The 55,030-nt window shown below is 66.8% G+C and carries 62 protein-coding genes and 1 riboswitch (2 of these 63 running past the window's edge); of the genes, 41 read left to right on the plus strand and 21 right to left on the minus strand.

Annotated elements, in window-relative coordinates:
• The 4 genes in view from EH231_RS26515 to EH231_RS26530 are tightly spaced (at most 44 nt apart) and all read left to right on the plus strand, a layout consistent with a single transcriptional unit that may run on beyond the window.
• Positions 1–494, plus strand: the 3' portion of a protein-coding gene (locus tag EH231_RS26515; RefSeq protein WP_124713631.1) for an ABC transporter permease. It extends 394 nt beyond the left edge of the window; the window shows 494 of its 888 coding nt (coding positions 395–888); its start codon lies beyond the left edge, outside the window; the stop codon is at positions 492–494.
• Between the two features lie 44 nt (positions 495–538).
• Complete coding sequence (locus tag EH231_RS26520; protein ID WP_124713632.1) at positions 539–1,495, plus strand: ABC transporter ATP-binding protein; 957 nt, start codon at positions 539–541, stop codon at positions 1,493–1,495.
• Positions 1,485–2,537 (plus strand): ABC transporter ATP-binding protein, encoded by a 1,053-nt coding sequence (locus EH231_RS26525; protein ID WP_124713633.1) that lies wholly within the window; start codon positions 1,485–1,487, stop codon positions 2,535–2,537. Before EH231_RS26520 ends, EH231_RS26525 begins: the two co-directional genes overlap by 11 nt.
• Positions 2,534–3,793, plus strand: a complete 1,260-nt coding sequence (locus EH231_RS26530; protein WP_124713634.1) for a metal-dependent hydrolase family protein — start codon at positions 2,534–2,536, stop codon at positions 3,791–3,793. The genes EH231_RS26525 and EH231_RS26530 overlap by 4 nt, the downstream gene beginning before the upstream one ends.
• A gap of 52 nt (positions 3,794–3,845) precedes the next feature.
• On the opposite strand, the gene EH231_RS26535 is transcribed toward EH231_RS26530, so the two are convergent.
• The 4 genes from EH231_RS26535 to EH231_RS26550 all read right to left on the minus strand — a co-directional run bounded on the left by EH231_RS26535 (position 3,846) and on the right by EH231_RS26550 (position 7,254).
• Positions 3,846–5,240, minus strand: coding sequence for a PH domain-containing protein (locus EH231_RS26535; RefSeq protein ID WP_124714380.1), 1,395 nt, complete (start codon positions 5,238–5,240; stop codon positions 3,846–3,848).
• An 80-nt stretch (positions 5,241–5,320) separates the two neighbouring features.
• Positions 5,321–5,815, minus strand: coding sequence for a PH domain-containing protein (locus EH231_RS26540; RefSeq protein ID WP_164481032.1), 495 nt, complete (start codon positions 5,813–5,815; stop codon positions 5,321–5,323).
• Positions 5,812–6,807 carry an HAD family hydrolase gene (locus EH231_RS26545; protein WP_124713635.1) on the minus strand — a complete coding sequence of 332 codons (996 nt, stop codon included), beginning with the start codon at positions 6,805–6,807 and terminating at the stop codon, positions 5,812–5,814. The genes EH231_RS26540 and EH231_RS26545 overlap by 4 nt, the downstream gene beginning before the upstream one ends.
• Before the next feature lie 45 nt (positions 6,808–6,852).
• Entirely contained in the window at positions 6,853–7,254 is a 402-nt protein-coding gene (locus EH231_RS26550) for a MerR family transcriptional regulator (RefSeq protein ID WP_124713636.1), read from the minus strand.
• Positions 7,255–7,350: 96 nt separating this feature from the next.
• Between EH231_RS26550 and EH231_RS26555 the strand changes: the two genes are divergently transcribed.
• The 6 genes from EH231_RS26555 to EH231_RS26580 are packed head-to-tail and all read left to right on the plus strand — an operon-like array spanning position 7,351 to position 14,618.
• A complete protein-coding gene (locus EH231_RS26555; protein ID WP_090424286.1) occupies positions 7,351–8,646 on the plus strand; it encodes a flavin-containing monooxygenase in 1,296 nt (431 codons plus the stop codon).
• 31 nt (positions 8,647–8,677) lie between these two features.
• Positions 8,678–9,601, plus strand: a complete 924-nt coding sequence (locus tag EH231_RS26560; RefSeq protein ID WP_124713637.1) for an SDR family NAD(P)-dependent oxidoreductase — start codon at positions 8,678–8,680, stop codon at positions 9,599–9,601.
• Between the two features lie 2 nt (positions 9,602–9,603).
• Positions 9,604–10,791 carry a molybdopterin molybdotransferase MoeA gene (moeA, locus tag EH231_RS26565; RefSeq protein WP_124714381.1) on the plus strand — a complete coding sequence of 396 codons (1,188 nt, stop codon included), beginning with the start codon at positions 9,604–9,606 and terminating at the stop codon, positions 10,789–10,791.
• Between the two features lie 35 nt (positions 10,792–10,826).
• Entirely contained in the window at positions 10,827–11,525 is a 699-nt protein-coding gene (locus EH231_RS26570; RefSeq protein WP_044515572.1) for a phosphatidylserine decarboxylase, read from the plus strand.
• A complete protein-coding gene (gene pssA, locus EH231_RS26575; protein WP_234927408.1) occupies positions 11,522–12,403 on the plus strand; it encodes a CDP-diacylglycerol--serine O-phosphatidyltransferase in 882 nt (293 codons plus the stop codon). Before EH231_RS26570 ends, pssA begins: the two co-directional genes overlap by 4 nt.
• Before the next feature lies 1 nt (position 12,404).
• Positions 12,405–14,618: an AAA family ATPase gene (locus EH231_RS26580; RefSeq protein WP_090424282.1), complete on the plus strand. Its 2,214-nt coding sequence runs from the start codon at positions 12,405–12,407 to the stop codon at positions 14,616–14,618.
• Between the two features lie 18 nt (positions 14,619–14,636).
• On the opposite strand, the gene EH231_RS26585 is transcribed toward EH231_RS26580, so the two are convergent.
• Positions 14,637–15,089, minus strand: coding sequence for an SRPBCC family protein (locus tag EH231_RS26585; protein ID WP_090424281.1), 453 nt, complete (start codon positions 15,087–15,089; stop codon positions 14,637–14,639).
• Positions 15,090–15,136: 47 nt separating this feature from the next.
• Here EH231_RS26585 and EH231_RS26590 point away from each other — a divergent pair, with 47 nt between their 5' ends.
• The 3 genes from EH231_RS26590 to EH231_RS34460 all read left to right on the plus strand — a co-directional run bounded on the left by EH231_RS26590 (position 15,137) and on the right by EH231_RS34460 (position 17,093).
• The gene (locus EH231_RS26590) at positions 15,137–15,850 is read left to right on the plus strand and encodes a hypothetical protein (RefSeq protein ID WP_124713638.1); all 714 of its coding nucleotides are present in this window, start codon (positions 15,137–15,139) and stop codon (positions 15,848–15,850) included.
• A gap of 227 nt (positions 15,851–16,077) precedes the next feature.
• Positions 16,078–16,740 (plus strand): EspA/EspE family type VII secretion system effector, encoded by a 663-nt coding sequence (locus tag EH231_RS34455; protein WP_234927407.1) that lies wholly within the window; start codon positions 16,078–16,080, stop codon positions 16,738–16,740.
• Positions 16,741–16,784: 44 nt separating this feature from the next.
• On the plus strand, positions 16,785–17,093 hold the full coding sequence (locus tag EH231_RS34460) for an ESX-1 secretion-associated protein (RefSeq protein ID WP_234927406.1): 309 nt from the start codon (positions 16,785–16,787) through the stop codon (positions 17,091–17,093).
• 10 nt (positions 17,094–17,103) lie between these two features.
• On the opposite strand, the gene EH231_RS26600 is transcribed toward EH231_RS34460, so the two are convergent.
• Complete coding sequence (locus EH231_RS26600) at positions 17,104–17,685, minus strand: TetR/AcrR family transcriptional regulator (protein WP_090424279.1); 582 nt, start codon at positions 17,683–17,685, stop codon at positions 17,104–17,106.
• Between the two features lie 21 nt (positions 17,686–17,706).
• Here EH231_RS26600 and EH231_RS26605 point away from each other — a divergent pair, with 21 nt between their 5' ends.
• The 3 genes from EH231_RS26605 (at position 17,707) to EH231_RS26615 (ending at position 19,098) form a co-directional block, all read left to right on the plus strand.
• Complete coding sequence (locus EH231_RS26605; protein ID WP_090424278.1) at positions 17,707–18,096, plus strand: hypothetical protein; 390 nt, start codon at positions 17,707–17,709, stop codon at positions 18,094–18,096.
• Positions 18,093–18,587: a hypothetical protein gene (locus EH231_RS26610; RefSeq protein ID WP_090424277.1), complete on the plus strand. Its 495-nt coding sequence runs from the start codon at positions 18,093–18,095 to the stop codon at positions 18,585–18,587. Before EH231_RS26605 ends, EH231_RS26610 begins: the two co-directional genes overlap by 4 nt.
• A 61-nt stretch (positions 18,588–18,648) precedes the next feature.
• Entirely contained in the window at positions 18,649–19,098 is a 450-nt protein-coding gene (locus EH231_RS26615) for a DUF1707 domain-containing protein (RefSeq protein WP_090424276.1), read from the plus strand.
• On the opposite strand, the gene EH231_RS26620 is transcribed toward EH231_RS26615, so the two are convergent.
• Positions 19,065–19,712 carry a response regulator gene (locus EH231_RS26620; protein ID WP_090424275.1) on the minus strand — a complete coding sequence of 216 codons (648 nt, stop codon included), beginning with the start codon at positions 19,710–19,712 and terminating at the stop codon, positions 19,065–19,067. The genes EH231_RS26615 and EH231_RS26620 overlap by 34 nt on opposite strands.
• A 1-nt stretch (position 19,713) precedes the next feature.
• On the minus strand, positions 19,714–20,694 hold the full coding sequence (locus EH231_RS26625; RefSeq protein WP_090424274.1) for a sensor histidine kinase: 981 nt from the start codon (positions 20,692–20,694) through the stop codon (positions 19,714–19,716).
• 226 nt (positions 20,695–20,920) lie between these two features.
• On the opposite strand from EH231_RS26625, the gene EH231_RS26630 reads away from it, so the two are divergent.
• Both EH231_RS26630 and EH231_RS26635 read left to right on the plus strand, forming a co-directional pair.
• Positions 20,921–21,379 carry a CBS domain-containing protein gene (locus tag EH231_RS26630; protein WP_044519157.1) on the plus strand — a complete coding sequence of 153 codons (459 nt, stop codon included), beginning with the start codon at positions 20,921–20,923 and terminating at the stop codon, positions 21,377–21,379.
• 12 nt (positions 21,380–21,391) lie between these two features.
• Positions 21,392–22,708: an ArsB/NhaD family transporter gene (locus tag EH231_RS26635; protein ID WP_090424273.1), complete on the plus strand. Its 1,317-nt coding sequence runs from the start codon at positions 21,392–21,394 to the stop codon at positions 22,706–22,708.
• Positions 22,709–22,744: 36 nt separating this feature from the next.
• Here the strand turns inward: EH231_RS26635 and EH231_RS26640 are convergent, their stop codons facing one another.
• Positions 22,745–23,614: a type IV toxin-antitoxin system AbiEi family antitoxin gene (locus EH231_RS26640; protein ID WP_124713639.1), complete on the minus strand. Its 870-nt coding sequence runs from the start codon at positions 23,612–23,614 to the stop codon at positions 22,745–22,747.
• A 135-nt stretch (positions 23,615–23,749) separates the two neighbouring features.
• Entirely contained in the window at positions 23,750–25,174 is a 1,425-nt protein-coding gene (locus tag EH231_RS26645) for an FAD-dependent monooxygenase (protein ID WP_124713640.1), read from the minus strand.
• A 97-nt stretch (positions 25,175–25,271) separates the two neighbouring features.
• Between EH231_RS26645 and EH231_RS26650 the strand changes: the two genes are divergently transcribed.
• From EH231_RS26650 to EH231_RS26680, 7 genes are read left to right on the plus strand one after another with little or no spacing between them, the layout of a single operon-like run.
• Positions 25,272–28,124: a Na+/H+ antiporter subunit A gene (locus EH231_RS26650; RefSeq protein WP_090424271.1), complete on the plus strand. Its 2,853-nt coding sequence runs from the start codon at positions 25,272–25,274 to the stop codon at positions 28,122–28,124.
• On the plus strand, positions 28,121–28,579 hold the full coding sequence (locus EH231_RS26655; protein ID WP_090424270.1) for a Na(+)/H(+) antiporter subunit C: 459 nt from the start codon (positions 28,121–28,123) through the stop codon (positions 28,577–28,579). Before EH231_RS26650 ends, EH231_RS26655 begins: the two co-directional genes overlap by 4 nt.
• Entirely contained in the window at positions 28,576–30,174 is a 1,599-nt protein-coding gene (locus tag EH231_RS26660) for a Na+/H+ antiporter subunit D (protein ID WP_090424269.1), read from the plus strand. Before EH231_RS26655 ends, EH231_RS26660 begins: the two co-directional genes overlap by 4 nt.
• Positions 30,171–30,704 carry a Na+/H+ antiporter subunit E gene (locus tag EH231_RS26665; RefSeq protein ID WP_090424268.1) on the plus strand — a complete coding sequence of 178 codons (534 nt, stop codon included), beginning with the start codon at positions 30,171–30,173 and terminating at the stop codon, positions 30,702–30,704. Before EH231_RS26660 ends, EH231_RS26665 begins: the two co-directional genes overlap by 4 nt.
• Positions 30,705–30,735: 31 nt before the next feature.
• Entirely contained in the window at positions 30,736–31,020 is a 285-nt protein-coding gene (locus EH231_RS26670) for a monovalent cation/H+ antiporter complex subunit F (RefSeq protein ID WP_090424267.1), read from the plus strand.
• Positions 31,017–31,370 (plus strand): monovalent cation/H(+) antiporter subunit G, encoded by a 354-nt coding sequence (locus EH231_RS26675; RefSeq protein ID WP_090424266.1) that lies wholly within the window; start codon positions 31,017–31,019, stop codon positions 31,368–31,370. Before EH231_RS26670 ends, EH231_RS26675 begins: the two co-directional genes overlap by 4 nt.
• Positions 31,357–32,262: an SAM-dependent methyltransferase gene (locus EH231_RS26680; RefSeq protein ID WP_124713641.1), complete on the plus strand. Its 906-nt coding sequence runs from the start codon at positions 31,357–31,359 to the stop codon at positions 32,260–32,262. The genes EH231_RS26675 and EH231_RS26680 overlap by 14 nt, the downstream gene beginning before the upstream one ends.
• 49 nt (positions 32,263–32,311) lie before the next feature.
• Here the strand turns inward: EH231_RS26680 and EH231_RS26685 are convergent, their stop codons facing one another.
• On the minus strand, positions 32,312–32,938 hold the full coding sequence (locus EH231_RS26685; RefSeq protein ID WP_090424264.1) for an LON peptidase substrate-binding domain-containing protein: 627 nt from the start codon (positions 32,936–32,938) through the stop codon (positions 32,312–32,314).
• A 61-nt stretch (positions 32,939–32,999) separates the two neighbouring features.
• Here EH231_RS26685 and EH231_RS26690 point away from each other — a divergent pair, with 61 nt between their 5' ends.
• Positions 33,000–34,001, plus strand: coding sequence for an Lrp/AsnC family transcriptional regulator (locus EH231_RS26690; protein WP_124713642.1), 1,002 nt, complete (start codon positions 33,000–33,002; stop codon positions 33,999–34,001).
• Here the strand turns inward: EH231_RS26690 and EH231_RS26695 are convergent.
• From EH231_RS26695 to EH231_RS26715, 5 genes are read right to left on the minus strand one after another with little or no spacing between them, the layout of a single operon-like run.
• On the minus strand, positions 33,979–34,398 hold the full coding sequence (locus EH231_RS26695; protein WP_124713643.1) for a hypothetical protein: 420 nt from the start codon (positions 34,396–34,398) through the stop codon (positions 33,979–33,981). The genes EH231_RS26690 and EH231_RS26695 overlap by 23 nt on opposite strands.
• A gap of 11 nt (positions 34,399–34,409) precedes the next feature.
• Entirely contained in the window at positions 34,410–35,540 is a 1,131-nt protein-coding gene (locus EH231_RS26700) for a glutamate--cysteine ligase (RefSeq protein WP_124713644.1), read from the minus strand.
• Positions 35,521–36,228 carry a superoxide dismutase[Cu-Zn] gene (gene sodC, locus EH231_RS26705; protein ID WP_124713645.1) on the minus strand — a complete coding sequence of 236 codons (708 nt, stop codon included), beginning with the start codon at positions 36,226–36,228 and terminating at the stop codon, positions 35,521–35,523. Before sodC ends, EH231_RS26700 begins: the two co-directional genes overlap by 20 nt.
• A 10-nt stretch (positions 36,229–36,238) precedes the next feature.
• Complete coding sequence (locus tag EH231_RS26710) at positions 36,239–36,709, minus strand: LytR C-terminal domain-containing protein (RefSeq protein WP_084621825.1); 471 nt, start codon at positions 36,707–36,709, stop codon at positions 36,239–36,241.
• Positions 36,710–36,757: 48 nt separating this feature from the next.
• On the minus strand, positions 36,758–37,069 hold the full coding sequence (locus EH231_RS26715) for a nucleoid-associated protein NapA (RefSeq protein WP_124713646.1): 312 nt from the start codon (positions 37,067–37,069) through the stop codon (positions 36,758–36,760).
• A 138-nt stretch (positions 37,070–37,207) separates the two neighbouring features.
• Here EH231_RS26715 and EH231_RS26720 point away from each other — a divergent pair, with 138 nt between their 5' ends.
• Genes EH231_RS26720 through EH231_RS26730 form a run of 3 tightly spaced genes read left to right on the plus strand, consistent with a single transcriptional unit; the run spans position 37,208 to position 39,539 of the window.
• On the plus strand, positions 37,208–37,801 hold the full coding sequence (locus EH231_RS26720) for a peptide deformylase (protein ID WP_044515530.1): 594 nt from the start codon (positions 37,208–37,210) through the stop codon (positions 37,799–37,801).
• Positions 37,801–38,709 carry an N-acetylglutamate synthase, CG3035 family gene (locus EH231_RS26725; RefSeq protein ID WP_124713647.1) on the plus strand — a complete coding sequence of 303 codons (909 nt, stop codon included), beginning with the start codon at positions 37,801–37,803 and terminating at the stop codon, positions 38,707–38,709. Before EH231_RS26720 ends, EH231_RS26725 begins: the two co-directional genes overlap by 1 nt.
• A 17-nt stretch (positions 38,710–38,726) precedes the next feature.
• Complete coding sequence (locus tag EH231_RS26730) at positions 38,727–39,539, plus strand: exodeoxyribonuclease III (RefSeq protein WP_124713648.1); 813 nt, start codon at positions 38,727–38,729, stop codon at positions 39,537–39,539.
• A 9-nt stretch (positions 39,540–39,548) separates the two neighbouring features.
• Here EH231_RS26730 and EH231_RS26735 read toward each other — a convergent pair whose 3' ends face one another.
• The 4 genes from EH231_RS26735 to EH231_RS26755 are packed head-to-tail and all read right to left on the minus strand — an operon-like array spanning position 39,549 to position 43,647.
• A complete protein-coding gene (locus tag EH231_RS26735; protein WP_124713649.1) occupies positions 39,549–40,286 on the minus strand; it encodes an LOG family protein in 738 nt (245 codons plus the stop codon).
• Positions 40,283–40,924 carry a class I SAM-dependent methyltransferase gene (locus EH231_RS26740; protein ID WP_124713650.1) on the minus strand — a complete coding sequence of 214 codons (642 nt, stop codon included), beginning with the start codon at positions 40,922–40,924 and terminating at the stop codon, positions 40,283–40,285. Before EH231_RS26740 ends, EH231_RS26735 begins: the two co-directional genes overlap by 4 nt.
• Positions 40,925–40,966: 42 nt before the next feature.
• Positions 40,967–41,833 carry an LppU/SCO3897 family protein gene (locus tag EH231_RS34120; protein ID WP_206429613.1) on the minus strand — a complete coding sequence of 289 codons (867 nt, stop codon included), beginning with the start codon at positions 41,831–41,833 and terminating at the stop codon, positions 40,967–40,969.
• 50 nt (positions 41,834–41,883) lie between these two features.
• Positions 41,884–43,647: an MFS transporter gene (locus EH231_RS26755; RefSeq protein WP_124713653.1), complete on the minus strand. Its 1,764-nt coding sequence runs from the start codon at positions 43,645–43,647 to the stop codon at positions 41,884–41,886.
• Between the two features lie 154 nt (positions 43,648–43,801).
• A riboswitch (TPP riboswitch) is annotated at positions 43,802–43,911 on the plus strand.
• Here EH231_RS26755 and thiC point away from each other — a divergent pair.
• The 9 genes from thiC to EH231_RS26800 all read left to right on the plus strand — a co-directional run bounded on the left by thiC (position 43,903) and on the right by EH231_RS26800 (position 52,093).
• Entirely contained in the window at positions 43,903–45,543 is a 1,641-nt protein-coding gene (gene thiC, locus EH231_RS26760) for a phosphomethylpyrimidine synthase ThiC (protein ID WP_124713654.1), read from the plus strand. It overlaps the preceding riboswitch by 9 nt.
• The gene (thiD, locus tag EH231_RS26765) at positions 45,540–46,376 is read left to right on the plus strand and encodes a bifunctional hydroxymethylpyrimidine kinase/phosphomethylpyrimidine kinase (protein ID WP_124713655.1); all 837 of its coding nucleotides are present in this window, start codon (positions 45,540–45,542) and stop codon (positions 46,374–46,376) included. The genes thiC and thiD overlap by 4 nt, the downstream gene beginning before the upstream one ends.
• Positions 46,373–47,008: an alpha/beta hydrolase family protein gene (locus tag EH231_RS26770; protein WP_124713656.1), complete on the plus strand. Its 636-nt coding sequence runs from the start codon at positions 46,373–46,375 to the stop codon at positions 47,006–47,008. Before thiD ends, EH231_RS26770 begins: the two co-directional genes overlap by 4 nt.
• A complete protein-coding gene (locus EH231_RS26775) occupies positions 47,005–47,550 on the plus strand; it encodes a septum formation family protein (RefSeq protein ID WP_164481033.1) in 546 nt (181 codons plus the stop codon). The genes EH231_RS26770 and EH231_RS26775 overlap by 4 nt, the downstream gene beginning before the upstream one ends.
• 46 nt (positions 47,551–47,596) lie before the next feature.
• Positions 47,597–48,976, plus strand: coding sequence for a cytochrome P450 (locus EH231_RS26780; protein ID WP_124713657.1), 1,380 nt, complete (start codon positions 47,597–47,599; stop codon positions 48,974–48,976).
• Entirely contained in the window at positions 48,973–49,242 is a 270-nt protein-coding gene (locus EH231_RS26785; RefSeq protein WP_044515513.1) for a DUF3303 domain-containing protein, read from the plus strand. The genes EH231_RS26780 and EH231_RS26785 overlap by 4 nt, the downstream gene beginning before the upstream one ends.
• A 111-nt stretch (positions 49,243–49,353) precedes the next feature.
• The gene (locus EH231_RS26790) at positions 49,354–50,280 is read left to right on the plus strand and encodes a DUF5996 family protein (protein WP_124713658.1); all 927 of its coding nucleotides are present in this window, start codon (positions 49,354–49,356) and stop codon (positions 50,278–50,280) included.
• 42 nt (positions 50,281–50,322) lie between these two features.
• Positions 50,323–51,807 (plus strand): flavin-containing monooxygenase, encoded by a 1,485-nt coding sequence (locus EH231_RS26795; RefSeq protein ID WP_124713659.1) that lies wholly within the window; start codon positions 50,323–50,325, stop codon positions 51,805–51,807.
• A gap of 16 nt (positions 51,808–51,823) precedes the next feature.
• Entirely contained in the window at positions 51,824–52,093 is a 270-nt protein-coding gene (locus tag EH231_RS26800) for a DoxX-related protein (RefSeq protein WP_004571515.1), read from the plus strand.
• Here the strand turns inward: EH231_RS26800 and EH231_RS26805 are convergent.
• The gene (locus EH231_RS26805) at positions 52,060–53,307 is read right to left on the minus strand and encodes a TetR/AcrR family transcriptional regulator (RefSeq protein WP_090424248.1); all 1,248 of its coding nucleotides are present in this window, start codon (positions 53,305–53,307) and stop codon (positions 52,060–52,062) included. The genes EH231_RS26800 and EH231_RS26805 overlap by 34 nt on opposite strands.
• Positions 53,308–53,403: 96 nt before the next feature.
• Between EH231_RS26805 and EH231_RS26810 the strand changes: the two genes are divergently transcribed.
• The 3 genes in view from EH231_RS26810 to EH231_RS26820 are tightly spaced (at most 42 nt apart) and all read left to right on the plus strand, a layout consistent with a single transcriptional unit that may run on beyond the window.
• Positions 53,404–53,628, plus strand: coding sequence for a hypothetical protein (locus EH231_RS26810; protein WP_090424247.1), 225 nt, complete (start codon positions 53,404–53,406; stop codon positions 53,626–53,628).
• Between the two features lie 10 nt (positions 53,629–53,638).
• Positions 53,639–53,965 carry a hypothetical protein gene (locus EH231_RS26815; protein WP_090424246.1) on the plus strand — a complete coding sequence of 109 codons (327 nt, stop codon included), beginning with the start codon at positions 53,639–53,641 and terminating at the stop codon, positions 53,963–53,965.
• A gap of 42 nt (positions 53,966–54,007) precedes the next feature.
• Positions 54,008–55,030, plus strand: the 5' portion of a protein-coding gene (locus tag EH231_RS26820) for an HNH endonuclease signature motif containing protein (RefSeq protein ID WP_090424245.1). It continues 672 nt past the right edge of the window; the window shows 1,023 of its 1,695 coding nt (coding positions 1–1,023); its start codon is at positions 54,008–54,010; the stop codon falls past the right edge of the window.

The raw sequence follows: 55,030 nt of genomic DNA on the forward strand, positions 1-55,030 counted from the left end.
CCGAGATCGCTCTCTCGATCCCGCTGCTGCTGAGCGCGAGCGTGCTCCTGACTCTCGTGGGAAACGGCGGGCTGACCGCAGTAGTGATCGCGCTGACCCTCAGCGGCTGGCCCCCGGTTGCGCGGATCATGCGCGGGGCCGTCCTAGAGGTCCGTCATCGCGACTTCGTGCTGGCCGCACGTGCCACGGGTGGAACCCATCCCAGGATCCTCATTCAGCACGTTCTGCGAAACAGCCTGGCGCCCTGGTTCGTTGTCGTGACGACGAACCTCGGACTCTTCATCACCTACGAGTCGATCGTCTCGATGCTCGGTGTGGGTCTTCAACCACCGACAATCTCGTGGGGCCAGCTCATCTACGACGCCCAGAGTCGCTTCCTCGATGCTCCCCTGCCACTTCTCGCACCGGCCGGATTTCTCACCGCCGCCGTCTTCGCGTTCATCCTGATCGGCGACTCGCTACGCGACGCACTCGATCCCAAGGATGCGAAATGAACTCCAAATCGACGAGTACGCCTGTCGTTTCAACCGAACAGCGCATGAAATCGCAACCACCAGCCCTGGTACTCGAAGATCTGCGCGTGTCGCTGCGCAACGGCACTCCCCTCCTGCGAGGGGTGGATCTGGAGGTCAACGCCGGCGAGGGGCTTGCACTGCTCGGCGAATCCGGTTCGGGAAAGAGCCTCACCGCCCAGGCGGTCATGGGGCTTCTGCCCGCAACCTGCACGGTCGAAGGGCGCATCGAATCAGATGGCCTCGACCTGCGCAGCCTCACTCCACGTCAGATGCAGTCCGTGCGTGGCGCTCGGATCGGTCTCGTCTTCCAAGACTCACTGTCGGCGCTGAACCCGGTGCACCGTGTCGGTGCACAGATCGGTGAGGCACTTCGCATCCGGGAGGGACTATCCCGCGCACAAGCCAAAGACCGCGCGTTAGAACTCATGCGCCAAGTCCGCATCCCCGACGCCGAAGCCAGGTACCGAAGCTATCCGCACCAGTTCTCCGGCGGTATGCGCCAGCGGGTCGCCATCGCGATTGCACTGGCGCAGTCGCCGCGAATCCTGATCGCCGACGAGCCCACCACTGCCCTCGACCCGACGGTCCAATTGCAGATTCTGCACCTGTTGAAATCACTGCAGGAGCAACTCGGAATGGGCCTGATTCTCATCACCCACGACCTCAAAGCGGCGGCAGCAATCGCTGACCGGGTGGCCGTCATGTACGCCGGCCGCATCGTCGAGACCGGACCGACCAGGTCCCTGCTCGCGAGCCCACAGCACCCGTACACCGCAGCCTTGCTACGCGCAATCCCCAGCAGGAGCCGGCGTGCGGGTCAGCTGGACATCCTGCCGGGAGGGCCCCCCGAACTCACCGCCGGGCTCACTGGATGTCCGTTCAGATTCCGCTGCAGCGATGCGATCGAGATCTGCTCCACAACCGATCCCCGACTGACTCCACGAGCCTCGGAAGGAGCGTGTGCGTGCCATGTCGAGTGAAACCCTTCCCAAGCCGGCAACAGAGCTGATGCTGAAACTGCGGGCTGTCCGACGGCACTACAAGGTCGCCCGCGGGTTGGGTCGCCACCAACTGCTCCGCGCGGTCGACGGCGTCGATCTCGAAGTAGTGCGCGGCGAGACCCTCGGCCTGGTCGGCGAATCCGGCTGTGGCAAATCAACGTTGAGCCGGCTCATCGTCGGCCTCGACCGCCCCACCGAAGGTGAGATCCATCTCGGCAGTACAGAAGTCGGGCAGGCCGATAGGCGAACACGGCGGCAGCTGACGAAAACTGTCCAGATCGTCCTGCAGGATCCCTACACATCGCTCAATCCCCGGATGACCGTCGGCGCAATCATCGGCGAACCACTTGTCGTACACAAGCTCGGAGACAAGCAGTCGATCCATCGCCGAGTCTCGGAGATGCTTGACCTGGTGGGTCTTTCGGCCAAGGTCTCGAGCCGCTATCCACACGAGTTCTCGGGAGGCCAGCTTCAGCGAATCGGCATTGCACGCGCACTCGCGGTCAACCCGTCGGTACTCGTCTGCGACGAACCGGTATCGGCATTGGATGTCCTCGTCCAGGCCCAGATACTGAACCTACTAGCACTCGTGCGCGACGAACTCGATCTGACCTGTGTCTTCGTCGCCCACGACCTCGATGTCGTTCGTCAGATCAGTGACCGGATTGCGGTGATGTACCTCGGCAAGATCGTCGAGGAGGGTCACGTCGACACCGTTCTGACGGCACCTCAGCACCCCTACACCCAGGCGCTGCTCGGTTCGGTTCCGACCTTGGACACCGCCGGAGGCGGACTGCCGACCCCAACACTTATCGGCGACCCTCCGAGTCCGATCCAACCCCCATCAGGATGCTCGTTCCAGACGCGTTGCCCGGTGGCAGTCGGCGAATGTCGTTTCCGGGCACCGTCTCTCGATCTCGTCGACGGCCACGCTCACCGCGTTTCGTGTCACCTCACAACCAGCACATCTCGGCGCACGCCCACACACCCCCGGACCCATCAAAAGGAAGGTAAGGAATGAACACAGTAGAAACCGATACCCAATACGCGATACAGGCGAAGCGCGTTCTCGATCCCGAGCGGGACGGGTACTTGGAGGATGCCGTTGTCGTCGTGAGCGGCGGCAGGATCGAGTCGGTAGTCGACACTCCTCCGCCCGGTGCCGTGGTGGTCGATCTCGGCGATCGCACGCTACTTCCCGGTCTCATCGACTGCCACACACATATGCTGCTGCGGCCGGAGGACCAGGTGTGGCCTCCCGCAATACTTTTCAAAACCCAGGTGTACCGCATGATCGAAGGAGTAGCAGCAGCGGCACGCGCGCTCGAGATCGGCATTACCAGCCAGCGCGACACCGACAACGAGCAGGTCTGGCACGGGGATACGGCACTGCGCGACGCGATCGCCGCCGGTACCGTTCCCGGCCCTCGGATGTGGGTTGCCACCGACGCGATCTCCATCACCGGCGGAGACATGAGGATCGACGACAAGGTCAATCCGGAGCTCAATCTGCCCGATGTCGCGGCGATGGCCGACTCACGAGACGCCTACATCGGTGAGGTTCGCCGCCAGATCAAGATCGGTGCCGACTGGATCAAGATCTACTGCACGAGCACTCGCAAAGATGTCGAGCCAGAGACGATGGAGCCGCTGCATCAGTTCGATATCGAGGATGTTCGGGCAATCGTCAAGGAGGCGAAGCGATTCCGTCGTGACGTCGCTGCGCACGCTTACGGAGGACACGGGGCGCAGGCGGCCATTCACGGCGGCGTGCGCACACTCGAGCACGGTCCACTATTGCTTGAGGAAGACCTGCAGGCGATGCTCCAGGTCGGCACTTACTGGGTACCGACGATGCAAACGTATTACAAGCGCCAGAACACCGACTTCGAGAAGCGCTTCGTCAAGCGACACGAAGGCGCGTTCAAGCGAGGCCTGGAACTCGGTGTGCGGATCGCGTTCGGCACCGACATCGGGTCTTTCCCGCATGGAGAGCAACTCGACGAGTTCGACCTGATGGTCGAATACGGGATGACGCCATTGCAGGCGATTCAGTCTGCCACCACCGTGGCTGCCGAAGTCCTGCGTCAGGACGGCAAGATCGGCTGCCTGCGGGCCGGCGCACATGCGGACCTGATCGCTGTGGACGGAGATCCACTGCAGAACATCGCCGATCTGAAAGCGACGTGCTTCGTGATGAAGGAGGGGAAGGTCCACAGGGACGACGATCGGGTCACGGCCGACGTCAAGGACCTCGCCTGGGTTCCATCGCGCTAACAAAGTAGGGGGGTCGGCACTGGCACGAACTGTGGTGCCGGTGCCGACCCCATCACCTCTCAGCCCACGCGTTGTCGGCCACCCATGGTGAGGCGGCCACCGCCACCGACCATGCCTGTGCCGCCGGGATATCGACCACGGCATAGCGCTTCTCCCCCGCGGCGGTCGCCGCGATCAGGGTGGCCACCCCGGCGCGGCGCTGGAAGAACGTCTGCCGCACCGTCCATCCGATGATTCCGGCGGTGTCCAGGTGGTCGCGGCGGCGCTCGAGACTCCCGGCGCGGGCCACCAGCCAGCCGTCGCGCACCAGATGACCGAGGGACCGTGCCCGGTCCGCGGCCAGCACGGCGGCGCCCCCGGCCAACAGTGCCCACAGCACCCACATCCACACCGGCACCCCGGGCACCAGCATCACCACGCCCACGAGCACGGGCAGCGTCAGAGCACGAGTCCAGCGCCGCCGCACCGCCGCCGGTCCGTGGGCCACCAGCGTTGCCTGCGCGACACCGGGATTGTCGATCAGCTCGGCCAGCACCGCCGTGGCGGTGGAAGCAGGGCAGGGCGGCAGCAGGAGTGAGGCCTCCCCCTCTCCGCCGACGCCGGTCATCACCGCGTCGAGGCGCGCACCGCCGAAGGCCCGCACCAGCAGTGGCTCACGCAGGGTGCCGCCGCGCATCCGCCGCATGTCGTAGGTGTGCTCCCGCAGCCGCAGCAGGCCGTGCTGCAGGTGCAGCACGTCAGAATCTCTGCGCAGCACCAGATTCCCGTAGGTGAGCAACGACCTCAGCACGGAGAGCACCACCGAAAGCGTCAGGACCACCAGCGCACCGAGAACCACGCTGATCAGGACGCCGAGGCGTTCTGCGACCGCGATTCCGGACTGGGCCAGCTCTGAGTTCTGCAGCGCCGCACCCGCTCCGGCCTGGTAGACCACCCCCACCGCGGCCGCGATCATCGCCAGTCCGGTGAAACTCAGCGGGCTGTAGCTCAGCCACGAGGGCTGCCAGCGGGCCAGTTCCCGGCCCGCCGGTGCATCCTCGACGGGGACGGCGTCGGCCAGCAGGATCGCGCGCAGCCGGGGCACCTGCTGCGCCTCGACCGCATCGAGGGCAAACACGGTGTCGCCCTTGGCCTCCTGGCCGGTGCTGATCCGCAGCACGGTCAGCCCGAGCATCCGGTGCAGCAGCCGGGCATCGGTGGACACCGACCGGATCCGGTTGCGCGGCACCGACAGCACCTTGCGTTGCAACAGCCCGGTGCGCAGTTGTACCTCATCCGGTTCGATGCGGTAGCTGGTGGTGAACCAGCGCGCCAGGCCGACGGCGACGGTCAGCGCGATCGCCGCGATGGTCCAGCCGGAGTTGCCGGTCGCCGAGCCCAGCACCACCGCGCCGATCAACAGTGGAATCTGTTGCAGCACTTCATGGACAGGGTGGACCAGCAGCATGCGCGGGCTCAGCCGCTGCCATGGCGGCCCGATGGCCGGCTCGGCCGGCGGCGGCCCGATGGCCGGCTCAGCCGGCGGCGTCACGTGGCGTCCTGTTCACCGATCGCCGCGATATCGGTCAGCTGCGCCACCACCCGCTCGGCGACGTCGTCATCGAGGGCCACGATCCGAACGGCCCCGGCCGAGGACGCCGTCGTCACCGTCACGTTGGCCAGGCCGAACAGCCGGTCCAGTGGGCCTCGGTAGGTGTCCACGGTCTGAACCCGGGAGATCGGGGCGATGCGGCGCTCCTGCACCAGCCACCCCGTGCGGGTGTACACCGCGGGGGTGCCGGATCCGACGTTGATGTCCCAGCGGTGCACGCGGTAGCGCCAGATCGGGACCACCACGACGAACAGGACGGCGCCCAGCACCGTGATGATCGCGGCCGCGGCATGCAGCCAGAGCATCCGGGAGTCGAGGGCGAACCAGACCACCTGGATCAGTGCGAGCACCGCCCACGGGATGGCTGCGCTCAATGCCCACACCAATGGCGCCTTGCTGCTGGGCGGCTGGGCCGGATCGATCAATTTCACTGTGCGAACACCGTCTTCCAGTCGTTCTTCATGTCGACCACGGTCCACCCGTCGGGCCCGGCCTGCTGCAGTCCGGTGACCAGTTTTCCCGAGGACGGCGGGTTGGCGTCGTAGGCGTATTCGCGCTCGGCGTCGGTGTGGTGGACCAGCACCCCGAGGCTGGGGCGCGGGTTGTCGATCGTGGTGTACTCCAGCATCGCCTGGTCACCGTCGCTGTTGCCGACGGCGAGGATCGGTCGCCTGCCGATGAACTCATGGATGGCCGAGGGCTTACCGGCCTTGTCGTCGACGAAGACATAGTCCATGGTCTTGACGAGCACCGGCTTACCGTCCCTCAGTTCGTATTTCGTGGTGCCGGTGGAGCCGACCACCTGCTCGGGCGGGATGCCGTACACCCTCTGTGAAAACACCCGCATGAAATCCGCGCCGCCGCCGGACACGATGAAAGTACGGAACCCGTTGTCCCGCAGGTAGGACAGCAGCTGTTGTTGCGGTTCGTAGGTCAGTTGGTCGTAGGGCCGGTCGAACCGGGGATGTTTGGCGGTCGCCATCCAGTCGGTGACCCGCTGGTCGAACTCGTCGGTGGTCATCCCGGAGTGGGTGAGCGCCAGGACGCGCAGCAATCCTTCATGTCGGTCACCGGCAAGCAGCGTCGCCACATCGCCCTTCAGCGCCGCCTGCACCATGGGGTCGGCGGCCAGCGCAGGCTCGTGCGGTGCCCGGCGTTTGAGCTCGTCGACGACGAACGCCGCCTGGAACGGCAGCGGCGCCTCGGTCCAGAGCGTGCCGTCGTTGTCGAACACCGCGATGCGGTCCTCCGGCGCGACGAAATCGGGTGTGTCGGCGGTGGTGACCCGCTTGACGAACTCGGTGATCGAATTCTTCGCCGATGTGTCGTTCCACGCGGACAACGGATCTGCGGCACCGTCGTTCGACGAGCACCCGGTCATGCACAGCAACACGGTGAGCAGGACAGCCATCAGGTTGCGCATGGCTCCCAGACTGCTATGGCGTCGGGGTGCCGTCCAGCACCGGACCTATCGAGCCGGATACTCGTCCGTCATCTTCCGCAGGTACGGACAGTCCTCAGCGGGATTCTCGTCCGGGCAGGTCAGCAGGTGCTCAAGATGCGCCTTGGCTTCGGCCAGCCGATCTTGTTGCCGCTCAATCGCCCCGAGGCGGTCGAGCACGGCATCGCGCCAGTCATGGTTACCCGCGGTGAGAATGGTCTCGATCTCGTCGAGACTCAGGAGGCCGCGTTCCCGCCACACCTTGATCAGCCCGATCCGGTGGAGTTGCTCCGGGCCGTACAACCGCCAACTGGACCGGCGCTGGGCCGGATGGAGCAGGCCTCGTTTCTCCCAGTACCGCAGTGCCGATTCGGCCAGTCCGAACCGCCGCGCGGCCGCACCGATGCCGATGAAGTCGTCGTCACTCATGTCACCCACCGCATTCACGGCCTTGATCTAAAGCCGACTTGAAGTGCTCTTGTTAGGTCACCCTAACTAACTTGGCGCGGAAAGAAAGGCCCTCCCATGGGGAACGAATACATCGAGACCGTCATCGTCGGCGCCGGCCAGCAAGGCTGCGGAGTGGCCGGAGCGCTCCAGGAAATCGGGCGCGAGGCGATCGTGTTCGAGAAGGGCGAGGTGGGCCAACGGTGGGCGCACGAACGGTGGGACAGCCTGCTCGTCGGGAGCGGCAACCGGTCGATCCGGCTGCCCGGGTGGGATTACGACGGCGACGACCCGTTCGCTCTGCCGTCGGGACCGCAGGTAGCCGGCTATCTGCGGCGCTATGTGCGGGCCCGCAACCTCACCGTCCGTGAGCGCACGCCGGTGCAGGCAGTCGAGGGTCGGTTCGGTGGGTCCGACGACGACGTGCGGTTCAGGACCCGCCTGCACGACGGCGGGACGGTCGAATCGCGCAACCTCGTCGCGGCCGTCGGCGGCTACGCCCAACCGCGCAAGCCCATCCTGTCGTGCGACATCGATTCGACCATCCACCAAACCCATTCGTCCGACTACCGCAATCCCGGCTCGCTTCCGGGCGGGTCGGTCCTGGTGGTCGGTGCGGGCATCAGTGGTCAGCAGATCGCCGACGAACTGGTCGACGCCGGCCGACGGGTCTTCCTGTCCGTGGGACGGCACCGAGCATGGCCCCGGCACTACCGCGGCCGCACCATCCACGAATGGATGCACGTGTTCTCGCTGTACGACGACTTCGTCACCGCAGGCGCCGACCACCGCTCACGCCTCCCTGGATTGCCGGTGTGCGGCAACAGGCTTGGCACCGCCGAACTCAATCTCGGCACGTTGGCCGAAAAGGGCGTCGTACTGGTCGGGTCGGCCCGCGGGGCACGTGGAACCGTGCTGACACTGGAGGACAACGTCATCGACATCGCCGAGGAATCCGCACTCTCGTTGCGAGAGGTGATCAACAAGATCGACGCCGGACTGCGCGACCGCGGCTTCGTCGCCCCCGAGGCTGCGACGGCACCGGTCGTGAATCTCGATGTGATCGCGGGCTTCGATACGCGGCTCGACCTGGTTCGCCACAACATCTCAACCATCGTCTGGTGCACCGGATTCCGCCCTGACTACCGGATTCTGCCCGCACACGCGCTCGACGAGAACGGGGCGCCACTTCAAAAGGGCGGCATCCTGGGCGCACTCCCCGGCCTGTACTACGCGGGGCTGCCCGACGGGGACTCGCTGGCCCGGACAGGTCTGGCCGCTGTCGCGGACAACGGGCGGTACATCGCCGGCCAGATCCACATCGATCACGTGATGCGGTCGAGGCCCTCGACCTCGGTGATCGCAACAGTGTGAGGCACAACGGCACACCCGTAGAGTTCGAACCATGAGCGCCAATTCCAAGTGGACCGAGGCCGACGTTCCCGATCAGTCCGGCCGGATCGCGATCGTCACCGGCTCCAACACCGGTCTGGGCTACGAGACCGCCCGCGTGCTCGCCGCCAGGGGCGCGCACGTCGTCATCGCGGTACGCAACCTGGACAAGGGCCGTCAGGCCGTCGACCGGATCACCGCCGCCGTGCCGAAGGCAGACCTCAAGCTGCAACAGCTGGATGTGGGCTCGCTGGATTCGGTCCGTACCACTGCCGGCGAGCTCAAGGCCGCCTATCCCCGCATCGATCTGCTGATCAACAACGCCGGGGTGATGTACCCGCCCAAGCAGACCACCGTGGATGGTTTCGAGCTGCAGTTCGGCACCAACCACCTCGGGGCGTTCGCCCTGACCGGTCTGCTGCTGGATCACCTGCTCCCGGTCGACGGGTCACGCGTCGTCGCGGTCGCCAGCATCGCCCACGACATCCAGGCCGGCATCCACTTCGATGACCTGCAGTGGGAACGCAGCTACAACCGGGTCGCCGCGTACGGGCAGTCCAAGCTGTCGAACCTGCTGTTCACCTATGAGCTGCAGCGGCGTCTGGCAACCAAGAACGAGCCGACGATCGCGGTGGCGGCCCACCCCGGGATCTCGGACACCGAACTCACCCGGCACATCCCCGGCGCCGGGCTGCCGGGCGTCGGCAGGGTCACCGCCCTCCTCGTCAACAGCGCGGTGAAGGGCGCCCTGGCCACCTTGCGCGCCGCGACCGATCCCGGAGTTCGGGGCGGCCAGTACTACGGACCGGACGGATTCCGGGAACTGCGCGGCTACCCCAAGCTCGTGACCTCCAGCAAGCAGTCGCATGACGAGGAGCTGCAGCGCCGGCTATGGACGGTGTCCGAAGAGCTCACCGGCGTCACGTTCCCGGTGTGACGATGCGGACCGTCGAAGAACACCAGAAGATCGTCGCGGAGCTCATCAAAGCCCGTGCACCACAAGATGTTCCACTGAACGACGCGCTCGGCCTGGTGCTGGCCGCCGATGTCGTCGCCCCGCTGTCACTGCCCGGCTTCGACAACTCCGCGATGGACGGCTACGCCGTCGTCGCCGACGACGTCGGAGGCGCCACCGAGGACACCCCGGTGCGGTTGGCCGTCGCCGAGGACATCCCGGCGGGCCGCACCGACCCGCTGACGCTGCAACCCGGAACCGCGCACCGCATCATGACCGGGGCCCCGCTGCCGTCCGGCGCCACCGCGGTGGTCCCGGTCGAGGCCACCGACGGGGCGACCGACACGGTGACGATCCGCGCGGCCGCCCGGGGTGGCCAGCACATCCGCCGCGCCGGAGAGGACGTCACCGCAGGCACCACCGTGCTGCAGGCCGGTCAGGTGATCAGCCCGGCCGCCCTCGGGCTGGCCGCGGCACTGGGACTTGCCACACTGCCCGTGCTGCCGCCGCAGCGCGTGATGGTGATGTCCACCGGCACCGAACTCGTTGCCCCGGGCACCGAACTGCAGCCGGGCCAGATCTACGAGTCCAACGCGGTGATGCTGGCCGCGGCGGTCCGCGACGCCGGCGCGCAGGCGACCATCGCCCCGATGTCCGCCGACGACGTCGACGCGTTCCGCGCCGCGCTGGCCGCGCATGCCGTCGACGCAGACCTCATCATCACCACCGGCGGGGTCAGCGCAGGCGCATACGAAGTGGTCAAGGACTCCCTGTCGGATCAGGTGGAGTTCGTCAAGGTTGCGATGCAGCCCGGGATGCCGCAGGGGGCGGGGACGGTCGACGGTGTTCCCATCGTCACGCTGCCCGGCAATCCGGTCAGCGCACTGGTGTCGTTCGAGGTGTTCGTCCGCTCACCGCTGCGCGCCGCGATGGGCCTCGCTGAACCGGACCGGCCGCGGCGCACCGCGCAGCTGACCGAGGATCTGACCTCGCCGCGTGGAAAACGGCAGTTCCGGCGGGGTGTGCTGACCGGGGATTCGGTGAGCAGCTACGGTCCCCCGGCCTCGCATCATCTGCGCTGGCTCGCCTCGGCGAACTGTCTGCTGGAGATAGGCGAGGACATCACCGAACTTACGGCCGGGTCGACGGTTCCCGTCTGGGACCTGAGCTAGCGATTCCGACTCCACCCGCACGTAGAATCCTCCCGATGGCCAGACGCCCCGACCTCCAGTCCGGACCAGAACGCCTTGCGGCGCTGGTGCGATCCAGTGTTCCGCCGATGCATTCGGCGGGCCTACCGTTCGTCGGCGCCAGCCTCGCCGTCGCGGCCCTGGGCCGCAAGCACCGCTGGGTGCGCCGGGCCGGCCTGTTGGCCGCCGGGGCGAACGCGGCGTTCTTCCGGCACCCGCCCCGGGTGGCGCCGACGCGCCCCGGCGTGGTGGTCGCCCCCGCCGACGGGCTGGTGTGCCTGATCGAGGACGCCGTCCCGCCGGCCGAGCTGGGCTTGTCCGACACCCCGCGGCCGCGGATCAGCATCTTCCTGTCGGTTCTCGACGCACACGTGCAGCGGGCACCGATCGGCGGTGACGTGGTGGCCGTGCAACACCGCCCCGGACGTTTCCATTCGGCCGAGCTCGAAGCCGCGAGCGAGGACAACGAACGCAACAGCGTCGTCATCCGCACCCCCGAGGGCACCGAGGTGATCGCCGTACAGATCGCCGGGCTGATCGCGCGACGCATCGTGTGCAACGCGCACGTCGGCGACAAGCTCGACATCGGCGAGACCTACGGACTGATCCGGTTCGGCTCCCGACTCGACACCTATCTCCCTGCTGGTTCGAAACTGCTCGTCACCCGGGGCCAGCGGACGCTGGCCGGAGAAACCGTCCTGGCGGAGTTGCCATGATCAAACCCCGCATGCGACCCCCGTCATTGATCAAGGGACGCATGAAACCGCCGCCGTTCAGCGTGCGGATGCTGCCCAGTGCCATGACGGTGGCCGCCATCTGCCTTGGCTTGTCGGCGGTCAAGATGGCGCTCGACAACCGGCCCACCGAGTCGATGGCGTTCCTGGCGGTCGCGGCGATCCTCGACGCGCTCGACGGCCGGGTCGCGCGGATGCTCAATGCCACCTCCAAGATGGGCGAGGAGATCGACTCCCTGGCCGATGCGGTGAATTTCGGTGTCGCCCCGGCCCTCATCGTCTACGGCACCCTGCTGTCGCACTCGCGGGTCGGGTGGATCGTGGTGCTGCTCTACGCGGTGTGCATCGTGTTGCGGCTGGCCCGGTTCAACGCATTGCTCGACGTGGATCAACCCGCGTACGAGAAGGAGTACTTCGTCGGCATGCCCGCCCCTGCGGGTGCGCTGGGCGCCATCGGACCGCTCGCGGCCAAGATGCAGTTCGGCGACGGTTGGTGGACCAGCGAGTGGGCGGTGTCGATCTGGATGATCGGCGTCTCGCTGCTGGTAGTCAGCCGGATCCCGATGCGCAAGATCCACACCTTCGCGGTGCCGCCGAACATGGTGGCGCCCTTGCTCGCCCTGGTCGCGATCGGCGTGGCGGCGTCCGTGTTCTACGGGTACATCGTGATCATGGTCATCATCGTGGCCTACGTGATCCACATCCCGTTCGCGATACGCACCAAGAAGTGGGTGGCCAGCCACCCCGAGTCATGGGACGACAAGCCACAGCAGCGCCGTGCGACGCGGCGCGCGATTCGACGGGCGCAGCCGCACCGGCGGTCGATGGCCCGTCTGGGACTGCGGAAGCCGGGGCGCTGACATGTCGCAGCTCGAGGTCGACGAGGATCACGCGCTCGGGCATCTGCGCCTGACGGCCCGGCTGAACACCTCAGCCCTCGACTCACGTCGCGGAGTGGTCCGGCTGCATCCGGAGGCGATCGCCGCCCTCGGGCTGCGCGAGTGGGATGCGATCTCGTTGACCGGATCTCGTACCACCGCCGCTGTTGTCGGCGTTGCGCCGGGCGGCACCCCGACCGGAACCGCCCTGCTCGATGACGTCACGTTGTCCAACGCCGGGGTGCGGGAAACCGCGACCGTGATCGTGGCGCCGGTGACGGTGTACGGCGCCCGGGCGGTCACGGTGAGCGGGTCGAAGCTGGCGACCGATTCGATTTCGTCTGCGACGCTGCGCCAGGCACTGCTGGGCAAGGTCATGACGGTCGGCGACACCGTGTCGCTGCTCCCCCGCGACCTGGGGCCGGGCACCTCGACATCGGCGGCTACCGCCGCGCTGGCGTCGTCCGTGGGCATCACGTGGACCTCGGAGCTGCTGACGGTGACCGGAGTCGATCCGTCCGGGCCCGTGAGCATTCAACCGAATTCGGTGGTGTCGTGGGGATCGGGCCTCGAGCCGAGTACGTCGGATTCCACCGGTGCCCATACGATCAGCCCCGCACGCACCGAGCCGGCGGTCAGTTTCGACGATCTCAAGGGCTCCCATACCCAGGCCGGCAAGCTCACCGAATGGCTCAAGCTGTCGCTCGACGAACCTCAACTCCTCGAAACCCTGGGCGCCAAACCGAATCTCGGCGTCCTGGTGACCGGTCCCGCCGGCGTCGGCAAGGCCACCATGGTGCGGACGGTGTGCTCCGAACGGCGATTGGTGGAGCTCGACGGGCCGGAGGTGGGTGCGCTGGCCGCCGACGACCGGTTGAGCCGCGTGTCCGACGCGGTCGCCACGGTGCGCGACGGCGGCGGGGTGCTGCTGATCTCCGACGTCGACGCCCTGTTGCCGGCGACTGCCGCCGACCGGACCCCCGAACCCGTTGCGGCGCTGATCATCGCCGAACTTCGTGAGGCCGTGGCCACCCGCGGCGTGGCGTTCGTCGCCACCTCTGCCGTGCCCGTCGGGGTGGACACCCGCCTGCGGGCACCCGATCTGTGCGACCGGGAACTCGCCCTGACCCTGCCCGATGCCGCCACCCGCAAGGCGTTGCTGGAGGTGCTGCTGCGCGGCGTTCCGGCCGCCGAATTGGATCTGGGCCAGATAGCAGACCGCACACCGGGTTTCGTTGTTGCCGATCTGGCCGCTCTGGTCCGCGAGGGCGCACTGCGGGCCGCGTCACGGGCCAGCGCCGACGGCAACGCACCGGTGCTGTGGCAGGAGGACCTGACCGGGGCGCTGACCGTGATCCGCCCGCTGTCGAGGTCCGCGACCGAAGAGGTGTCGGTCGGTTCGGTGACGCTCGAAGACGTCGGCGACATGGTCGAGACCAAACAGGCTCTCACCGAGGCCGTGTTGTGGCCGCTGCAGCATCCCGACACCTTCCAGCGCCTCGGTGTCGAGCCTCCGCGCGGCGTGCTGCTGTACGGCCCACCCGGCTGCGGTAAGACCTTCGTGGTGCGGGCGCTGGCCAGTTCGGGGCGGCTCTCAGTGCACGCCGTCAAAGGTGCTGAACTGATGGACAAGTGGGTCGGCTCGTCGGAGAAGGCGGTGCGCGAGCTGTTCGCCCGAGCGCGCGATTCGGCGCCGTCACTGGTGTTCCTCGACGAGATCGACGCCCTGGCCCCGCGACGCGGACAGAGCTTCGATTCCGGAGTGACCGACCGCGTGGTGGCTGCCCTGCTGACCGAACTCGACGGCATCGAACCGATGCGCGACGTCGTGGTATTGGGCGCGACGAACCGCCCTGACCTCATCGATCCGGCGCTGCTGCGACCGGGCCGGTTGGAGCGACTCGTGTTCGTCGAACCGCCCGATACCGAGGCCCGCCGCGAAATCCTGCGTACCGCAGGCAAATCCATCCCGCTCGCTCCCGACGTCGATCTCGACGCCCTGGCTTCTGAGTTGGACGGCTACAGCGCGGCGGACTGTGTGGCACTGCTGCGGGAGGCGGCGTTGACGGCGATGCGCCGGTCCATCGATGCCGCCGACGTCACCGCAGCAGATGTGGCCAAAGCGCGTGAGAATGTGCGGCCGTCTTTGGATGCGGCACAGGTGCAGTCGTTGCGGGAGTTCTCCGCCGGCCGCTGAGGCAGGTGTGACCGCCGATTACTCGGCCAACGACGCGAGCCGGTCGATCGATCCCTGCAGCTTGTCCGCGGTGGTGGCGCGTGCGCGGATCAGCCGCTTCTCGTCGTTGAGCTGTGTCCAGTCGTAGGTGTGGGTGACCAGGGTTCGGTTGTCGCTCAAAGGTTCCAGCTCCCAGCGCCACAGATGTCCGGGCGGCTCCTTCCCGACCTCGGAAGGCCGCCACGCGATACGCCGACCTTCCTCGAACTCGACGACGCGGTTCTCGCGGTTGCCGCCCTGCTTGATCGTCATGGTGAAGACGTCGCCGACGGCGCGCACCCGCTGCCCGGTGGGAGCTTCGGCCAAGTTCTCATTGCCGTCCCAGCGAGGCTGCTGTGCCGGGTCCGCGATCAGCTCGAAGATCACCTCTGCCGGTGCGGCGACCTCGCGACTGGCTGCGACGACCTTGGAGACTTCGGCCTTATCATCCATGGGCCAGACCATACCCATACATCGGCGGGGCGCAGACGAGGGGCGAGATGGAGAAATTCGCGAGACGATTCGGCATTGCGGCGACATTGGCCTTTATTGCAATGTTGGCATTCTGGGCATTCAGCGCCGCAAAGCAATTGTCACTGGTCACATTGGCCGTAATTATCGGTTTGGCATTGACCAGCATTTACTCGATCTTCATGATGACACAATCGAAGACGGTGGCATTCCAGGCATCATTCGACGCCACCGGAACCCGACTGCGGCCCGACAAGAGAATAGAAAACAACCTTCGACGACTCATTGTCACCGCGGGCATATCGACGTGGTTGATGTTCTTGGCCTGGGTTTTCGGCGTGTTGTATCTCCCCCTCGGCAACGCCCAGCATGTGTTCCCACTCTGCGCCGGAGCGGCCGCGGCGGTTCTGACGTGGTGTTGGATCAAACTCGTCAGACAAGGCAGCCTCAGCTACCTTTTCCTCACCCCGGAGGGATTCGAATTCTCGACGTTGCGAGAACCGAAGACCGGGAAATGGGCCGAGGTCGAGAACGTCGCCGACAAGGTGCCCGGTGAAGAGCGCTTCTGGAATCCGATGGTGGTGACGGTGGCCGGCGGCGCAACACTGCTGATGGAGGCTCCCGGGATCTACACACCCAAGGGCACGGCCCTCGTCGAGCTGGTCCGGTTCTACTGGCAACACCCCGAACAGCGCGACGAACTCACCGACGGGCGCGCCGTGGAGAGGCTGCGGGCACTCTAGGGCGCCTTTCTTACCTGCGGTTTCAGGCGAGATTTGCTGCGAGCCGGGGCCCCGACCCGATGTTAGGCTCGGCGCAGCGAAGCTAGTCGACGATCGGAATTCGTATGGGCGTAGGAAGTTTCTATTACCTGCAGGGCAATTACGTCTACGGCATCGCCGATCATGCCAACGGCGCGAAGTCGAGCGTGCCATGGGCCATGGCCGGCATCGGAAGCGACCTACTGTCAATGGGTCAGCTCGTCGCCACCGAGGGTGCGGGCGCACTGGCCAAATCGGCAGCCGCGAGCGGCGCGACGTCCTCGGCCCAGTCCCTGAAGAATTTCGCGAAGGGCGCGGGTACGCCGATCATCAATGCGGGACTGATCGCCCTGACCCTGGAAAGCAACATGCTGGGATTCGGCCGGCCCGAGGATGGCGCGCGGTTCACCGAGGGCGCCAACCACTTCGTCGATGCGCACTCGACCCTGTTGAAATCCGCGCCGCCCGGTGACTGGACCGGCGACAGCTCGACGGCCTACGGCGACAGAAACAAGGAACAACAGGTGCGTGCCGCCGATATGTCGTCCACCGACTCCGCGATTCAGAAAGTCGTCGCCGCAGAAGCCGACCAGGTCGGCAAAACCCGCGATTTCGTTTCGCAAATGCAGACAATTCTGAGTTTGAGCATCATTCCGGCCCTCGCCGCCAAAGCCGTCCCCGTCGTCGGTCCCGCGCTTTCGACTGCGATAGAGGTGGCGGCGGTTGCGGGCACCGTGCCCATGGCAACAATCCGCTGCCACGAGATGGCCAGTCGTTCCGGAGACAACGCGAGCAAGATCAGGAGCTTGGCCTCGCAATATGAGTCGATCGGTTCGAATGCCGAGATGCCGGGTGGCGGTTTCGGCAGCTGACACCCCGCCCATCGCCCCGCCCGAATTCGACGAGAGAGCCCCGTATGACACTGACCGTTTCCGAACAGATCCGCTCGACCGCAACGGTGCAGGGACAAGCCGCGTCGTTGATCGAGACGGCCAAGTCGGCGCCCGACGGAACGGCAGGCCATGTCTTCCAGACACACGGCCTGGTGTGCTCCCCGACCGCGATGGCGCTCAAGTCCGCAGAACTGTCCCGCCGCGAAGCAGCCGGGAAGATGCATCTGATCTCGACCGACCTGTCGGTCAAACTGAACAAGGCGGCCACCGACTACGACCGCACCGACCACCAAGAGGGCGGCAACCTCGACGGTCAGATGCACCCTCGCTGACCCGAATTCGTCACACCGTCAACAACTTCCGGATGGCATCGGCCAAATCCTCTTCCATCCACTCCGGCAACTCGGCATCGTTGGCGTGCCGGCGCACCATCGCATAGGGCAGATCGACGACGGCCCGCGACATGGCGTCCATCGTGCGTGCATCGTCATTGCCGTAGATCCCTCGCGCCAACTCGCGTAACCGTTCGATGAGTGGCACGTTCATCGCTGCCAGCGTCGCAGTGAACTCCGCATCGGGTGCGCCGTCGAGCAGGTCACTCGGCCGGATGGTCAGCAGGAATCGGGCGTCCTCGGGAACCTCACGGGCGAAGTCCACGGCAGCGACACCCATCGCAACCGCCGCCTCCACCGAGTCGTCCGCGGTCGCCGCCATCGCGCGGGATTGAAACCGCTCCAGCGCCCGCAGCCAGGCCGCCGTCAGCACCCCGTTGCGATTGCCGAACCGGTGGTACAGCGTGCCCGCCGGGGCCCCGCTGACCTTGGCAATCGCCGCAACGCTTGCCGCCCTTGGCCCTTCGGCGAGCACCAACGCCCGCGTCGCATCCAAAATCGCGTCGGTTTCATGCTTCCGCGGAGGCGCCATGATCTAGTACAGTCCTTCTATATGGAACGTTTACCCTATATCGATGAGCATGCCATAACCGTCGACGCCGACGCCGCCACGACATGGGCCGCCGTCCTACGAGCGATGTGCGGCGATCCCGCCCAACCGCGCGCCCCATTCGGATTCGCCATCGGCGAGTGCACCCCGCGCCAACGCCTGGTCCTCAAGGGCCGTCACCCGTTCTCGATCTACGAGTGGATCTTCGAGCTGGACGACCTCGGCCCGCATCGCACCCGGGTGCGCTCACAAACCTGGGCAGCCTTCCCGGGCATTCACGGCAAGATCTACCGCGCCCTGGTGATCAGTTCGGGCGGCCACGGGGTGGCGGTGCGCCAGGTCCTCAAACGCATTGCGGGACAACTGCGCCCCCGTCCGGACGTACTGGCGTGATCCTGAACTGGGGCGCCACGGCCCAGGAGCGCAACGCCGCCCTGCCGTGCGACGTCCTGACCCCGGCCGCCGCACTCTGCGCCGACCGGGCGGTCAGCATCGACGCGCCCGTGTCGACCGTGTTCGGCTGGCTCTGCCAGCTACGGGTCGCCCCGTACAGCTACGACCTGATCGACAACTTCGGCCGGCGCAGTCCGCGCACCCGGAACCCGGAACTGACCCAGCTCCGCACCGGCCAACGCTTCATGCAGATTTTCACGCTGTGCTCATTCGCCGAAGACGAGCACGTGACGTTGAAAACCGGGAAGGTCGCCGTCACCTACGCCGTACGGGACTGCGCCGGTGGCACCCGGCTACACGTGCGGGTGCGCTTCGACGGTCCACGGCTAATCGGGTGGGCGATGGCGGCGGGCGACGTGGTGATGATGCGAAAGCAGCTGCTGACCCTGCGCGACCTGGCCGAACGGGAAGCCGGCAGAATTACATCTTGACGCTGACAAGTTGCGGTGGGATAGTTCAACTAGTCACTGACTAGATTTACGGGAGTTCGAGATGGCCGACACCGCCTTACACACCGTTGAAACCGCCCGCGCCGGCGACCGGGAGCGGGAACGCACTGCCAACGACCTCGGCCAGGCCCTCACCCAGGGCTACCTGACCATGCCCGAGTACGAGGATCGGCTGCAGTCGGCGTTCCTGGCCCAGACCACCGACGAGTTGCGCGGCCTCGTCGCCGACCTACCCGTCAACCGTCTGCGGCGTCATGATCCCCGACGCCACGCCGCCCAGCAGCGGGCCGCACGGATGAGCGTCAAGATCCACCTCGCCGCCTACGTGGCCGGATCCCTGCTGATGCTGGGCATCTGGCTGGCCGTCGGGTTCGGCGGTGGCGGCTGGTACTTCTGGCCCGTCTGGCCGATCATGGGTTGGGGCATCGGCGTTGCGTCACATGCCATTCCGATCTGGGCTCACGGTTCGATGAGCCCGGCGCGGATCGCATAGCGCGTCAGCGCCAACCGGTCCCGCAGGCCGAGTTTGGCCAGGATGTTGGTCCGGTGCCGGTCCACCGTCTTGGCGCTGATGGTCAGCGTCGCGGCGATCTCGCGGGTCGAGTACCCCTCGGCGATCAACTTCAGGACCTCCTCCTCCCGTGGCGTGAGGATGTTGTCCGGCAACTCGCCGCCCTGGCGCGACCGGTGCAGATAGTCACGGATCAGCGCCGTCACCGCGCCGGCGTACAGGAACGGCTCCCCGCGCATGGTCGCCCGGCAGGCTTCGAGCAGATCGCGGTCGGCCACCGACTTCAGCACATAGCCCGACGCCCCGGCCTTGAGCGCCTCGAAGAAGTACTGCTCGTTGTCGTACATCGACAGGATCAGGATCCGCACGTTCGGATGAGTCCGGTTGATCTCACGCGCGGCCTGCAACCCGGTCATCCGCGGCATCGCGATGTCGAGAATCGCCAGGTCCACCGGCGTCGTTTCCAGTGCGGTCAGCGCCTCGTGCCCGTCGGCGGCCTCGGCCACCACCTGCAGATCGGGTTCCGCATCGATGATCATCCGCAGCCCGCTACGGACCAGGGCGTGATCATCGGCGAGCAGGATCCGAGCCGGCATGTCAGGCGCCCCGCAACGGGATGACCAACCGCACTTCGGTGCCCCCACCCGGCGGTGAGCTGATCGTCAGCGCGGCATTCACCAACAGTGCCCGCTCACGCATACCGTTGATGCCCGCGCCCTCCCGCATCGGTTCGGTCGCGATACCGCCGCAGCCGTCGTCGGCCACCCGCAGCGTGAGTTCACCTTCACCGGTGTGCAGATCCACCCACACCTTTCGCGCCCCAGAGTGCCGCGCCACATTGGTCAGCCCCTCCTGGGCGATCCGGTAGCACACCAGCTCGACGTCGGGCTTCAACCGGTCCGATTGCAGCGCAATGTGTTTGACCACGGCAATGCCGGATGCCTGGGCGAAGTCGTTGCACAGCGCGTTGAGTGCGCTGTGCAACCCGAGGTCCTCCAGAGCGTCCGGGCGCAGCCGCCGGGCGATGTCGCGCACCTCGTCGAGACCGGCCCGCACGATCTCCTGTGCGTCGGCGAGTTCGGCATGGATCGACGCCGGGGCCCGATCGACGGCGCGCTTGAGAGTGAGCAGCGCGACGGTGAGTGTCTGGCCGATCTCGTCGTGCAATTCCCGTGCGATGCGCTGACGTTCGTTCTCCTGCGCGGCCAACGCCGACGCGCTCGCGGTGGTCCGTTCGGTCTCCAACCGATCGAGCATGGCGTTGAACGACTCGATCAGGTGCTGCAGGTCGCCGCTGTCACGGCCGTCGACACGGTCGCTGCGCTTGGGCGGATCGACTCGCCGCATTGACGCGGCGAGCCGATCCAGTGGGGCAAGACTCGATCTCAGAAGAAGTGCATTCGCAGTCAGGATAATCGCCAAACCTACGACCAACACTGGGATTTCGGTGAGTTTTATCCGTGAGGACACCGAGGCCGGGGACAGCGCGAGGATCAGGGTGCCCAGCGTGAAGATCAACCCGTTGATCAGGAAGACCCGACGAAACAACGCGGCCGCCGGGGTGCGCGCCGGTTTCACCCCACCAGCGTGACCTGGGACCAGCGGTGTTGTCCATACAGGCAACACCCCCCACGGAATGGGTGTCAGCCCCGATGGTCACCTAGCCCCTGGTCACCCACACTGGCAGCCACCGCCGGAGCCGACATGAAATCGGACCGCCAGCTGGCACTGGCATTGCGCACAGCCGTCCCGAATTGATCGGAGAACGAGGACGATGACACTAGCGACGCATTGGAACGAACTCATGCAGGCACATGAAATCGCGGCCCACCTGCCGACGGTGCGGATCGACGACCCCGTCTCGAAGGCCGTCCAGCTGATGGTGGTCAACCGGCTGCCGGGCCTGGTGGTCGTCGATGACGACGACCGCCCGGTGGCGGTGCTGCCGGGAACTCAGGTGTTGCGCCTGGCGATTCCCGAGTCCTACCAAGAGGATCCGGCCCTGGTCCGCACGGTCGACGAGATTCACGCCGACCTGTTCTGGCACGGGCCGGGCAAACTCACGGTCGGTGACTGTCTTCCGGGGCCCGCGACCAAGCCCGCGACCGTGACACCGGACGCGACGTTGTTGGAAATCGCCACCGTGATGGCCAACAAGCGCAGTCCGCTCATCGCCGTCGTCGACCGCAACGGCCGGCTCACCGGGGCCGTCACGCTCGAGCGGCTACTGACCAGCCTTGCGGTCGCCGGGCCCGGCGACTGATCGCTCAGGCCCGTGCTCGCTACTGGCCTACTTCCCGTCGCTTCGCTCGCCCCATACCTGGCGCTGACGATCTTCGTCGTCGCCTTCTGGTTCATCGCCACCGAGCGAGCCGACAAGGTCAAGACCGTCCTGGTCGCCGCCGGCCTGATGGCCCTGCTCGGGTTGATCCCCGGCGCCGAGGTGTTCCACTCCGAGCACCAGGGCATCGACTGGAACGTCATCTTCCTGCTGCTCGGGATGATGGTGATCGTCGGCGTCATCAAGCAGACCGGGCTCTTCGATTTCCTGGCGATCTGGGCCGCCAAGCGCTCCCGCGGCAATCCGTTCCGGCTGATGGTCATGCTGATGGCGATCACCGCCTTCGCCTCACCGGTGCTCGACAACGTGACCATCATCCTACTGATCGCCCCGGTGACCCTGGTGATCTGCGACCGGCTGCGTATCCCGCCGCAGCCCTATCTGATCGCCGAGGTGCTGGCCTCCAACATCGGCGGCGCCGCCACCCTGATCGGAGATCCGCCGAACATCATCATCGGCAGTCGCGCCGGCCTGACCTTCAACGACTTCCTGATCCACATGGCACCAGTCGTGATCATCATTTTCGCGCTGTTCGTTCTGTTCACCCGGGTGCTGTTCCACCGGGACCTGCGTGCCGACCAGATGCAGATCGACGAGGTGATGGCCCTGCAGGAACGACGAGCCATCAAGGACAAGCGTCTGCTGATCCGCTCGCTTCTGGTGCTCAACGTGGTGATCGTCGGGTTCGCGCTGCATTCGGTGTTGCACGTGGCGCCGTCGATCGTCGCGCTGCTGGGTGCCGGGGCGATGCTGCTGGTCACCGACATCGATGTGGCCGAGGTGCTGCCTGAGGTCGAGTGGCCCACCTTGGTGTTCTTCATGGGGCTGTTCGTCATGGTCGCCGGGTTGGTCCACACCGGTGTCATCGGTGCGCTCGGGTCGGTGGCCGAGTCAGCGTTCGGCGACAACTGGTTCGGGGCGGCGACGGCGCTGCTGTTCGGTTCGGCGATCGTCGGCGCATTCGTCGACAACATTCCCTACACCGCGACGATGACGCCGGTGGTGGAGGACATGGTGGCTCAAGTACCGGAGGCGCAGACGGGCCAGGCGCTGTGGTGGGCGTTCGCGCTCGGCGCCTGTTTCAGCGGCAACGGCACTGCCATCGCGGCCAGCGCCAACGTGGTGGCCATCGGCATCGCCAAGCGGGCCGGGCATCCGATCAGCTTCTGGCGGTTCACCCGGTACGGCCTCGTGGTCACCGCGCTCAGTACCGCCCTGGCCTGGGTGTACGTCTGGCTGCGGTACTTCTGAGGCACGCTTCCGCCGAGGCTGTACTGAGGGACGACATCACGCCGATTTCTGTCCCTCAGTACAGTCTCGGTGCCAGCCGCGGCCGCGCAGCGCGCGTTCGACACGGGCGAGGACCTCCGCGATGTTGTCCTCGGCGATCACGCGGATGACGATCCACCCCATGGCCTCCAACTTGCGCAGGGTCTTCTGGTCCTGCACATAACGTTTGCGATCTGACTGGTGGAAGATGCCGTCGTAGTTGACGCCGACTTTGAACCGTTCCCAGCCCATGTCCAAGATCCCGACGATGCGGCCGCGTCCCTCGATCACCATGATCTGGGTTTCATCGGGTGGCATTCCGGCGTCCGTCAGTCGCAGGCGCAGCCAGGTCTCCCGCGGCGAATCGGCGCCCCTGTCGACCAGTGGCAGCGCGGCCTTTAACGCTCGAATCCCCCGGACACCCGGGTAGCGCGCGATCAGCGGGGTGACGTCGTCGACGGTGACCCGCAGGGTCCAGGCCAGTGCATCGATCCGTGCGACAGCCTCGTCGCGAGGGTGGTGACGCCCTAGGTCGAACACGGTGCGCGCCGGGGTGGTGACCGGCAGGCCCACGACCCGTTTGATCTCGTCGTCGGAAAGGGTCTCGTTGCGAACGACCAAACCCGCCGGCGGTCGAGTGTTGTTCCAGATGAGTTCGATTGGGATATCGGAGTCCACATACGCTGCCCCGTGCAGTGCCGACGCGGCGACGCCGGCAATCACCGCCCGGCGGCCCGACCACAGCCACGCACCGATTGTCCGGTCGCGCAGTGTCGGTTCCCCGCGTACATAGACGTCCGGGAACAGCCGCTGGTAGTGGCGCCGAAGTTCGTTGCGCGTAACGAGCTGCGTGGCCAAAGCCTCACTACCGACCAACACCCCACTCACGGCCCAATGTTGGCATGCCACACCGACACAACACCGAAGCTGTAATGAGGGACGACATCACGCCGATTTCTGTCCCTCAGTACAGTCTCGGTGCCTACGCGCCGGCGGGCGCTCGATGCCAGCGCGCCAGCGCGCCTAGCCCGCAGCGGACATCCAGTGCGCGATCGCCGCACGCACCTCGGCCGCATGCGGCAACCGCTCGCTGGCCCAGGCCACATAGCCGTCCGGCCGGACCAGCACCGCATCGGGAAGTTCGGGGCGGTTGTCGATCGCCTGCACCACATCGCAGCCGGCGACGTCGACCGGTTCAGCCGTGACGAGAACGAACTTGCCGGCGCGCAACAACTCGTAGAGCCGGGTCCCCCCGCAGTCCACATCGGCCATCCGGCGTCCGACCAACCAGTCCTCGTCCTTCGACCGTGGATAGGCGATGCCGATACCGCTGAGCCGTTCGGCCACAAACCGTCGGGCACGAGGTATCCGCAACACCGTCCCCAGCGCGAGCACCCGCAGCCGGCGCGACGCAGCCGAACTCAGCACGATCTGGTTGAACGCATCGGTCAACCGGAGCACGCCGGCGCCGACAGGATGGCGCTCGCGTTCGTAACTGTCCAGCAGCCACGACGGCGCCTGCCCGTGGACCGCCAACGCCAGCTTCCAGCCCAGGTTGAACGCGTCACCGAGCCCGGTGTTCATGCCCTGCCCGCCCAGCGGGGAATGCACGTGCGCGGCGTCGCCGGCCAGGAACACCCGGCCCGACCGGTAGTGCCGGGCCTGGCGCCGCTCGCTGAGGAAGCGCGAACTCCACCGCATATCGCTCATGCCGAAGTCATCGCCGGCGATGCGGTGGAACGCGTCGCGCATCTCGTCGAGCGTCACCGGCTCTTCCAGCGGCGCCCGCTCGCGCAGCCGGTCCCACGCGATGGCGCGGAACCAGCCGTCGCCGAACGGCACGAACAACACCACGCCCTCGGTCCCGGTCCGGGCGAACAGCGTCTCCGCGGGCGGCGTGGCCAGCCGGACGTCGGACAGCAGGATGTGTGTCTCGTACTGTTTGCCGACGAAGTCGATCCCGACCAGTCGTCGCACCGCGCTGTGGGCGCCGTCGCAGCCGACCACGTACTCGGCGCCGAGGCTCTCGCCGCCCGCCAGCTCGACGGTGACTTCCTGGCCGTCCTGACGCAACCCCACCACCTCGGCGCCGCGACGCACCTGCACGCCCAGTTCGGCGGCCCTGGCCTCGAGCACGTGCTCGGTGCCGCTCTGCGGAACGATCAGCACCATCCCGAACCGGGTCGGCAGCTCCCGCAGATTCAGGGTGGCCCCGCCGGGCGGCGCCACCTCGTGCACCTCGATTCCGCGGCTCAGCAACCGATCGACCAGCCCGCGGCCGTCGAGCAGTTCCAGGGTCCGCGCATGCACCGCAAAAGCCCGGGTGATGTTCGGCGTAGAGGTGCGTTCCTCCAGCACCGTGACCGGCGCTCCGCCGAGCGCAAGCTCACACGCCAGCATCAATCCGGTCGGACCGGCGCCGACCACCACGACCTCGCCGGGGGCCATCAGCCGATGCTAGCGATGACCCGCCACGTAGACTGCGTGTTAACCCAAAGCCCTAGCCATAAGGCTGACACCCCGACCCCAACCCGATCGGAGTGCCATGCTCGCCGTTCTGCTCGCCCACGCGGTCGCCACCGCGCTGGCGCCGCTTCTGGTGGCCAAATGGGGCCGGCGAGCGTTCTATCCGTTGGCCTTGGTGCCGCTCGGCTCCCTGGTCTGGGTCGGCCTGAACTGGCCGAGCCACGACCGCGTCCCGACCCTCAGCATCCCGTGGGTGCACGAGCTGTCGATGGACATCACGCTGCGGTTCGACTCGCTCGCGGCCATCATGAGTGTGCTGGTGCTGGCCATCGGTGCTCTCGTCCTCTTCTATTGCGGCGAGTACTTCCACCACCACGACGGCAAGATCGAGAAGCGGCTGCCCAGCTTCGCGGCCGAGCTCGTCGCCTTCTCCGGGTCCATGTTCGGCCTGGTGGTCAGCGACAACATGCTGGTTCTCTACATCTTCTGGGAAACCACCACGGTGTTGTCCTTCCTGCTGGTCGGCCACTACGCCGAGCGGGCCACCAGCCGGCGGGCGGCCACCCAGGCATTGCTGGTGACCACGTTCGGCGGCCTGGCGATGCTGGTCGGCATCATCGTGCTGGGCAACCTGTCGGGCACCTATCTGCTCTCGGAGTTGATCGCCTCTCCGCCGGGAGGCGCGGCGGCCGCGATCGGGGTGGCGCTGATCCTCGTCGGCGCATTGTCGAAGTCGGCAATCGTGCCGATGCACTTCTGGCTGCCGGGCGCGATGGCCGCGCCCACTCCCGTCAGCGCGTATCTGCATGCCGCGGCGATGGTCAAGGCCGGTGTCTATCTGGTGGCCCGGATGGCGCCGGGCTTCGCCGACACTTCGCTGTGGCGGCCGATGGTCGTCGGGCTGGGGTTGCTCACGATGCTGTTGGCCGGCTGGCGCGCAGTCCGTGAATATGACCTGAAGTTGATCCTGGCCTTCGGCACGGTCAGCCAGCTCGGCCTGATCACCGTCATGGTCGGCACCGGCGGCAGCGACATGATGCTGGCCGGGCTGGCCATGCTGTGCGCGCACGCGATGTTCAAGGCCGCGTTGTTCATGGTGGTCGGCATCATCGACCACACCACCGGCACCCGCGACATCCGGCGCCTCGCCGGTTTGGGGCGCCACTGCAAGCCCCTGTTGGTCATCGCCGCGTGCGCCACCGCGAGCATGGCCGCGCTGCCGCCGTTCTTCGGTTTCGTCGCCAAGGAAGCCGACCTTGAGACCGTGCTGCACAGCCCGGCGCTCGGCTCCGCGGCTCCATGGGTGCTGACCGGCATCGTGGTGGGCTCGGTGTTCACCACCATCTACAGCCTGCGCTTCATGTGGGGCGCGTTCGCCGACAAGGGGCTGCCGAAACCGAGCACCCGGGTCGTTGAAATGCACCGCCCTTCAACCACTTTCCTGACCGCGCCGGCGATCCTCGCCGCGGCCGGCCTGGCCTTCGGGTTGTGGCCCGCCGGGATGGACGCGGTGCTCGACGAATACGCCAACACCATGCCCGGCGGATCCGGCTACCACCTGGCCCTGTGGCACGGGTTCGGCCTGCCGCTGCTGCTGTCGGTGGTGGTGCTGGCCGTCGGCACCGTGGTGTTCTTCGGCCGGAACCGCCTGCCTCGCACCCGGTTCGCCTATCAGCCGCTGGGCAACGCCGACCGCATGTACGACGCGGTGATCCGCGGCCTTGATGTCACCTCGGTGCGCCTGACCGGCGAGACCCAGCGCGGCTCGCTGCCGGCCACCCAGTCGGTGATCCTGTCGACGCTGGTGGTGCTGCCCATCGTGATGCTGGCGCTGGGCGCCCGGGACCGCCCGGATTTCGCGTTGTGGGATTCCCCGCTGCAGGTGGTGGTCGGGTTGTTGATGCTGGCCGCCGCGATCGGCGCGACGGTGATGCGTAACCGTCTGGCCGCGGTGCTGCTGGTCGGGGTGACCGGTTATGGCTGCGGTGCGATCTTCGCCTTCCACGGCGCGCCCGATCTGGCGTTGACCCAATTCCTGGTCGAGACACTGGTTTTGGTGATCTTCGTGCTGGTTCTCCGGATCCTGCCGGCCGAGGCCGATGCCACCAACATCAACCGCCACCGGCTGCCGCGCGCCGCCCTGGCGCTGGCGGTGGGCGCCGCGGTCACGACGCTCGCGGTCTTCGCGATGGCCGCACGCAACGGGGTGGGCATCGCCGAGCTGATCCCCGACGCCGCCTACTACCGCGGTCACGGCGCCAACGCGGTCAACGTGCTGCTGGTCGACATTCGCGCCTGGGACACCATGGGTGAGGTCATGGTGTTGCTGGTGGCCGCGACGGGTGTGGCATCGCTGGTGTTCCGGAACCGGCGATTCGGTGCAGCGCCCCGCGTCAGCACGGCCGTCGGCCAGCCCGACATCGGTCCCATCGGGGCGTACAGCCCGGCCGTCGGCGACGTCACCTGGCTGCGCGGCAGTGAGCTGCGCGACCCGCGACACCGCTCCCTGGTGCTGGAGGTGGCGACCCGCGTCATCTTCCCGCTCATCATGGTCCTCTCGGCGTACTTCTTCTTCGCCGGCCACAACACCCCCGGCGGCGGCTTCGCCGGCGGGTTGACCGCGGGCCTGGCCCTCGTGCTCCGATACCTGGCCGGCGGCCGCTACGAGCTCGGCGAGACGCTGCCGCTCGACGCGGGCAAGATCCTCGGCACCGGTCTGGGCCTCTCGGCGGGAACGGCGGTCGCGTCAATCCTGTTGGGAGCGCCCGCATTGTCCTCAGCCGTTCTGCAATTCGACGTTCCGGTACTCGGTTCGGTCAAGATGGTGACCGCATTGTTCTTCGACTTGGGGGTGTATCTCATCGTTGTCGGTTTGGTGCTCGACATCTTGCGCAGCCTCGGCGCCCGCGTGGATGCGGAGCTGGCCCGATGACGACATTCCTGGTCCCGCTGATCATCATCGGCGGGCTCACCAGCACCGGCGTGTACCTGCTGCTCGAACGCAACCTGACCCGGATGTTGTTGGGGTTGTTGCTGATCGGCAACGCGGTCAACCTGTTGATCCTGACTGTCGGCGGCAAGTCGGGCAATCCACCGATCCGCGGGCGCACCAGCAACGGCGCCACCACTGACGCCGATCCGCTGGCCCAGGGCATGATCCTCACCGCGATCGTGATCAGCATGGGGCTGGCGGCATTCGTACTGGCACTGGCCTACCGCTCGTATCGACTGACCACGGTCGAAGAGGTCAGCAACGATCCCGAGGACACCCGGGTTTCGCAGCGGTCGGGCACTGACGAGGAAGTCATTCCGCCACCCGACCCCAACCGCGACACCGACGCGCCCGACGAACTCGATGCGCTGCCGGGATTCGAGGGGTCGAAGTGACGGCCCAGGCCCTGATCCCGTTGCCGGTGCTGATCCCGGCACTCGCCGCGGCCGCGACGCTCGTGGCCGGACGCCGTCCCCAGTTGCAACGACTCATCACCCAGTTCGCACTGACGGCCGTGGTCGTGGTGTGCGCGGCGCTGGTGTACCTGGCCGACCGGGACGGCACCCTGGTGCTGCACGTCGGCGGCTGGGGCCAGAGCGTTCCCGGCATGGGGCCGCTGGGCATCACCCTGGTGGTAGACCGGCTTTCGGCACTCATGCTCGTGGTGTCGGCCATCGTGTTGCTGGCGGTGGTCGCGTACGCCATCGGGCAGGGTATCCGCGACGGCGACCAACGCCAGCCGGTGTCGATCTTCCTGCCCACCTATCTGGTGCTGTCGGCCGGCGTGTGCACCGCGTTCCTGGCGGGTGACCTGTTCAATCTGTTCGTCGGCTTCGAGGTTCTGCTGGCCGCGAGCTTCGTCCTGCTGACCATCGGCGCCAGCGAGGACCGCGTCCGAGCGGGCATCTCCTACGTGCTGGTGTCGATGGTGTCGTCGCTGATCTTCCTGATCGGCATCGCGCTGGTGTACGCGGCGACCGGGACACTGAACATGGCCGAGCTGGCGTTACGCCTCGACGACATCCCGTCGGGCACCCGCACCGCGCTGTTCGCGGTGCTGCTGGTGGCGTTCGGCATCAAGGCCGCGGTGTTCCCGCTGTCGACGTGGCTGCCCGACTCCTACCCCACCGCGCCCGCGCCGGTCACCGCGGTGTTCGCCGGCTTGCTGACGAAAGTCGGTGTTTACGCGATCATCCGGGCCCATTCGCTGCTGTTCCCGGGTGGCGAGCTGGACAACGTCCTGCTGGTGGCGGGCCTGCTCACCATGGTCATCGGCATCCTCGGTGCGATCGCCCAGAGCGACATCAAACGACTGTTGTCCTTCACGCTCGTCAGCCACATCGGCTACATGGTGTTCGGTGTCGCACTGGCCAGCCAGCTCGGCATGTCCGGCGCGATCTACTACGTGGCCCACCACATCGTCGTGCAGACAACGTTGTTCTTGGTCGTCGGTCTGATCGAGCGGCAGGCCGGGGCGTCAACCTTGCAGCGACTGGGAGGCCTGGCCGCGGCAAGCCCGGTGCTGGCGTTCGTGTTCGTCGTGCCCGCGCTCAACCTCGGTGGTATCCCGCCCTTCTCGGGCTTCATCGGCAAGGTTGCGCTGCTGGAGGCGGGCGCCCAGAACGGTTCGGCACTGGCTTGGATCCTGGTGGCCGGCAGTGTGGTCACCAGCCTGCTGACGCTCTACGTGGTGGCACGGGTGTGGACGAAGGCGTTCTGGCGGGCCCGTGCCGACGCACCCGAGGGGCACCTGGCCGGGTCGGCACCGGCGGTGCTGCTCGACGACATCGAGGACATCGAGTTCGCCGACCGCGACAGTGTGGGACGCATGCCGATGGGAATGTTGGCTCCGACAGGCGTTTTGATCGCTGTCGGGCTGGCGTTGACGGTGGCGGCCGGGCCGATCTTCTCCTACAGCGAGCGCGCGGCGGCCGAAGTGCTGGACCGTGGACAATACATCTCGGCGGTGCTCGGGGGTGATGAGCGATGAGGTGGGTGCTGCTTCGGGCCTGGATCCTGTGCTGGCTGATGCTGGTGTGGGTGCTGCTGTGGGGCAGCATCTCCCCGGCCAACATCGTGTCGGGCTTTGCCGTTGCCGTGGTGATCACGGTGCTCCTGCCGCTGCCCGCCGTCCCTGTCGAGGGCCGGGTCCATCTGTTGTCGCTGCTGCGGTTGGTCATTCAGGTCGCCGTCTGGCTGGTGATGTCCTCGTTCCAGATGGCGTGGCTGGCGGTCAGGCCGGGGCCGCTGCCGGTCAACGCGGTGTTGCGGGCGCATCTGGCGATCAAGTCGGATCTGGTCCTGGCACTCGGCGTCAACATCATCAACCTGACCCCTGGGACCATCGTGCTGGAGATCGATCAGACGCGGCGGCTGATCTACGTACATGTCGTCGATGTGGGTTCCGACCGGGCGATCAACCGGTTCCACAGCCAGATCACCACGCTGCAACGGCTTTTGGTGGCGGCCTTTGAGCGCGAGTCGGACTGGCGCCCTGCGGCCAACAAGGAGGGCGCATGACGGACCAGCGAGAAGCGAAGGCGGATCGCGCATGAGCACCGTGTGGACGATTGCCGCGGTCATGCTGACCGCCGCCGCGGCCATCACGATGTTTCGCCTGCTGGCCGGGCCGAGCACCCTGGACCGGCTGGTGGCGCTGGACACTCTGGTGGCCGTCACGCTGTGCGGTATCGGCACCTGGGCGGCGTACAGCCTCGACACCACGGTGACCTACAGCCTGACTGCGTTGGCGTTGATCAGCTTTGTCGGTTCGGTGAGCGTGGCGCGATTCCGCGTGCCCGATACCGATGAACCGCGGCGGAAGTGGTTGCCGTGAACATCCTCGACATCGTCACCGCGGTCCTGATCCTGGCCGGGTCGACGCTGGCCTTGACCGCGGCGATCGGCGTGGTGCGGTTCGGCGACACCATGTCGCGGATGCATTCGGCGACCAAGCCCCAGGTGCTCGGGCTGTTGCTGGTGCTGGCCGGCGCGGCGATCCGGCTCCGGGGCCACGCCGATGTCGGCATGTTGATCCTCACCGGTTTGTTCACGCTGATCACCGCGCCGGTGATCGCCAACCGCGTGGGGCAACTGGCCTACCGTGAGCAGCGCAATCGGGAGAACCTGCTGACCCGCGACGAGATGGCGGAGTTCGAGGAGACTGAAGGCGATGGCCAGAACTGACGACGACAGCTGGGATATCACCGAGAGCGTGGGTGCCACCGCGCTCGCGGTCGCGATGGCACGCGCCAGCGAGACCGTCTCAGAATCCCCGTTGTTCACCGACCCGTACGCACAGATGTTCCTCGATGCGGCAGCAGCACGGGGGTGGCGCCCTCCCACCGGCGCGATGGCCCAGCGGATCCGCGCCATCGGGAATTACGCCGCGTCCCGCACCAAGTGGTTCGACGAGTTCTTCCTCGCCGCCGGCGCGGCGGGCATCCGTCAGTCGGTGATCCTGGCGGCCGGTCTGGATGCCCGCGCCTGGCGGTTGCCCTGGATCCACGACAGCGTGGTGTTCGAGATCGACCAACCGCAGGTGCTGCAGTTCAAGGAGGAGGTTCTGGCCTCCCACCGGGCTGTGCCCAAGGCCCGGCACGTCGCCGTCCCGGTCGATCTGCGCCAGGATTGGCCGAAGGCCTTGCAGGATGCGGGTTTCGACGCAACCGAGCCCACAGCATGGTCGGTCGAAGGGCTGCTGCCGTACCTGCCCGCCGACGCGCAGGACCAGCTGTTCGAGCGCATCACCGAACTGTCGGCACGGGACAGCCGGATCGCGGTCGAGGCGTTCAGCGCCGGGTTCTTCTCCGAGGATCACCTGGCTCGTCGCCGCGAGCGCATCGCGCAGATGCGGGCTGAGGCCGCCGAGGCCGGTGATGACATGCCTGACCCGGAACGCCTGTGGTTCGTCGAGGACCGCGCTCACGTCCCCGACTGGCTCAGCGAACACTGCTGGGACGTGGGGGCACTGCCCGCCGATGACCTGATGGCGCGCTACCACCGCTCCCTGCCGGCCGATACCACCGAGGGCATCATGTCCACGGAGTTCGTCGAAGGCGTTCTGCTCGAAAAATAGTCGGGATGACGGAGATTCGGCAGCCGAGTGGTTGCCGCTTCGACCGTGCTCACTCCGAAAGCTGGAACTCCACCATCGCGGTGACGGTGTCCACCGCTTCGCTGAGCACCTCGACACGTGCCGCCTCCGACGGCGCGGCCAACAGCGCGTAGCGGTCAGCCTGGCCCATGGGCAACCGAGTCGCCAAGGCGTACAAGCGGTTCTCCGAGTCGACGCTGGCCGACTCGACGATCTCGCGGCTGCGGATCGGTGTCCCGCGAGCCTCCCCGATCCGGTCCAGCAGCGCCACCATCCGGTCTTCCACGTTGCTGATCCGGGCGGCATCCGCCACACCGTCGGGATCGTCGGGCCACATCTCGATCTCGGCGCGCGGATACGGATCGTCGTCGAGCCAGCGCTGCACCCGGATTCGGTCACCCATCACGCACAGCAGTCGGTACTTGCCGACACCGAACTCCTGGCAGTCGACGATCTTGGCCAGGGCCCCGACGTCGCACCGCCGGTCACCGCCGCCCACCTCGCGGCCGGCCGAGATCAGCACGACCCCGAAAGACGGCTCCGACATGGCCATACAGTCGCCCACCATCGCCACATAGCGCGGTTCGAAGATCCGCAGCGGCAACTCCTGGCCGGGCAACATGGCCACTTCGAGTGGAAACATCGGTGAGACCGTCATGAGGCCAGGATCGTCCTCGCTCTTGGGTTGGTCAATGCGCCTGAGCCGGTAGCCTCGGATGATGCCACCGTCAGCGGAGCTTGAGGCAACCCGCACGCTGCTGTCCGATCCGGGGTACACCGACCTCGATGCGGTCGACCGCCAACTGATCGAATTGCTACAGGCCGACGGCCGCATTCCCTACGCTGAGCTGGGCCGCCGGGCGGCCATCACGGAAAAGACTGCACGCCGCCGTGTTTCGAGATTGCTGGACGAGGGCTACATCACCATCGCCGCCATCACCGATCCGGCGGTCCTCGGGTTCGGCTCGCTGGGGCTGGCCCTGTTGACCGTCGACGGCTCGCGCACGCCGGTCAATCTCGCCGCCGAGCTCGCCTTGCTGGCCGAAGCCGATTACGTGACGGCGACGACGGGGCCGTACGGGGTGGTGCTCGAGTTGGTCTGCACCGACCACCACGAACTTCACGATGTGGCCTTCGGCAAGATCGCGGCGCTGCCGGGGGTGCGCTCGGTCGAACTGCTCCCGTACCTGCGGCTGCACTATCAGCAGGCTCGGCTGTCCGGTGCGCTGGCCGACGGCGCGGTGCGGCCGCGTGCGCTCGACGCTATCGACCGCGCGATCCTGACGCGCCTCGCCGTCGACGGCCGCGCCGCCTTCCGCGACTTCGCTTCCGCGCTGGGCTTGTCCGAGACCACCATCCGGTCGCGCTACAGCCGGATGGTGGAGACGGGTGCGGCCCGGGTGATGTGCATCGCCAACCCGCTACGGCTGGGCTACCGCCACAGCAGCTGGGTGGCGCTCCGCACCGACGGCCGGGCCGGCGCCCAGAAGGTCGCCGAGGCGCTGACCCGGGTGGAAGGAGTGTCGTATGTGGCGCTGACGGCCGGTCGTTGGGATGTCCTGGCCGAGGTGGTGACCGCCCAGGGTGAGGACCTGCTCACTGTGCTCGACGAGAGCATCCGCGGGCTGGACGGGGTCACCGCGATGCAGGCCTGGCCCTACTTCACGGTGCACTACAGGGCAATTCATCCCCGAGACGTCAGCCCGGCACCTTTTTGTTGATCGCGTCGACCACGGTCGCGTCCCGGTCACCCAGCACGCACATGGCACCGATGAATGAGGTCCAGATGTACGGATTCTTCCTCATCCCCGGATAGCCGTTCTCCACCAGCAACTCGACCATGCCGAGCTGGGTCGCCTCATCCATCGACGCGTATTCCCGGCAGGTGGTCGACATCCCGTTGGGTGGCGGGGTGCTGGCCCCGCGACTGGTCCCGGGGGACGGGAAAACCGGGGTCGACGGCGACGCCGTTCCGCTCGGCCGGCGTGTGGTGGTGGTCGTGGTGGTGGAGATCCCGGTCTGATCCGGATCGGCCATCGGTGTTCCGGCCGTGACTGTGCTGCAGCCCGAGAGGGCGAAGCCCGCAACAACGATCCCCGTCACGATCCGCAGCCGCATAGCCCTCATCCTTACAGTTGGAGTTCACCGATCAGGGCGTCGACGACTGCGCGGAGGTCGCCGTCGTTCTCCTCGGCCACCCGGCGCTGCCGTTGGTACGAGCCGCCGCCGCGGTAGATGTCGGTCACCGCGGCGAGCTCATCAGCACACCCCAGCGACTTGGCAACCGGCTCAAGGTGATTCAGCAGTTCATCGAGATCCTCGGTGACCAACCGCTCGTTGCTGTCCGCGTCCAGGATGATCACGGCGTCCAGGCCATAGCGGGCCGCGCGCCATTTGTTCTCCTGCACATGCCAGGGCGGCATGGTCGGCAACTGCTCGCCCGCGTCGAGCCTGCGGTCCAGATCGACGATCAGGCAGTGGGTCAGCGCGACCAACGCACCGAGCTCACGCACATTCGACACCCCGTCGAAGATCCGCACCTCAACCGTGCCCAGGTGCGGTGACGGCCTGATGTCCCAACGAATCTCGTTGAGGTGATCGATGATGCCGGTCTTCTTCTGGTCGTGGACGAAGCCCTCGAACTCGGGCCAGGTCTGGAATTGGAACGGCAGGCCGGCGGTGGGCAACTGCTGGAACATCATGGCCCGGTTGCTCGCGTACCCGGTGTCCTCGCCGTCCCAGAACGGCGACGACGCCGAGAGCGCCAGCAGATGCGGGTACTGGTTGAGCAACGAGGAGATGATCGGCATCACCTTGTGCGCCGAGGAGATCCCGACGTGCACATGCACACCCCAGATCAGCATCTGCCGGCCCCACCATTGGGTGCGCTTGATCAGCTCGGCATACCGCGGCGCGTCGGTCAGCTGTTGCGCCGACCATTTCGCGAACGGATGGGTGCCCGCGCAGAACAGCTCCATGCCGCGGTCGTGCACGATCTTGCGCACGGGGCCGAGGGTGCCGCGCAGGTCGTCCATCGCCTCACCGGTGTTCTCGCAGATTCCGGTGACGATCTCGATGGTGTTGCGCAGCAACTCCTTGTGCACGTGCGGGGTCTCGCCGACCTCGGCGATCACCTCGGCAGCGCCGTTGCTCAGATCACGAGTGTCGGCGTCGACGAGAGCGAACTCCCATTCGACGCCGACAGTGGGCCGGGGCGACCCGGCGAAATCGATACGGCTGTCAGCCGGCGCCGATAACACCGCACGCCACCCGGCTTCCGGCGTCGCCGGTGGCCATGGTCGCCTGATCGGGACCAGGTGCGCCGCCGACAACCTGCTGGTACTTCTCCGGCGGGATGTTGGCGAAGTTGTCCGCCTTCTCGTGGATGATGATGGCGGTCTTCGTGCCGCCGAGCAGATCCTCGGCAGTGAACGCGTCAGTGGTGGTCACCAGCTTGCCCGAGCCGTCAGCGCGGACCTGCAGGGAGCTCAGGTCTCCGCTGGAGGGGTGCCCCGAGTGACCGGAAACCTGGAAATGGCCGCCGGCCGAGTTGAAGTCGCCGGGCGCGCCGCCGGTCGGGGCCACCGAGTTGGCCTCGCACTTACCGACCGAGTGGATGTGCAGGCCGTGGAACCCGGGTGCCAGGCGGCCGGGAGAGGTGGTCTCGACCGTCACGGTCGCGAAGCCGTCGGCGAACTGGAAGTCGGCCGTTGCCACGGACGTTCCGTCGGCGGTCTTGATCTCTGCGGTGAGGGTCTCTCCGCCACTGGTGCCCTGCGCGCCACTCCCGCCGTGCTCACCGGGAGCAGCCGATGGGGACGGCGATCCGGTCCAGATCGCCGGCGTGGTGCCGGGCGTGTCGGACGGCACCTGACCGGGAGGGCTGCAGGCGCTCAGCGCGACAACAGGGGCGGCAAACAGTATGGCAACACTGACGGGCTTCAGCATGGCCCAAAGCCTAGCCGGTGACTACTACGATCACGCCCGGTGGTTGCTCGAGAAGTTCCGGGCGCCGCGGTTCGACCGGCGCCTGGATCGCTTTGCCCACCGATTCGGCGGCTTCCTTCTCGCCCGGCGCCTCACCGAAGAACACCGTGGTGCCGGCGACACCCTCCAGCGTCAGGTTGCCGGTCTCGGTGACATTCCAGTGCGCCTCGCGCAGCCGGTTGGCCGTGGTCTCGGCCGCACCTGGGACATCGGAGATGTTGTACACGCGCACGTCGGCCTTGACCTCTGGTGCGGGTTCGGCCTTTGCCGAGGTCTTCGTGGTGGTCGTCGCGGCGGTCGTGGACACGGACGACGACTGATCCGAAGAGTCGTCGTCTGAGCCGAGCGCCTGGAAACCGACCAGCAGGAACACGACCCCGAGGAACAACAGCACCATGACCATGGCACGAAGGGGCAACCCGGAGGAGTCTCGCTGATTCATCGCCACCACTGTATCGAGCGAACCGCCCGATCCCTCATCGCGTGACCTTTAGGTAGTGATATCGAAGCCGAGCCGCCGCGCAGCCCGGGCCTTCTGCCGCGTGGCCCGCATCCGCCGCAGCCGCTTGACCAGCATCGGGTCGGCAGCCAGCGCCTCGGGACGGTCCACCAATGCGTTGAGCACCTGGTAGTACCGCGTGGCCGACATCGAGAAGAGCTCTTTGATGGCGTCTTCCTTGCTGCCGGAGTACTTCCACCATTGGCGTTCGAAGGCCAAAATATCGTGCTCGCGCCGGGTGAGCCCATCGCTCAGGTCAGAGTCGTCCCCGGATTGCTCAGTCCGCGCCATGGCGCCGTCCATATTGCTCCCTGGACCCTTCCGACACGTGAGAAATAACATCGCTGTGGTTCGGCGATTATTCAACCACGGCTTGCTGGGTCTGGGTGACACATAAACCCGCGAGTCGGCTCGCGAAGGACTTCCGCCTAAGATTCCCCGGTGGCCGTCGTACCAATTTGCATCGTCGGGGATCCCGTTCTGCACACGCCGACCGAACCGGTGCCTGTCGGCCCGGACGGTTCACTGCCCGCGGATCTGCCCGAACTCATCCAGAACATGTTCGACACCATGGACGCCGCGAACGGGGTTGGCTTGGCCGCCAACCAGATCGGTGTGGCCAAGCGGTTGTTCGTCTATGACTGCGCTCCGACCCGCGGCCACACGACGCGTCGCCGCGGGGTCGTCATCAACCCGGTGCTGGAGACCTCCGAGGTTCCCGAGACGATGCCGGACCCTGACGACGACGACGAAGGCTGCCTGTCCGTGCCGGGCGAGAATTTCCCGACCGGACGGGCCGACTGGGCGCGGGTCACGGGCCTCGACGCAGACGGTTCACCGGTCACTCTGGAAGGCACCGACTTGTTTGCCCGGATGCTCCAGCACGAGACCGGACACCTCGACGGATTCCTCTACATCGACCGCCTCGTGGGCCGCTATGCGAGGGCAGCCAAGAAGACCGTCAAGCGCAACGGCTGGGGTGTACCCGGTCTGTCCTGGATGCCCGGCGAGGTTCCGGACCCGTTCGGCCACTGATGCCGTCATTGCCCGCACTCGGATCCCGGGTCAGCCTGCGTTACCGGCTGCCCGCCGGGTCGGCCAAGCCGCTCACCGACGTCATCGGGCATCTGGAGCGCCTCGACCCGACGGTGCTGATCCGCACCAAGGACGGTGAACTCGTCGACATCTCGCCTGCCGACATCGTCAGCGTCCGGGAGTTGTCGCACGCACCGGTGCGGGCCTCCGAAATCCGTGCGCTCGAACACGCGGCGGCGCTGGCGTGGCCCGGCGTCGAGCAGCAATGGCTGGGCGGTTGGCTGCTGCGTGCCGGGCACGGCGTCACCAGCCGGGCCAATTCGGCGATCCCGCTGGGCGTGTCGGCACAGATCGCCGATCTGTCCGCGGTGCGCGACTGGTACCGCGAACGCAACCTGCCGGCGTGGCTGGCCTTGCCGGAGCGACTGCTGCCCATACGCACCCCTGGCATCAAGCCGGCCCGGGTGATGGTGCGTGAGCTGCCCGCCGCCGGCGCGCCTCGCCCCCCCGGTGTCACGCTGGCGCAGCAACCGGATGCGCAGTGGCTGGCGATCTACGAGCGCGAGGTGCCCGCCGACGTACTGACGGCGGTGGTCGACGGAGTGCTCACCTTCGCCACCGTGCCCGACTGCGCCGTCGGCCGGGGCGCCGTCACGACGGCCCCGGACGGCGCGGCCTGGCTGGGTATCTCGTCGGTCCGCGTCTCCCCTGCCCACCGCAGGCGGGGCCACGCCCGGGCGGTGTGCGAGGTGCTGCAGGCCTGGGGCGCCGAGGCGGGTGCCGGGCAGGCGTACGTCCAGGTGGAGGTCGACAACCACGCGGCCATCGCGCTGTACACCGCGCTGGGTTTCCGGCTGCACCACCAAACCCGTTATGTCGCGGCCGAGGACGTCCTCGGTTCGCGCTGACCGTAACCTCTAACCCCATGCGCCTGGCCACATGGAACGTCAATTCGATCCGAACCCGAGTGGACCGCGTGGTCGACTGGCTGGAACGTGCCGACGTCGACGTGCTGGCGATGCAGGAAACCAAGTGCACCGACGCGCAGTTCCCCATGATGCCGTTCGCGGCCCTGGGCTACGAGGTCGCGCACATCGGACTCAACCAGTGGAACGGCGTGGCCATCGCCTCGCGGGTCGGCCTCGACGACGTCGAGATCGGGTTCGCGGGACAACCGACCTGGAGCAGCAAACCGGAGGAAGAGGCCATCGCCGAGGCCCGCGCGCTGGGAGCCACCTGCGGCGGGGTGCGGGTGTGGAGCCTGTACGTGCCCAACGGCCGCACACTGGCCGATCCGCACTACGCCTACAAGCTGGATTGGCTTGCCGCCCTGCGGGATACAGCCTCCGGCTGGCTGAAGGACGACCCGGAGAAGCCCATCGCACTGGTCGGCGACTGGAACATCGCACCCAGGGACGAGGACGTCTGGGACATGGCCGCGTTCGACGGCAGCACGCATGTGTCCGAGCCCGAGCGGGCAGCGTTCCAGGCCATGCACGACGCCCAATTCACCGATGTGGTGCGACCTTTCACCGAAGGGCCGGGAATCTACACCTACTGGGACTACACCCAGCTGGCATTCCAGAAGCGCCGCGGCATGCGCATCGACTTCATCCTCGGCTCCCCCGGCCTGGCCTCGCGCGTCACCGGCGCCGAGATCGTGAAGGACGAACGACGCCCCAAGAAGGGCACCACCGCACCCAGCGATCACGCTCCGGTCGTGGTCGAGCTGGGCTGACGGCCTCGGCTATCGCGCCGACGCTGCGATGAGATCCACGGCCTCGGCCACGCTGTCGGTGCAGTGGAGCAGGGCCAACTCCGATTCGGAGATCTTTCCGCCGGGCAGCACCGTGTTGCGGATCCAGTCGATCAGCCCCGACCAGTAGTCGACACCCAGCAGGATGATCGGGAACTCGGTGACCTTGCGGGTCTGCACAAGGGTCAGTGCCTCGAACAGTTCGTCGAGGGTGCCGAATCCGCCCGGCAGGCACACGAATGCCTGTGCGTACTTGACGAACATGGTCTTGCGGACGAAGAAGTAGCGGAAGTTGATGCCGAGATCGACCCAGTGGTTGAGGCGCTGCTCGAAGGGCAGTTCGATACCGAGTCCGACGGAGTAGCCGCCGGACTCGCTGGCCCCGCGGTTGACCGCCTCCATCGAGCCCGGACCGCCCCCGGTGATCACCGCATAGCCCGCCTGTACCAGCGCGATGCCCAGTTCCTCGCCCAACCGGTACTCCGGCGAATGCGGAACCGTGCGGGCCGATCCGAAAACTGTGACAGCCCTCGGCATCTCGGCAAGGGCATCGAAACCGTCGACGAATTCGCCCTGGATCCGCATCACTCGCCACGGATCGGTGTGCACCCAATCGGTGGGGCCGCGCCGGCCCAGCAGGCGCTGGTCGGCGGTGGTGGTGGCACAGCGATCGCGGCGCAGTTGCACCGAACCGCTGATCTGAGGCTGGCTGTCGTCGTTCTCGGTCACGTCGGCTTGACCCCCACGGTGATGACGTCGGAGATCGGCGTCCACACCGGCCGGCGCACCCGGTGTTGTTCGGCCACCTCAAATCCAGCCGCCTCGAACAGCACGCGCATCTCCTTCTCGGTGGGACTGTGCGCAGGCGCACCCAAGCCGGCCGACAGGGCGTGCAGCGGCAGGAAGGTACGACGGGGGCTCATCGTCGTCACCGCCACCATGCCGCCGGGCGCCAGCGCCCGGTGGAACTCCGCGAGTGCGGCGGGCTGGTCAAAGAAATGAAAGGCCGATGTCGTCACCACCGCGTCCAGGAAGCCGTCCTGGAAGGGCAGTTCCTCGGCGGGGGCCGACTTCCATCGCACGCGGTCCGAACGCTTGCGCGCCTGGGCGAGCATGCCGTCGGACATATCGAGGCCGTACACCTCATCGGGTTGCAGTTCGCGCTGGATGCGATCGGCCAGGATGCCGGTACCGCAGGCGATATCGGCGATCGCACGGGCACCGCGCTCCTTCAGCTGGGCGATCACCTCATCCTGGGCGGGCCGGTACACCCACCGCTGGAGGCAGCCCTGGTCGTAGGCCGGTGCGGCGAAACTCCAGAAGCTCGTGATGGCGTCGTTGAACCCGCGGCGCTGTGTGGTGGTCACGGGCCCGAGTGTAGGTCGGCCCGCACGCTCGATGCCTGACGGCTACGACGGCTTCGCCCCGCAGTAGACCCGCGCCGGCTCGGGGAAGGCCACCGCGTTTGACCCTGAATCACAGACAGCGGGGTCGGTTGAACCGTCAACCCGCTTGACGATCTTGATGGATGCCTTCGGGTCGGAGCATTCCACCGCGGTGATGAGCTTGTCGTCGATGTTGAAGCACTCGCCTTCCGCGAGGTCGGGGATGAAGCAATAGGTGCGGGTCACGTCCATGAGCACGTTGTAGTCAGAGTCGGCCCGTTTGCCGTCCGGGCATGTCGCGGATCCGCCACCTTTGGACACCAGCTCGTAGATGGCGTCCGGGTCGCTGCAGTCGGTCGGGGTGAGGTCGCTGCCTGCCGTGGCGTACTGAACGCCGGTGAGGCACTCCCCCACCGCCAGGTCACCAGAGGCCCCGGACTTCGATGACCCGGAATCTGAGCTCGTGGTCGGCGCCGAGCTCCACACGGAACTGGAACTCGAGCTCGACTCCGACGCGCGGGTGGCCATCCGCCCCGCCAATCCCAACAGGCCGAGCACCAGCAGAATCACACCGATCACGATCAATGCCGTGCCGGACTTCTTGGGTGGCGCGCCGTAGGCCTGCGGGTAAACCGGCGGCGGATAGCCGGGCTGCTGCGGGTAGCCCTGTTGCGGGTAGTAGCCCTGTTGCGGATAGCCCTGCGGATACCCAGGTTGCGGATAGGCGCCCGGCGGGTACCCGGGCTGGCCACTCGGCTTCGACGACGACGAACGCCGAACCAGGCCGAGGATCAGCAGCAGCAGCCCCAACCCGGGGATGAGCAGCGTGCCGATGACGTAGCCCGCGGATTCTGCGGCGCTTCCGGCGGCGGCCAGTGTCTGAGCGACCATGGCGGCGAGTATCCCACGGGGCGACCAGAATCGGTTTGCTGACAGGCCTCTCAGGCCTCGTTGTCAGCCCCTGCCTCCGTGCCATAGCGGCCCGCGCTGAACATCGACGCCACCGCGCCGATCACCATCATCACGGCCGCGGCGCTGAACACCACCGTCAGACCCGAATGGAACGGCTCGGTGATCAGCTGCGGGAAGAATGTCTGCCCGGTGATCACGTCCGCATTCACGCCCGGCTGGTGCAGCGCGTCGTAGGGCGCGAGCAGTTCGGCCATCGGGTTGTAGCCCAGGAAGGCCGCGAACAGGCTGCCGACCGGCGGCTGGTTCGCCACGTCGTGGGCGACCGAGGCCGAAACACCTTGCTGTGTCAGGCCGGTGGTCAACGCCGCCGGCAGTGTGTTGGCCAGGCCGACGATCATCAGCGAGAAGAAGATACCGATCGACAGCGAGTTGCCGGCATTGAAGAAGGTGGACCGCACTCCAGAGGCCGCACCACGCTGATCGGCAGGCACGCTCGACATGATGGCCGCGGTGTTGGGCGCGGTGAAGATGCCGCCGCCCAGGCCGTTGAGGAACACCAGGATGGCGAACACCCAGTAGTCGAAGTTGACCGGAATCATCAGCAGCGCCACGAAGGTGGCCGCCATCAGCAGCATGCCGCCGACGGTCAGCGGCCGCGCGCCGATGCGGTCGGAGAGCGACCCGGCGATCGGCGCGGCGACCAGGAACCCGACGGTCACCGGCAACAGGTAGATGCCGGCCCACAGCGGGGTGGACTCGAAGCTGTAGCCGTGCAACGGCAGCCAGATGCCCTGCAGCCAGATGATGAGCATGAACTGCAGCCCACCGCGGCCCACCGAGGACATCAGCCCGGCCAGGTTGCCCATCCCGAACGCAGCCGACTTGAACAGCCGGATGTCGACCATCGGCGACGACACTTTCAGCTCGACGACGCAGAACGCCACCAGCAGCAGCAGGCCGACGGCGATGGAGCCCAGTACCCATGGGCTGGTCCAGCCGGTGGTGGAGTCACCGTAGGGCTGGATGCCATAGGTGATGCCGATCAGCAGCACCGTCAGGCCCAGCCCGAAAGTCAGCGTGCCGGCCCAGTCGAGACGTCCGGCAGTACGGACTCCGAGTTCTTTCAGGGAGCGGTAGCTCCAGATGGTGCCGATGATGCCGATCGGCACGCCCACCCAGAAGACGGCCTTCCAGTGCCATTCGGACAGGAAGCCGCCGATGAGCAACCCGAGGAACGACCCCGCGACGGCGGCCACCATGTTGGTGCCCAGCGCCATGCCGCGCTGGTTGGCCGGGAAGGCGTCGGTGAGGATGGCCGATGACGACGCCATCAGCATGGCGCCGCCGACGCCCTGGACGACGCGCCAGCCGATCAGCCACACCGCGCCGCCACCGAGTTGGAACGGGTCGAAGGACAGGGCGATCGCAGCCAGGGTGAACACCACGAAGCCGAGGTTGTAGATGCGGACCCGGCCGTACATGTCGCCGAGACGTCCGAACGGCACGACGAGCACCGCCGTCACCACGAGGTAGCCCATCAGCATCCACAGCAGATAGCTGACGTTGCCGGGGGCGAGCGGGTTCAGCCCGATGCCGCGGAAGATCGCCGGCAGCGAGATCAACACGATCGAGGCATTGATGGACGCCAGCAGGATGCCCAACGTGGTGTTGGACAGCACCACCCACTTGTAGAACGGGTGGTCGTGATCCATCCGTCTGCGCCGGTCGGCGGTCTCGACCTGGGCGGCGTCGTCGCCGCCCGACGGGTTGCTGAGTTCAGCTTCAGTCGTCATCTGGGGTTCGCATCTCGTATCGCTTCAAGGGCTCTATCCAGGGCCGTGAACGACCCAAAGTGTGCAAAACACATATATTAGCTATGCAAATCAAGCTGCGGCAACTCCAAGCCCCTATCCCCTTCACGGCGCCGTCTGCGCTAGGTTGGGGCTGCAAACCACACGCGGGAGTGCGCACGAGCGCGCTGAGAGGACGGGTAGGCCCGTCGACCGTACGAACCTGACCGGGTAATGCCGGCGTAGGGAGATGAAATGATGAGTAGTTTTTTTGACGCCTCCTCCAGTGGCACGGTCGACCCGTCGGTCACGATCGGTCCGATCACCGGAAGTACGAAGGTCTATCGCGAGATCGACCATGACGGCGCGACACTGCGGGTGCCGTTTCGCCGGGTGAACCTCACCAACTCCGAACATCTCGACCTGTACGACACCTCGGGTCCGTACACCGACGACGATGCGGCGATCGACCTGAACGCCGGCCTCGCGCCACGGCTTGGGGTGCAGAAGGGTCGCGGCACCCAGCTGCAGCGGGCCCGCGCCGGGGAGATCACCGCTGAGATGGCATATATCGCTGAACGCGAAGGGGTTTCGCCCGAATTGGTGCGCGACGAGGTGGCACGGGGCCGCGCGGTGATCCCGGCCAACCACAACCACCCCGAAGCCGAGCCGATGATCATCGGCAAGGCGTTCGGGGTGAAAGTCAATGCCAATATCGGCAATTCGGCCGTCACCTCCTCGATCGGCGAGGAGGTGGACAAGATGGTGTGGGCCACCCGGTGGGGCGCTGACACCATCATGGACCTGTCCACCGGGCGCAACATCCACGAGACGCGGGAATGGATCCTGCGCAACTCGCCGGTTCCGGTCGGCACCGTGCCGATCTACCAGGCACTGGAGAAGGTCAACGGCGACCCGACCAAGTTGACGTGGGAGATGTACCGCGACACCGTGATCGAGCAGTGCGAGCAGGGTGTCGACTACATGACCGTGCACGCCGGGGTGCTGCTGCGCTACATCCCCCTGACCGTCAAGCGGGTCACCGGGATCGTGTCCCGGGGCGGGTCGATCATGGCGGCCTGGTGCCTGGCACATCACACCGAGTCGTTCCTCTACACCCACTTCGAGGAACTCTGCGAGATCCTGGCCCGCTACGACGTGACGTTCTCGCTCGGCGACGGGCTGCGGCCCGGGTCGATCGCCGACGCCAACGACGAGGCCCAGTTCGCCGAGCTGCGCACCCTGGGCGAGCTGACCAGGATCGCGAAATCCCATGGCGTGCAGGTGATGATCGAAGGCCCGGGCCACGTCCCGATGCACAAGATCGTCGAGAACGTGCGCCTGGAGGAAGAGCTCTGCGAAGAAGCGCCGTTCTACACGCTCGGCCCGCTGGCCACCGACATCGCCCCGGCCTACGACCACATCACCTCGGCGATCGGCGCGGCCATCATCGCCCAGGCCGGCACCGCGATGCTGTGCTACGTCACGCCCAAGGAGCACCTGGGCCTGCCCGACCGCAAAGACGTCAAGGACGGGGTGATCGCCTACAAGATCGCCGCGCACGCCGCCGACCTCGCCAAGGGGCACCCGCGGGCGCAGCAGCGTGACGACGCGCTCTCGAAAGCTCGGTTCGAATTCCGCTGGCACGATCAGTTCGCGTTGTCGCTGGATCCCGACACTGCCCGCGAGTTCCACGACGAGACGTTGCCCGCCGAACCAGCCAAGACGGCGCACTTCTGCTCGATGTGCGGCCCCAAGTTCTGCTCGATGCGTATCACGCAGGACATCAGGGACGCCTATCCCGACGGCGTGCCCGACGACATCGCAGCGGGCATGGCCGCCAAGTCCCAGGAGTTCGCCGACCACGGCAACCGCGTCTATCTACCCTTGACGACGTGAACTACTTGCCGTTGACGCCCGCGGGTGACACCCCGCTGCGGGTGATGACCATCGCCGGGTCCGACTCCGGCGGTGGTGCCGGGATCCAGGCCGACATGCGGACCTTCGCGATGCTCGGCCTGCACGGCTGCGTCGCGGTCACCGCGGTGACCGTGCAGAACTCGGTCGGCGTCAAGGGTTTCCACGAGATCCCGCTCGACGTCGTCTCGGGCCAGATCTCGGCGGTGACCTCCGATATCGGCATCCAGGCCGCCAAGACCGGGATGCTGGCCTCCTCGGAGATCATCACCACGATCGCCGAGACCTGGCGGGCCGAGGGGCTGGCCGGAACCGTGCCGTTGGTCGTCGACCCGGTGTGCGCATCGATGCACGGTGATCCCCTGCTGCATCACAGTGCACTGGACGCGCTGCGAACGGAGCTGTTCCCGCTGGCCACGCTGGTCACCCCGAACCTCGACGAGGTCCGATTGCTGGTGGGCGTCGAGGTCGTCGACCAGGCATCGCAACGGGACGCGGCGCGCGCCCTGCATGCCCTCGGCCCACAGTGGGCGCTGGTCAAGGGTGGGCACCTGCGCTCGTCATCGGCAAGCCCGGACCTCCTGTTCGACGGCACCGACTTCCACGAGTTCCAGGCGCCGCGGGTCGACACCGGCAACGACCACGGTGCCGGCGATACCCTCGCCGCCGCGACGGCTTGCGCTCTGGCACATGGCTATTCAGTTCCCCAGGCGGTGGAGTTCGGCAAGGCCTGGGTGACCGAATGCATCCGCACGGCCTATCCGCTGGGTCATGGCCACGGCCCGGTGAACGCGCTGTTCCGGTTGCAGTCATGAACCTCGAGGCGATCGCGGGCGTCGCGCACGAGCCGGACGGGCCCGCGCAGGGCGTCGTCGTCCTCACCCACGGGGCCGGCGGTAATCGCGACTCGGCGATGCTGGTCAAGCTCTGCGACGAGTGGGCCTCCCGCGGCTGGCTGGCCATCCGCTACAACCTGCCGTATCGCCGTCGCAGGCCCAAGGGACCACCGTCGGGATCGGCGGCCGGTGACCAGGAAGGGATCGCCGAGGCGATCGCACTGGCCCGCACCCTGGCCGATGGTCCCGTGATCGCGGGCGGGCACTCCTACGGCGGGCGGATGACCTCGATGGTCGCCGCCGACGAAGACAGCGGGGCAGGCCCGGACGTGCTGACACTGTTCTCCTACCCGCTGCATCCGCCGGGCAAGCCGGAACGCGCCCGCACCGAGCATCTGTCCCGCATCACGGTGCCCACGGTGTTCACCCACGGCACCGCCGACCCGTTCGGCACGATCGAGGAGCTCACGGCCGCGACAGCTTTGGTGGGCGGACCGACCGAGCTCGTCGTCATCGAGGGTGCCCGCCACGACCTCGGATCCAAGCGCCTGGACGTGCCCGCCCTCGCGGTTGATGCGGCGTTACGGGCAGTCGATATCGTCGAACCATGACCTACCCGCCCGGTCCCCACGGCCCGCAGGGCCACAACTACCCGCCCCCGCCTCCGCAGCCGTATTCCACCGGTCCTGACCAGTTCTCGGCGCTACCGAAGAAATCCTCGGCGCCCAAGTGGGCGCTGCTGGGTGTCGTGGTGTTGGCGGCGATCGTGGTCGCCGCGGGTGCGGTGTTCTACTTCGCGCGGGACCGCGGCGCCACCGAGGCGAGCCAGGTCCGGTCGGGCGATTGTCTTACCGAGATCCCCGACAGCAGCCGCGTGCTGTACGTCAAGACGGTGAGTTGCGATCAGCCGCACAAGGGTGAGGTGTTCGCAGTGCTGCCACTGCCCGACGGGGCCTTCCCCGGCGACGCCGCGGTGGTCAAATACGCCGACAAGTGCGCGCCGGCACTCAATGAGTACGCCCCGGACGCCAACTCGGAATCCGGCATCCAGCTCTTCGTTTTGTACCCGACCGCGGACTCCTGGCAACGCGGCGACCGCAGCGTGACATGCATCGCTACCAGCAAGAATCCCCGCACCGGAAAAATAGAGTAACGCGCTACTCTAGGCCGCCCAGACCGCGCGGTCAGACACTCGACGCATGGTCGAGATCGATACGCGGACGGCCGCAGCCACCCTGCCGCTCGCACCGCGCAATCCCCTGTCCTACCGACAAACAATCAAGTCGATGCGGTCCTTCATCGAGGGGCATCAGCGGCTCCGCGACGCCGGAGGCCCCGTCAGCCGGATGGTGCTGGGCCCCCGGTGGCTGATCCCCCCGGTCCTGTTGGTCACCTCCCCGCAGGGCGCCCGGGATGTCCTGGGTCGCCGCGATTCGGTCGCCGATCGCGGCACCGCCATCAACATGGTCGAACTGCGCCGACTGATGGGCGGCAACCTGCTGAATCTGCCGCATGAGCGCTGGCTGCCGCGCCGGCGCACGCTGCAGCCGATGTTCACCAAGCGGAACGTCCCGCAGTACGCGGGGCACATGGCCGCCGCGGCGCACACGATCGCTGATGGCTGGCGCGACGGTGCGACCGTCGATCTGGATGTCGCGTGCCGGGCACTCACGCTGCGGGCGCTGGGCCGGTCGGTGTTCGGCGTGGATCTCGACGAGCGGGCCGATGAGGTGGGCCCGGCGCTGCGTACCGCCTTGTCCTGGATTTCCGATCGGTCGGTCCGGCCGGTCAACTTCCCGCAGTGGGTGCCCACCGGCGGCCAGCGCCGGGCCAAGGCGGCCAATGCCCGCCTGCATCGGCTGGGCGCCGAGATCCTCGCCGCCGTGCGGACCGATCCCGATAGGGACGCGCCGCTGGTGCGCGCGCTGATCGAGGCGCGTGACCCGGATACCGGCCGGCAGCTGACCGACGACGAAATCTGCGATGAATTGGTGCTTTTCATGCTCGCCGGGCATGACACCACCTCGACGACGCTGTGTTACTCGCTGTGGGCGCTGGGCCGCAACCCCGAGCTGCAGTCCCGCGTGCACGAAGAAGTCGCGGCGCTGGGCGACCGCACGCTGACCCCCGAGGACGTGCCGCTCCTCGAGCACACCGTGCGGGTGCTGCACGAGGCGTTGCGGCTGTGCCCGCCCGGCGCAGGCACGCCTCGGATGCTCAACGAGGAGGTGACGGTCGACGGCTACCGCGCCGAGGCCGGCACGATGGCGATGGTCAACTTCTATGTCATGCATCGCGACCCGACGCTGTGGGACGATCCGCTGACCTTCGACCCGGACCGATTCACCCCCGAGCGTTCGGCCGGTCGAAACCGTTGGCAGTACCTGCCTTTCGGCGGTGGTCCGCGGTCCTGCGTCGGCGATCACTTCGCCATGCTGGAGGCCACCTTGGCGCTGGCGACCATCGTGCGCGAGGTCTCCGTGACCTCCCTGCACGACGACTTCCCGGTGGAGACCCCCTTCACCGTCATCGCCGCGGGGCCGATCCCGGCCCGCATCACCAGAAGGAGTACGCCATGAAATTCATTGTGCACTGGACTCAGTCGCAGGCGAACTACCGGGACGGGATCGAGAAGTTCAAGAAGACCGGCGGCCAGGTTCCGGAAGGATCGACGATGCTCGGCCGTTGGTGGGGGATGAACGGCCAGGGCTTCGCCATCGTGGAGACCGACGACGCCAAGCTCATGTTCGAGTCGGTGGCCGAATGGGGCGAGTTCCTCACTTTCGACGTCACACCCTGCGTTGAGGACACCGAGGCCGGCGAGGTGATCGCCAAGCTGTTCTGACCTCCTGGCCAGTGCTGCCTGCCTTTCCGCCGGTGAGCAGACCGGCGCGCAGCTATGCTCGCGGTGCCGCCTGCTGAGCGGTGGTGCGGCGGGAAGGCAGGTAGCTGGCCCATGAGCACACCGTCCGACAACGCCTGGCCCGCGCTGCGGGTATCGGATTGGGAACCCACGCGCGACACCCTTCACATGTGGACGCAGATCGTCGGGAAGATCCGCCTGACGTACTCTCCGCTGCTCAACCACTGGTGGGAGGTCACGCTGTATGTGAGTCCGCGCGGCCTGACCACGTCATCGATTCCGTACCGAAACCGGCTGTTCGACATGGAGTTCGATTTCATCGACCACGTGCTCGCGATCCGCACGAGCGACGGCGGCTCGGGCAGCGTCACGCTGGCGCCCAAATCGGTCGCCGAGTTCTACGCCGAAACCCTGTCCGCACTCGATCAATTGGGCATCGAGGCACGAATCCACGCCCGGCCCAACGAGGTTGACCCCGCCATACCTTTTGCCGAAGATCGCCAGCACGCGTCGTACGACCCGCACGCCGCCAACCTGTTCTGGCGGCAGTTGGTACAGGCACACCGGGTGATCAGTGACTTCCGGGCATATTTCATCGGCAAGGCGAGTCCCGTGCACTTCTTCTGGGGTTCGTTCGACCTGGCTTGCACGAGATTCTCCGGCCGGCCCGCACCCGAGCACCCCGGCGGCGCACCCAACTGCCCCAACGGCGTGATGGTGGAAGGGTATTCGCACGAGTTGAGCAGTTGCGGCTTCTGGCCGGGCGGTGGCGAGGAGGGTGCGTTCTACGCGTACGCCTATCCCGAGCCGGAGGGATTCGCCGACTACCGCATCGGCCCGGACGCGGCCTTCTACAGCCAGGACTTCAAACAGTTCCTGCTGCCCTACGAGGCGGTGCGGACGTCCGCCGATCCCGACCGTGCGCTGACGGAATTCCTGCAGTCCACCTACGCCGCCGCGGCCGACCTGGCCGACTGGGACCGCGCGAGCCTCGAGTGCGATCCGAAGCGCTGGAGCTGACCTCTCGACAAAGTACCCGGTACCTGCGGTACTGTCTGCAGCATGAGCCCGGGGGAATACGAGGCAGTCATCGTCGGCGCCGGCTTCGCCGGCATCGGTGCTGCCATCCAGCTCAAACGGCTGGGCATCGAGGACTTCGTGATCCTGGACCGCGAGGACGACCTCGGCGGCACCTGGTATGTCAACCACTACCCCGGCCTGGCCGTCGACGTGCCCACCACCACTTACTCGTACTTCTTCGAACCGAATCCGAACTGGTCACGACTGTTCTCCACCGGCTCCGAGATCAAGCGCTACGCCGACGACGTCGCCGACAAGTACGACGTGCGCCGCCACATCCGGTTCAACACAACCGTCGAAGGTGCGCGCTGGGATGACGAGGCTTCGCGCTGGCGGGTCGCCCTGACGGGCGGCGAAGCGATCAGCGCGCGGTTCCTGTTCACCGCCACCGGATTCCTGTCCCAACCGCACACTCCCGACATCCCCGGCATCGCCGACTTCACCGGCAAGGTCATCCACACCACCGATTGGGACGACACCTACCGGCCCGACGGCCGCCGGATCGCGATCATCGGCACGGGGGCCACCGCCGTTCAGCTCATCCCGGAGTTGGCGAAGAAGGCCGCGGACCTGACCGTCTACCAGCGCACCCCGATCTGGGTCGTGCCCAAGATCGACCTGAAGTTCCCGCGGCAGGTACGCCGTCTGTTCGCCCGTGTGCCGGCGGCCCAACGGGCGATCCGCACCGTCACCGACACCATCTACGCGTTCATGGTCGACACCGCGGTGCTCAAGCACCGGTACTTCCGCCGGTTCAACATCGCCGCGTCCGACCTGGCCAAGCTGCACCGGTTCGCCTCGATCCGCGACCCGGAGCTGCGCCGCAAGCTGACCCCGGACTACGACTTCGGCTGCAAGCGCCCGACCTTCTCGAACGGCTACTACCGCACATTCACCAAACCGCACGTGCATCTGCAGGCCGACGGAATCGAGCGGATCGAGGCCGACGGCATCGTCAATGCCGACGGCACCAGAACGGCCATCGACACGCTGGTCCTGGCCACCGGGTTCGACCTGTGGGACGCGAACTTTCCGGCCATCGAGGTGATCGGGCGCGACGGCCGCAACCTCGGAAAGTGGTGGCGGGAAACTCGGTTCCAGGCCTATCAGGGCGTCTCGATGCCGTACTTCCCGAACTACCTGAGCCTGGCCAGTCCGTACGCCTTCCTTGGCCTGAACTTCTTCAACACGATGGAGTATCAGATGCGCCTGATGGACCGCCTGTTCGGCGAGGTCAAGCGCCGGAAGGCGACCACCTTCGAGGTCACCGAAGAGGCCAACAGCCTGTACCTGGACCGGATGACCGAAGCGCTGGGCGACTCGTTGTTCACCCTCGGAAACTGCGCATCGGCACGGTCGTACTATTTCAACCCGAGCGGCGAGGCAACGCTGCTCCGGCCGATGACGACCCGCCGGGCCGTCGCGGAAGCTTCACGATTCCCGTTGAGCGACTACACATTTGCCTGATCAGAGAGGATCACACATGGCAGAGGGCAAGAACTCCAAGCTGGTCAAGCTCGTCGGCCTCAGCGTGGCCGGCGCCGGTGTCTCACATTTCGTGAAGCCGCAGCTGTTCGAGTCGATCACCAAGCCGGCGTTCCCCAAGGACACGCAGAAGCACATCTACACCAACGGTGGCATCGAGACCGCGATCGGCCTGGGCCTGCTGCTGCCCAAGACCCGCAAGTTGGCCACCATCGGCACGCTCGGCTACGTGGCCTACCTGGCCGGCAACGCCGTCCGTAACCGGTAGCGGCCCAGCAGGGTCAGATCGATCAGGACCGCGACGACGGCTCGGGTCTGCTCTGAATTCTCGTAGTTCATGAGCCGGCCCAAGTCGATCACCAAGGCCATCGCAGCATGAACCGCGAAGCGCGCCTGCCCCGCACTCCACCCGGGGCGTACCGGCATGACAACCTCGACCCACGATTCCACGGCCGCACGTTGCAGGTCGCGCAGGATCTTCTGGTCGGCGGGCGTCATGTTCAGGCGCTCGGTGTAGTAGACGTAATCGAGCTCCGGGCGGTCGAACGATCGGGCCACGTAGTCGTCGATGAGGGCACCCAGCGCCTGTTCGGGGTCCGACACCGCGCCGAGGACCTCCGACATGTCCGCCGACAACCGGTCGGCGGCGCGCCGGAACCCGGCGGCCAGGATGTCGGATTTGCCGGAGAAGTATCGGTAGATCCCCGAGGCGGGCATGCCGACCGCGGCGGCGATGTCCTCCATCGTGGTGTCGCGGTAGCCGTTCCGGTTGAACAGCCGCATCGATTCGGTCAGCAGCGCTTCGTATTTCGTTACGCTCGCGGCAGCGGGGGGCGTCGTCACGGCATCGGCCGGCCCGGGGAACTCGGGCAGCTCGGCTGCCAGCATGGTGTCGCAGATATCGGCGAGCAGCTCGCGGATCTGACCGGCAGGCAGTTTGGACCGATGATCGACGACGCTGCCGATCACGCCGAGCACCGCGGTCGACAGGGTCCAGCGGGCCCGCGAGCTGAGTTCGGGCCGCAGTTCCATCAGCGGCCGGTGAATCCGGCGGTGCACGGTGCGTACCTGCGCATCGAGGATGCTCTGGTCGTCGCCGCGCAGATAACGCGCCTCCCAGCGGTAAAGCCCGCCGGATTCGCGGTTAACCAACGCGGTGTCGCTGAGCGCCGCTACGAGCCTGCGCAACTGCTCACCCGGGTCCCCGTCGGGCTCGTCGGCGAACGCTGTTCCGTCGACGAGTTGCTGGCTGAGGTTCAGTACGGCGTCGCGGAACAATTCGTACTTGCTCGAATAGTGCCGGTACAACGCGGCCGCCGAGATCCCGACCCGCGAGGCAATGGCCTCCATGCTCACGCCGTGATATCCCAGCGCGCTGAAAGACTCCGCCGAGGCCCGCGCGATCTGGGCCTTTCGGTCTTTCGGACGGCGTCGCACACCATTGGCACCACTGTCGATCGACCGGGGCGAGATGCGCGCCATTCCGTCACACTAACCGACCGAACAGCCGGGTCAAAATGGTAGTTCGGCAGAGAATAGTCATTAACATAGACGGCAATAAGTTCGGATGGGGGTCCAGTGCTCGTCAGGTTGCGGAGGTTGCTGGCCTATCGCGTTGCACTCGGCGAACTGATCGTCGTAGCCGTGGTGCTGGGTGTGCCGTATCTGCTGATCGGCACCTTGTGGTCCGGCACGCACACCGACCACCTGCAAAAGATGGGCGGCCTCGACGCGGTGGTGTCCTTCCTGGGGGCGATCGTCTCGTGGCCGGTGTTGTTGTTCACCGACGTATGCATGACATGAAGGGGGAACGGTGAGTTATCGCGCCGTGTACATCGGAATCGCCGGAGCAGTGGTGCTCGGCATCGGGCTGTATCTGCTGAGCCTGCCGGTCTATCTGGACGACTTCGACAAGTTCGGCATGCAGATCCCCTGCGGCTCCGGGTACGGCGCGCACCTCGTGCAGGCCGGCGCCGCCGGCCAGGAGTACGTCGACAAGTGCGGTTCGGCCCTGATGATGCGCCGACTCTGGACCATCCCGGTGGCCGCACTCGGCGCGCTGGCCTTGGTCGCGGTGTTGTTCCGCGCCGCAACGTCTTCGGCCCACGAGACGCTGCTGCCGAAACGCGACACGCACTAGGCACCGCCTTCCTCGTCGAGGTTCGTACTTGTCGGTGGTCGAATGTATGTTCGATTCATGGAGACGGGTGCGGTCCAGGCGGTGGCGGGGTTGCGGGCCGCTTTCGACGCTTTCGCCGCGTGTGACATCGCCTCGTTGACCCGTGCCGAGTTGGTCGCGGTGCTCGACGAGTACGAGACCCTGACCTGTCAGCTGCCCTCAGTGGGGCACCGACTGCTGGCCCAACTGCAGACCGACACCACCCCACGGGAGTTGGGCGCCAAGTCGTGGAACGAGGTGCTGCGCATCCGCTGGCGACTGTCCACCACCGAAGCCGGCCGCCGGTTGGGTGAGACCGCCGAGCTGGGGCCACGCCGCACCTTGACCGGGGAACCACTACCGGCGGTGTTGCCGGTGGTCGCCGCCGCGCAGGCCGCCGGGCTGATCAACGCCGACCACGTCAAGGTGTTGCGCGACGCCGTCCATCAGCTACCGGGCTTCGTCGACACCACCACCCGCGAACAGTTCGAAGTGGACCTGGTGCGGGTCGCCGTCCGCGTTGGCCCCAAGGAGCTCAACGACACCGCGGAACTGCGTTTGTTCCTGCTCGATCAGGACGGACCCGAGCCCGACGACACCGAACGCGCCCGCAAACGCGGGCTGTCCCTGGCCAAACAGGGACGCGACGCGATGACAGCCCTGACTGCCAACCTGACTCCTGAAGCGGCTGCGGTGTGGGAGGTCTTGTTCGCGAAGTTCGCCGCGCCCGGCATGTGCAACCCCGACGACGAGCAACCCTGCACCCACGGCACCCCCACCCAAGCCCAGATCGACAACGACCACCGATCATTGGCCCAACGCCAACACGACGCCCTGCACGTCATCGGACGCATCGCGTTGATGAGCGGCGATCTGGGTCAGCTCAACGGATTACCGGTGTCGGTGGTCATCCGCACCACCCTGCAAGACCTGGAATCGCGCGCCGGGATCGGCGTCACCGGCGGCGGCACCAAGATTCCCATCAGAGACGTCATCCGTATGGCATCCCACGCCAACCATCACCTGGCCGTGTTCGACAAGGCCACC

The organism is Mycolicibacterium nivoides (genome assembly GCF_003855255.1).
Classification (GTDB): Bacteria; Actinomycetota; Actinomycetes; order Mycobacteriales; family Mycobacteriaceae; genus Mycobacterium; species Mycobacterium nivoides.

Bases quoted from the DNA above. Each gene is read 5' to 3' on its own strand.
- EH231_RS26520 (WP_124713632.1), top strand. From the start codon at position 539: ATGAAATCGCAACCACCAGCCCTGGTACTCGAAGATCTGCGCGTGTCG.
- EH231_RS26525 (WP_124713633.1), top strand. From the start codon at position 1,485: ATGTCGAGTGAAACCCTTCCCAAGCCGGCAACAGAGCTGATGCTGAAA.
- EH231_RS26530 (WP_124713634.1), top strand. From the start codon at position 2,534: ATGAACACAGTAGAAACCGATACCCAATACGCGATACAGGCGAAGCGC.
- EH231_RS26535 (WP_124714380.1), bottom strand. From the start codon at position 5,240: ATGCTGCTGGTCCACCCTGTCCATGAAGTGCTGCAACAGATTCCACTG.
- EH231_RS26545 (WP_124713635.1), bottom strand. From the start codon at position 6,807: ATGCGCAACCTGATGGCTGTCCTGCTCACCGTGTTGCTGTGCATGACC.
- EH231_RS26550 (WP_124713636.1), bottom strand. From the start codon at position 7,254: ATGAGTGACGACGACTTCATCGGCATCGGTGCGGCCGCGCGGCGGTTC.
- EH231_RS26555 (WP_090424286.1), top strand. From the start codon at position 7,351: ATGGGGAACGAATACATCGAGACCGTCATCGTCGGCGCCGGCCAGCAA.
- EH231_RS26560 (WP_124713637.1), top strand. From the start codon at position 8,678: ATGAGCGCCAATTCCAAGTGGACCGAGGCCGACGTTCCCGATCAGTCC.
- moeA (WP_124714381.1), top strand. From the start codon at position 9,604: ATGCGGACCGTCGAAGAACACCAGAAGATCGTCGCGGAGCTCATCAAA.
- EH231_RS26570 (WP_044515572.1), top strand. From the start codon at position 10,827: ATGGCCAGACGCCCCGACCTCCAGTCCGGACCAGAACGCCTTGCGGCG.
- pssA (WP_234927408.1), top strand. From the start codon at position 11,522: ATGATCAAACCCCGCATGCGACCCCCGTCATTGATCAAGGGACGCATG.
- EH231_RS26580 (WP_090424282.1), top strand. From the start codon at position 12,405: ATGTCGCAGCTCGAGGTCGACGAGGATCACGCGCTCGGGCATCTGCGC.
- EH231_RS26585 (WP_090424281.1), bottom strand. From the start codon at position 15,089: ATGGATGATAAGGCCGAAGTCTCCAAGGTCGTCGCAGCCAGTCGCGAG.
- EH231_RS26590 (WP_124713638.1), top strand. From the start codon at position 15,137: ATGGAGAAATTCGCGAGACGATTCGGCATTGCGGCGACATTGGCCTTT.
- EH231_RS34455 (WP_234927407.1), top strand. From the start codon at position 16,078: ATGGGTCAGCTCGTCGCCACCGAGGGTGCGGGCGCACTGGCCAAATCG.
- EH231_RS34460 (WP_234927406.1), top strand. From the start codon at position 16,785: ATGACACTGACCGTTTCCGAACAGATCCGCTCGACCGCAACGGTGCAG.
- EH231_RS26600 (WP_090424279.1), bottom strand. From the start codon at position 17,685: ATGGCGCCTCCGCGGAAGCATGAAACCGACGCGATTTTGGATGCGACG.
- EH231_RS26605 (WP_090424278.1), top strand. From the start codon at position 17,707: ATGGAACGTTTACCCTATATCGATGAGCATGCCATAACCGTCGACGCC.
- EH231_RS26615 (WP_090424276.1), top strand. From the start codon at position 18,649: ATGGCCGACACCGCCTTACACACCGTTGAAACCGCCCGCGCCGGCGAC.
- EH231_RS26620 (WP_090424275.1), bottom strand. From the start codon at position 19,712: ATGCCGGCTCGGATCCTGCTCGCCGATGATCACGCCCTGGTCCGTAGC.
- EH231_RS26630 (WP_044519157.1), top strand. From the start codon at position 20,921: ATGCAGGCACATGAAATCGCGGCCCACCTGCCGACGGTGCGGATCGAC.
- EH231_RS26645 (WP_124713640.1), bottom strand. From the start codon at position 25,174: ATGGCCCCCGGCGAGGTCGTGGTGGTCGGCGCCGGTCCGACCGGATTG.
- EH231_RS26650 (WP_090424271.1), top strand. From the start codon at position 25,272: ATGCTCGCCGTTCTGCTCGCCCACGCGGTCGCCACCGCGCTGGCGCCG.
- EH231_RS26655 (WP_090424270.1), top strand. From the start codon at position 28,121: ATGACGACATTCCTGGTCCCGCTGATCATCATCGGCGGGCTCACCAGC.
- EH231_RS26665 (WP_090424268.1), top strand. From the start codon at position 30,171: ATGAGGTGGGTGCTGCTTCGGGCCTGGATCCTGTGCTGGCTGATGCTG.
- EH231_RS26670 (WP_090424267.1), top strand. From the start codon at position 30,736: ATGAGCACCGTGTGGACGATTGCCGCGGTCATGCTGACCGCCGCCGCG.
- EH231_RS26680 (WP_124713641.1), top strand. From the start codon at position 31,357: ATGGCCAGAACTGACGACGACAGCTGGGATATCACCGAGAGCGTGGGT.
- EH231_RS26685 (WP_090424264.1), bottom strand. From the start codon at position 32,938: ATGACGGTCTCACCGATGTTTCCACTCGAAGTGGCCATGTTGCCCGGC.
- EH231_RS26690 (WP_124713642.1), top strand. From the start codon at position 33,000: ATGCCACCGTCAGCGGAGCTTGAGGCAACCCGCACGCTGCTGTCCGAT.
- EH231_RS26695 (WP_124713643.1), bottom strand. From the start codon at position 34,398: ATGCGGCTGCGGATCGTGACGGGGATCGTTGTTGCGGGCTTCGCCCTC.
- sodC (WP_124713645.1), bottom strand. From the start codon at position 36,228: ATGCTGAAGCCCGTCAGTGTTGCCATACTGTTTGCCGCCCCTGTTGTC.
- EH231_RS26710 (WP_084621825.1), bottom strand. From the start codon at position 36,709: ATGAATCAGCGAGACTCCTCCGGGTTGCCCCTTCGTGCCATGGTCATG.
- EH231_RS26715 (WP_124713646.1), bottom strand. From the start codon at position 37,069: ATGGACGGCGCCATGGCGCGGACTGAGCAATCCGGGGACGACTCTGAC.
- EH231_RS26725 (WP_124713647.1), top strand. From the start codon at position 37,801: ATGCCGTCATTGCCCGCACTCGGATCCCGGGTCAGCCTGCGTTACCGG.
- EH231_RS26730 (WP_124713648.1), top strand. From the start codon at position 38,727: ATGCGCCTGGCCACATGGAACGTCAATTCGATCCGAACCCGAGTGGAC.
- EH231_RS34120 (WP_206429613.1), bottom strand. From the start codon at position 41,833: ATGGTCGCTCAGACACTGGCCGCCGCCGGAAGCGCCGCAGAATCCGCG.
- EH231_RS26755 (WP_124713653.1), bottom strand. From the start codon at position 43,647: ATGACGACTGAAGCTGAACTCAGCAACCCGTCGGGCGGCGACGACGCC.
- thiC (WP_124713654.1), top strand. From the start codon at position 43,903: ATGAGTAGTTTTTTTGACGCCTCCTCCAGTGGCACGGTCGACCCGTCG.
- EH231_RS26770 (WP_124713656.1), top strand. From the start codon at position 46,373: ATGAACCTCGAGGCGATCGCGGGCGTCGCGCACGAGCCGGACGGGCCC.
- EH231_RS26775 (WP_164481033.1), top strand. From the start codon at position 47,005: ATGACCTACCCGCCCGGTCCCCACGGCCCGCAGGGCCACAACTACCCG.
- EH231_RS26780 (WP_124713657.1), top strand. From the start codon at position 47,597: ATGGTCGAGATCGATACGCGGACGGCCGCAGCCACCCTGCCGCTCGCA.
- EH231_RS26785 (WP_044515513.1), top strand. From the start codon at position 48,973: ATGAAATTCATTGTGCACTGGACTCAGTCGCAGGCGAACTACCGGGAC.
- EH231_RS26790 (WP_124713658.1), top strand. From the start codon at position 49,354: ATGAGCACACCGTCCGACAACGCCTGGCCCGCGCTGCGGGTATCGGAT.
- EH231_RS26795 (WP_124713659.1), top strand. From the start codon at position 50,323: ATGAGCCCGGGGGAATACGAGGCAGTCATCGTCGGCGCCGGCTTCGCC.
- EH231_RS26800 (WP_004571515.1), top strand. From the start codon at position 51,824: ATGGCAGAGGGCAAGAACTCCAAGCTGGTCAAGCTCGTCGGCCTCAGC.
- EH231_RS26805 (WP_090424248.1), bottom strand. From the start codon at position 53,307: ATGGCGCGCATCTCGCCCCGGTCGATCGACAGTGGTGCCAATGGTGTG.